The organism is Flavobacterium poyangense, from assembly GCF_011751075.1.
GTDB classification, from domain to species: Bacteria; Bacteroidota; Bacteroidia; order Flavobacteriales; family Flavobacteriaceae; genus Flavobacterium; species Flavobacterium poyangense.
Genome location: NZ_JAALLN010000002.1, coordinates 519,042 through 576,712, shown reverse-complemented (window position 1 = coordinate 576,712; position 57,671 = coordinate 519,042). Strand labels below are relative to the sequence as shown.

The following is a 57,671-nucleotide window of genomic DNA, read 5'->3' as shown; positions in this document are numbered from 1 at the left end:
TTGTTTATCTGTTGAAATAATTTCAAAAATCAACTTACCATCATCAAGCAAAATACGTTCTCCCGGATTCACATCATTTGGAAAATTCTGATACTTCATGAATACTTTTGAAGCAGTTCCGATAATATCTTCAGCAGTCGTAAATGTGATTAAATCACCATCATGTACTACTGTTCCTTCTTCCATTACTCCAACTCTAAGTTTTGGCCCCTGTAGATCTCCAAGGATTGCTGTAGTGTAACCAAACTCTTCGTTTAATCCTCTGATAATATCGATTTTTTCTTTTACTCCTTCGTAATCCGCATGCGAAAAATTGATTCTAAATACATTTACACCTGCCTCGATCATATCCTTGATAATCTCTCTAGTACTACATGCAGGCCCAAGTGTAGCTACAATTTTAGTTTTTTTGTTTGTAAGCATTTTTTTTAAAAAATTAAATTGTTTTTTGATTTTATTTTGTTTGTATCAACAACATATATAGCTGCGATACTCTCTATTGCATTTAACTGTTGCTGGATTTCTGAAAAATCAATAGCCTCATCACTATTATCGATTTTCAGGAAAAAATCTACTTTTTTGAATTCAGGAAGTAAATGAATTGTTGTAGAAACCTCACTCGTTTCGTCGGAAAACAAATTCTGGAAATCATTTGTACTCGCTGAAATGATTTCATGTTTATTCTGAATCAAATTCCATGAAACGGCTTTCTCAGAATCATAATAATAAAATCTGGAGAAATTCGCCTCGCCTTCCTTAGTTTGAGCGTGGATCTCGTTCTTACTCTTACTTAAGTTAACAGGTAGTTTTTTATTGATAAAATATGCCAATCTATAATCTTCTAATGAAGTATGAATTGCCATTAAATAATAATCAATTTCGTCAAATTCGTCTAAATCCAATCTATGAATTGCCATATCATGAAAAATCAAGTTGTAAATATACTATTTCTAATGGAGCATCAATAGTTAAGATTAGCTTGTTTTTGTTAATTTATAAACGAAAACGTTGTAGTTTTAACAAAGCGCTGCTAATTATGTAGTTATTTCTTATCTATTTTTTCCTGAAATGCAAAATAAGCACGCTGTGATGCTTTTTCTTCTGCTTTCTTTTTTGAAGTTGCTCTTGCTCTTGCAATTACTTTATCGTCTATACTTAATTTTACGCCAAACAAACGTTGACCATCAATTCCGTTATCTTCAAAAATATCGTAATGAAAGATTTTCTTTTCTTTCTGACACCATTCGATAACCAGACTTTTATAACTAATTACTTTCCCTTCAAGTCGGGCAATGTCTACATAAGGAGTAATGACTCTTTTTTGAATAAACCTTTCACAAAAAGGATATCCTTTATCCAGATAAATAGCGCCAATAAGAGATTCAAAAATATTCCCGTGAATATTTTCTCCAAAATGATGAATCGGCACTTTACTTTCTACAAAGCGTACTAAATTCAAATCTTTTCCCAATTCATTCAAATGCTCTCGGCTTACAATTTTCGAACGCATTTTCGTCAAATAACCTTCGTCACCATTGGGTGCTTTGTTAAACAAATGTGCTGCAATTACAGCACTTAACATAGCATCTCCCAGAAATTCCAGTCGTTCATAATTAACCGGATTTCCTGTTTCATCTTGTTTATTGGAAGACCTGTGTGTAAAAGCTTTCCTGTAAAAATCAATTGAACCTGGCTGAAAACCCAGTATTTTCTGAATAGTGTCAAAAAAAATCCCGTCTTCTTGAGAACGGGATTTTGAAAATATTTTTTTGATAAAATTCATAGACAAAACTAGTCAACTAATTTTTTAAACAATACACAAGCATTATGTCCTCCAAAACCAAAAGTGTTACTCATAGCAACATTCACTTCTCTTTTTTGAGCTTTGTTTAAGGTAAGGTTTAATGATGGATCAATCTTTTCGTCAACAACCGTATGATTGATTGTTGGTGGCACAATACCATGTTTCATCGCCAGAATAGAAGCAATTGCTTCAATAGCTCCGGCAGCACCTAGCAAGTGTCCTGTCATTGATTTTGTAGAGTTGATATTGATGTTTTTTGCATGGTCGCCAAAAACAGCACTAATCGCTTTTAATTCTGCTACATCCCCAAGAGGAGTAGAAGTTCCGTGTGTATTGATATGATCAACATCTTCCGGATTCATTCCGGCATCTCTCAACGTATTTTTCATTACTGCAATAACGCCAATTCCTTCCGGATGCGGTGCCGTTAAGTGATAAGCATCAGATGACATTCCGCCTCCGCCAATTTCGCAATAAATTTTTGCGCCACGTGCTTTAGCATGTTCGTAATCTTCTAGAACCAAAGCTCCTGCTCCTTCTCCTAAAACAAACCCGTCTCTGGTTCCGTCAAAAGGTCTTGAAGCCGTTTCCGGACTTTCGTTTCTCGTAGACAAAGCATGCATTGAGCTAAAACCTCCCATACCGGCAATGGTAACGGCAGCTTCAGATCCACCGGAAATAATCACATCACACATTCCTAAACGAATGTAGTTGAAGGCATCAATTAATGCATTTGCAGAAGATGCACATGCAGAAACAGTAGTATAATTTGGTCCCATATAACCGTTACGCATTGAAATATGCGCAGGCGCTATATCGGCAATCATTTTAGGTATAAAAAAAGGATTAAACTTTGGTGTTCCGTCTCCTTTAGCATAATAAATTACCTCTTCCTGAAAAGTCTCTAAACCTCCGATTCCTGCTCCCCAGATAACACCAACTCTTTGTTTATCGATATTATCATCTGTAAGTCCAGCATCTTTGATAGCTTCATCACTGGCAGCAACTGCATATTGCGCAAATTTGTCTAATCTTCGGGATTCTTTGCGATCCATAAAATCTTCAATATTGAAGTTTTTTACTTCACAGGCAAATTTCGTTTTATGCTTCTCTGTATCATAATATGTGATAGGAGCCGCTCCGCTAACCCCATTCACAAGTGCATCCCAATAATCCTGGATATTATTCCCGATAGGAGTAAGAGCACCTAATCCTGTTACAACAACTCGCCTTAATGCCATAAATATGTATTTTGTACTTTAAACAAATAAAACCCATGCTGTCTTAACTATAACGTTACTTAAGAGCTATGGGCATTACAATATAAATATATCTTTTTGATTGAAAATCAACCTAAATTTAAATTTTAAAAAAATAATAACACCCGACTTTTAACAAATTTCAAATTTCAAAAAAACAAATTCCAAAATTGGAATTTGGAATTTAAAATATTGGTATTTTAAAAATCGGGTGTGTATTTATTATTTTTTAGCTTCTTCGATATAAGAAATAGCTTGACCAACAGTAGCAATGTTTTCTGCTTGATCGTCTGGAATTTGGATATCAAATTCTTTTTCGAATTCCATAATAAGCTCAACAGTGTCTAATGAGTCAGCTCCTAAATCATTAGTGAAGCTTGCTTCTGTTACAACTTCGTTTTCGTCAACACCTAATTTGTCTACGATAATCGCTTTTACTCTTGATGCAATGTCTGACATAATCTTTAATTTTAGAATTTAATTTGTTGGCAAAAATAAAAAACTTTATTTTAAAACAACTATTTAGTTTATAAATGTGACACTAATTTATAAAATTAATTTCAAGAAAGCCCTTTTAATACTATTTATTTTGGATTATTATTCCGTTTTTTGCATTCTCAAATATAAAACGGATTATGAAAAAAATTATTGTTTTTGCCTCAGGATCAGGAAGTAATGCAGAAAATATTATAAAACATTTTGCAAAAACCAAAATTGCCAATGTCGTTTCTGTCTTTACCAATAATGCTTCGGCAAAAGTCATTGAAAGAGCAAAAAATCATCAAATTCCTGTCGAAATCTTTTCTAAAAACGAACTTCCGGAAAGAAAAATAGTGCAAAAAATAGACGAAATCAATCCGGATTTGATCGTACTCGCGGGTTTTTTACTGAAATTTCCGGAAAACATAATAGAGAAATATCCTAATAAAATAATCAACATCCATCCTGCCCTTTTACCCAGCTATGGAGGAAAAGGAATGTACGGCATGCACATACACAGGGCTGTAGTAGAAAACAAAGAAAAAGAAACCGGAATTTCCATTCATTTTGTAAACGAACATTATGACGAAGGCGCTATTATTTTCCAGAAAAGTGTAGCCCTGACAGACCAGGACACGCCAGAAACAGTAGCCGAAAAGATTCACGAACTGGAACAAAAGTATTTCCCTGTAATTATTTCAAGATTACTGGAGGACTAAGTGCAAAAAAACTAATGTCACCCTGAGCGAAACCGAAGGGCACAATCTACAATTCAACAATGAACCAACACCAAGTACACATATACACAGATGGAGCGGCAAAGGGAAACCCGGGAAACGGAGGGTACGGCGTAGTCATGGAACTGGTTGGAACACCACATAAAAAAGAATTTTACGAGGGCTTCCGCCTTACAACCAATAATAGAATGGAGCTTTTGGCTGTTATTGTTGGTCTCGAAAAACTTAAAAATCCAAACATGACGGTTTTGGTCATTTCAGATTCAAAATATGTCGTTGATTCTGTTCTCAAAAAATGGGTTTTCGGCTGGGAGAAAAAAGGCTACACCGGCAAAAAAAACCCGGACTTATGGAAACGTTTTTTAATCGTTTACCGAAAACACCAAGTCGATTTTAAATGGATCAAAGGGCATAACAACCATCCTCAAAACGAACGCTGTGATCAATTGGCCGTTATGGCCTCGATGCAACCAAAATTATCAGTTGATGTTTATTACGAGACTGTCGCTTCTAAAGAATAAAAAAATAACGCATCAGATTTTATTTTCGATGCGTTATTTTTTTACTAATTTAATTTTTTACGCTTTGTCTAAATCTTTAGCTTTACTAAATCCAACAAGCAGACCAGCTCCAGACATTGTAATAATCGTTGCCGGATAAACTACATCTGAATTCATTTGCGTATAGGTCACTAAAAACAAAGCGATAAAAAGACCAACACCAATTCCAATTAAGAGAAAAGCGGTATTTAAGATAAAGATCTTCCACATCGGAGCTCCTTTTCCTCTGCCTTCAAAAAAAATACTGGCATCAACACCTTTTTCGATTAATGCTAAACGTTCTCTATTTCTTGTAGAATAAATCAGGTAAACAATTCCAAAGATCATAAAGAAAAAACTGATTGGGATTAAAATTCTCACATCCATAATTATTATAATTTTAATTGATTGATACTATATAGGACGAGGGGTTTTCTGATTAGGTTACAAAGTTCTTGAGAAAAATTTCAAATTTTTTTAAATTCCAAATTCCAAGCGGGTGGTTTTGGGTTTTGGGTTTTGGGTTTCCTATATAATGATCTTGCGATCATTGTTTGATTTTTTTTAACTTTACCTATATATAAGTAAATCTTAGCGGGTTCATATAATTATTTTGCAAATCCGACAAAACAAAGAGATAATAATTCGACCCATTCCAAAGGAACAAACATCAAAAACCTTTGCGATATTTCCCCGTACCCAAGAAAGCCATCATTAAAAAACCCTCTCCGCACCCTGCGTAAACCTTTGCGCCCTTTGCGGTTAAACACACAAACTTAATCACACCCATTGAAACCCGAAACTTGGAACTTGAAACTTGAAACTTGGAATTTAAAAATTTTTAGAATTTTTCGCAAGAAACCTGTAACCTAAAGAGACAACCTGTCGTCCTATATAATATGAGTACTTTAGATGACCAGCATTACATCCATTTAATTATACAGGGCGACAGTAATTCTTTTGCCGTGTTGGTCAATCGTTATAAGGATATGATTTTTACTTTGGCGCTCAAAATGGTCAAAAACAGAGAAGAAGCAGAAGAGGTAGCACAAGATACTTTTATCAAAATTTATTCTTCTTTGAGTAAGTTTAAAGGAGATTCGAAATTTTCTACCTGGATTTATAAAATTGCCTACAACACCTGCTTAGATCGTTTGAAGAAAAATAAAAAAGAAGAAAATAATATCTCGATTGATGAATTTTCGGCACACCTAATCAAAACAATGGACAATGCGCTGAGTACATTAGAAGAAAAAGAAAAGAGGCAAACCATTCAAAATTGTTTAAATTTGTTACCAAGTGAAGACAACTTCCTGTTGACCTTATTTTATTTCGATGATCAGAATTTAGATGAAATTGGAAAAATCATGAATATTTCCACCAACAATGCCAAAGTAAAATTATTCAGAAGCCGACAGAAATTAGCCGTAATTTTGAAAAAGCAATTAGAACCGGAAATAGTAAAGTGTTATGAAAGAGAGCGATAAAAATATAGAAAATCTTATTGATGAAATGATGAGCGAAACAACTTTGGATTCGCCTTCAGTTGATTTTACCTCAAAAGTAATGGCTCAGGTTTTAGTGGCCGAACAGAGTAAAACCAAAATCTATAAGCCTTTAATTTCTAGATTTACCTGGTTTATGATTGGATTCGGTTTGATTGCTTTGGTTGTTTATTCATCATTTTTTGCCAGAACCTATTATAATTTAGAAATTGGAAAAACGTATGCTGATAAAATTTCAGCACTTTTTTCAGGAATACATTTTTCTGAAAATGTTTTATATGCTATTTTAGTTGTCCCTTTTATGATGCTTATTCAGCTTGGATTGTTGAAAAACTATTTTGACAAGAAATACAAACTGTAAGAAATATCATCTAAAATATAATTTCGGATCTATATTTTTCATAACTTTGTACCGTTCGTTAAATTTACCAAAGATGATACGCAAAACCATTACTCCTAAGGATAACATAATTGACCTTTATTTAGAAATTCCAAAAAATTCCGCTGGTAATTCATTGAAAGCGTCAATCAATTTTGAAAAAGAAATAGATCAGATTGAAAGTAATTTATCTAAAGAAGACTTTGTAAAATGGATTAAAAATGCCGAAAAATCTTCCACAATGTCTCTTGAGCAGTTTAATGAAAAATGGGAAGAAAAGAAGTTGAAAATTCAAAACAGTATACCATAGATATTACAGAGAATTATTTTCTTAATTTACAAGAAGTTATTGATTACATCGCATTTGAAAAACATCAGCCTTTAAATGCAATTAAGATTGGTGAAGGAATAAATAAAACAATGAGGAAAATTATTGATAATCCTTTAATTTATTCTGAATGTGAAAACTTGCCTACAAAATCTAAAACTTACAGAGAAGCAACTTATAAAACCTGGTTGATTGTATTTAGAATTAAAAATTTTAAAATCACTATTCTAAGTGTTTTAAGCGGAAAAAGAAAAACGTCCTCATTTAAAAAACTTAAATAAAAAAAGAAAAGTGTTTTTTTTTACAAAATATAAGTTGCATTTTAAATCTTGAAAACATATTTTAAATTTTCCTGAAAAATCATTTTTAACTAATTCATTTACAAGCTTTTTACTTCGAAATTACAATAATTCTTTTATGAAAATTTTGAGAGTGTAAACCGTTGCAATATTGCAACTTATGAAGTATCTTTGCACCCTAATTCGAAATTCATAAAATGAATAAACTATTGATTGTTGGAACGGTTGCTTTCGACGCGATTGAAACTCCTTTCGGAAAAACAGATAAAATATTAGGTGGTGCTGCAACTTACATTGGTTTATCAGCATCTTTTTTCAACCTGCAATCGGCCATTGTTTCTGTAGTTGGCGACGATTTTCCTCAAGAACATTTAGATTTATTAACTTCAAAAAATATTGATATTTCTGGTATCGAGATTGTAAAAGGAGGAAAAACCTTTTTTTGGAGCGGTTTATACCACAACGATTTAAATTCAAGAGATACACTCGTTACGGAACTAAACGTTTTAGCTGACTTTCAGCCAAAGGTTCCTCAAAACTATAAAGATGCAGATATTGTGATGTTAGGAAACTTACATCCTTTAGTACAGAGCAGTGTTTTAGATCAGTTAGAGAAAAAACCAAAATTAGTAGTTTTAGACACTATGAATTTCTGGATGGATTGTGCTTTACCGGAATTACTTGAAGTAATAAAACGTGTAGACGTTATTACGATCAATGATGAAGAAGCGAGACAACTTTCAGGAGAATATTCATTAGTAAAAGCAGCAGCAAAAATCCAGGAATTGGGACCAAAATACGTGGTGATCAAAAAAGGAGAACACGGCGCTCTTTTATTCCACAACAGAGAAGTATTCTTTGCTCCGGCATTACCATTAGAAGATGTTTTTGATCCGACAGGAGCAGGAGACACTTTTGCAGGTGGTTTTTCAGGATTCATTGCACAAAGCGAAAACATTTCGTTTAACAACATGAAAAATGCAATTATTTATGGTTCAAATTTAGCTTCATTCTGTGTAGAAAAATTTGGAACCGAAAGGATGGAAACATTAAGTAAAACTGAAGTAGCGATTCGATTACAACAATTTAAATCGTTAACTCAGTTTGACATAGAAATATAATGCCTAAGAGCCTCGATAAAACGGGGCTTTTTTTATTACGCTAACATACAACTTACAACAACACAAAATACAAAAAAAATGAGCGACGCTTTAAAACACGAATGTGGTATAGCCTTAGTTAGACTACTTAAACCGCTTGAATATTACAAAGAAAAATACGGTACTGCTTTTTATGGGATACAAAAAATGTACCTAATGATGGAAAAACAGCACAACCGTGGTCAGGATGGTGCCGGTTTTGCCAGCATCAAACTTGACGTTGAACCCGGACAGCGTTACATAAGCAGAGTCCGCTCAAATCACGCACAACCTATACAAGATGTCTTTAAACAAATCAACGAGCGCATCAACGAAGAAATGACTGCGCATCCTGAACTTGCTGATGACATCACCAAACTTAAAGCAGAGATACCTTATATAGGAGAATTATTCCTGGGACACGTTCGTTACGGAACTTTCGGTAAAAACAGTATCGAGAGCGTTCATCCTTTTTTACGTCAAAGTAACTGGATGCACCGTAACCTGATTTTGGCAGGTAACTTCAACATGACAAATGTTAAGGAACTTTTCGAAAACTTAGTTGAACTTGGACAACATCCAAAAGAAATGGCTGATACTGTTACAGTAATGGAAAAAATTGGTCATTTTCTGGACAAAGAAGTAATGCAATTGTATCAGGACTGCAAACAAGAAGGTTATTCTAAAAGAGAAGCTTCTCCTGTCATTGCAGAACGTTTGGATATCGCAAAAATATTAACCCGTTCCGCTAAAAATTTAGATGGTGGTTACGCAATGGCCGGTTTATTGGGTCATGGTGACGCTTTTGTCTTTAGAGATCCTGCCGGAATTCGCCCTGCTTATTTCTATCAGGATGACGAAGTGGTAGTAGTTGCTTCTGAGCGTCCGGTAATTCAGACTGTATTTAATGTTCCTTTTGAAAGTGTTCAGGAAATCGAACCGGGAAGCGCCCTGATCATCAAGAAAAACGGAAAAGTTTCAATGGATCAAATTTTGGAACCAACCGTAAAAAAAGCTTGTTCATTTGAAAGAATCTATTTCTCCCGAGGAAGTGATGCTGAAATTTACCAGGAGCGTAAAAATTTAGGTAAACTGATTTTACCTGCGGTTCTTAAATCTATTGACAGCGATACAGACAACACTGTTTTCTCTTATATTCCAAATACAGCTGAAACTTCTTTTTATGGTTTAGTTGAAGCGGCTCAGGACTTCCTGAATCAGCGTAAAAACAATTACATCTTAGAAAACCGCAACACACTTACCACCGAGACTTTACAGGAATTATTAGCTGTAAAAATCCGTACAGAAAAAGTAGCGATTAAAGATGCTAAACTTAGAACCTTTATTACAGAAGACAGCAGCCGTGATGACTTAGTAGCACACGTTTATGATGTTACTTACGGGGTAATTAAACCAACAGACAACTTAGTTATTATTGACGACAGTATTGTTCGTGGTACTACCCTTAAAATGAGTATCATTAAAATGATGGATCGTTTAAATCCTAAGCGTATTGTAATTGTTTCATCAGCACCGCAAATTCGTTACCCGGATTGTTACGGAATTGATATGGCAAAACTGGAAGGTCTTGTTGCTTTCAGAGCGGCATTAGCTTTATTAAAAGAAAGAAACTTATATCATATAGTAGACGAAGTTTACACCAAATGTAAAGCACAGGAAAACTTCGTAGATACTGATGTTGTAAATTATGTAACTGCTATTTACGATCCATTTACGCCGGAAGAGATTTCAGACAAAATCGCTGAGATGTTAAGCTCTCCGGAAATCAATGCCGAAGTAAAAATCATATTCCAAAAAGTAGAAGACCTGCATATCGCCTGTCCTAAAAATCTTGGAGACTGGTATTTCACCGGAGACTACCCTACACCGGGAGGAAACCGCGTTGTAAACCGAGCTTTCATGAATTTTTACGAAGGAAAAGACGCAAGAGCTTATTAGAAAAAAATATTAACAAAAGGTTAATTTATGCATTTCATCGGTTTTTTTTGCTTTTTATCTTAAATGTTTGGCGAAATCGATCTGCTACGATACTTTTGAACTACCATAACATTAGTAGGTTAAGTTTATGGTAGATTTGGGGCAAAAAGGGTGGAAGTAATTCCACCTTTTTTATTGGAATAAAGTCAAGGAAATGTTCAGGGTAAGAAATTACGCATTTCATCGAATATATTTGCAGTTCATCTGAAATGTTTGACAATACAATATCACTAAACTACATTTACTATACCATAACATTAGTAGGTTAAGTATATGGTAGATTTGGGGCAAAAAAGGTGGAAGAAATTCCACCTTTTTTATTGGAATAAAGTCAAGATGGTGGAAATTCCAATTTTTTCTAAATTGCTTCGCCTGTTCGCTATCGCTCGAGTCCAAATTCCAACCGTAATAAGCGCAATCTTGTCATTTATGACAAAGGAGAGAGGGCTATGCAACAACTCAGTACTTCTAACCAATAACAAGCAGCAATTGTCATTCCTAAGAATGAGGAATCACACCAGTAATTCAGCAAAGATTGGCAACATACTGTGTGGAGTTTCTAGTGTGATTTCTCCTTGCGTCGAAATGACATGAAAGAACGAGGTGTGTCTATACAACACACACACCCTCTTTGAAACCGACCCGAAAAAACAGTCATAAAAAAACCCGATTAACTCTTTACGAATTAATCGGGTTTCTATATCATGCGAAAAGACTATTTATCTAAAGCAAATCTTCTTGCTACTTCTGTCCAGTTAATTACACTGAAGAAAGCTTCAATATAATCCGGTCTTCTGTTTTGGTAGTGTAAGTAATAAGCGTGCTCCCAAACATCCATTCCTAAAATAGGTGTTCCTCCACAGCCTACTTCCGGCATTAATGGATTATCTTGATTTGGAGTTCCACAAACATCTAATTTTCCACCTTTGTGTACACATAACCAAGCCCATCCTGAACCAAATTGAGTTGCTCCGGCTTTAGCGAATTTTGCTTTAAACTCTTCAAAAGTTCCAAAAGAAGCTTCGATTGCAGCTAATAAATCTCCTGTTGGTAATCCACCACCATTTGGAGCCATTACTGTCCAGAATAAATTGTGATTATAGAATCCCCCACCATTATTACGAACTGCAGCGTTTGATTTATCTAAATTGATTAAGATGTTTTCGATTGTTTTTCCTTCTAAATCTGTTCCTGCGATTGCTGCATTAAGATTTGTTGTGTAAGCATTATGATGTTTTGAATGGTGAATTTCCATTGTACGAGCATCAATATGTGGTTCTAATGCATCATATGCATAAGGTAATTGTGGTAATTCAAAAGCCATGGTATTATGATTTTATGATTTATAATTATTTATCCCAAATTTAAACATTTAACTTTGGAATAGGAAATACTATTTCGTTATAATTCAATTTGATTAATTGATGATTCGGCATTTAAAAACATAAACAACTGCAACTCTTTACTTTCCGTTAAAAGAAGTCATTGTATTCTCTAACCCTGCCGTTCCAAATGATTTAATAATTTCAGATGACATTTCGAGACGCTCCGGTAATTTTGCTTTTTCTTCTTCATCCCAGTCTCCTAAAACATAATCTACCTGCTGTCCTTTTTTGAATTGGTCACTGATACCAAATCTAAAACGGGTATAATTTTGAGTATTCAGCACAAGGTTGATGTTTTTTAGTCCGTTGTGTCCTCCGTCACTTCCTTTTGGTTTGATCCGAATCGTCCCGAAAGAAAGGTTTAAATCATCGGTAATGACCAAAATATTTTCTAATGGAATATTTTCTTTATCCATCCAATATTTCACAGCCTTACCACTTAAATTCATGTAGGTATTGGGTTTTAAAAGAAAAAAGGTTCTTCCTTTAAATTTATATTCGGCAAGGGCACCAAGTTTTACCGTTTCAAAAGAAAGGCTTTCTTTTTTAGCTAAAAAATCTAAAACCTTAAACCCTATATTATGTCTTGTGTTTACGTATTCAGCTCCTATGTTGCCTAATCCTACGATTAAATATTTCTTCATATAATCTATATTCTCTTCTGTTTTAGCTGATGAAAACAGGTTTTGTATCCATTTTATCATGGAACAAAAATAAACTTAATTAAGGAATGTGACAAACTTAATGTCGGGGTGACATTTTGCGTGAGTAAATTTCTCGCAAAGACGCAAAAGCGCAAAGTTTTTTCACGCTGATTTTGCAGATTATGCTGATATATTTTTGTGTTTCGATAAAAACAATCCCAATAGATCTGATAAATCTGCGTGAGCAAATTTCTCGCAAAACCGCAAAACCGCAAAGTTTTTTTTTCACGCTGATTTTGCAGATTATGCTGATATTTTTTTGTGATTTCGATAAAAACAATCCCAATAGATCTGATAAATCTGCGTGAGCAAATTTCTCGCAAAGACGCAAAAGCGCAAAGTTTTTTTTCACGCTGATTTTGCAGATTATGCTGATATTTTTTGTGGTTTCGATAAAAACAATTCGAATAGATCTGCTACCGGAGCGATAACGAACTGGCGAAGCAAATCTGACTGAGTAAAAAGGCCTGCATAGATTTCAGAATCACAAAGCCAGAAAACAAACAACAATTTAAAACAAACTTTTTCTCAGAAACTCAGAACCTCAGCAACTCAGAACCTCTAAAAAAAAAGCACAAAAAAAGCACCAGTTTTGCAACTGATGCTTTTGTAATTTGAATTGAAAAAAATTATTTTTTCTTTCCTTTTGCTGGTGCTTTTGCAGCTTTTGCAGCTTCTTGAGCAGCTTTCATAGCAGCACGAGAAATTCTTACCTGAGCAACAACAGTGTTGTCCGGGTGCATAACTTTGTATTCTGGTGAACCAACTTTAGTAACATATAATTTGTTACCCATTTCAAGTGGAGTAATGTCAGCTTCAACAAAATCAGGAAGATTTTTAGGTAAAGCTTTAACTTTTAATTTACGTTGGTTTAAACGTAAAACACCACCTGCAAGAACACCTTTAGATGTACCAACGATTTTCACAGGAACTTCCATAGTGATTTCTTTGTCATCAAATAATTGAAAGAAGTCAATGTGTAAGATTTTATCAGATACCGGGTGTACCTGGATATCCTGTAAAATAGCTGTAAATGATTTTCCTTTTCCAAGCTCAATCACAACTGTGTGTGCGTTTGGAGTATAAACCAAGTTTTTGAACGCTGCAGCGTCTGCTGAGAAGTGTACTGCTTGATTTCCTCCGTATAACACGCAAGGAACCGCTCCAGCATTACGTAAGGCTTTAGTTGACACTTTGCCCACGCTTTCTCTTTCTGATCCTTTAATTGTAATCGATTTCATTGTAAAAAAAAATATAGTTATTAATAAATATTCTATTTTGTTGTAAGCTATTAGCACTAGGCTGTAGCTTTTTTAATGTAAATAATCAAATCGCTTATGACTTAAAGTCTAAAGCCTATCGCTTTTTACATTATGAATTTTCCACTAATGGAATTGTTGTGGTGCACCATGTGCATAACTTCTGCAAAAAGAGGCGCACAACTCACCACTTTGATTTTCTTTGATTCTCTCTTTAAAGGAATAGAATCGGTAACGATTAATTCGCTTAATTTCGAATTTTCAATTTTATTGTAGGCATCACCTGATAAAATAGCGTGAGTACAAATTGCTCTAACACTTAATGCTCCTTTTTCGATCATTAAATCTGCTGCTTTCGCTAATGTTCCACCCGTATCGATCATATCGTCTACCAGTATTACGTTACGTCCTTTTACTTCACCAATCAGCTCCATAGTATCAATAACGTTGGCTGCTTTTCTTTGTTTGTAACAGATTACTACATCTGATTCCAGAAACTTAGAGTAAGCATATGCTCTTTTTGAACCTCCCATATCCGGAGATGCAATTGTTAGATTTTCTAACTTTAAACTTTCTACGTATGGTAAAAAGATGGTAGAGGCAAATAAATGATCTACCGGTTTTTCGAAAAACCCCTGGATTTGATCTGCGTGTAAATCCATTGTCATTACTCTTGTCGCTCCGGCAGCATCTAATAAATTAGCTACTAATTTCGCTCCAATCGGAACTCTCGGTTTGTCTTTTCTATCCTGTCTTGCCCAACCGAAATAAGGCATAACAGCTGTAATATGTCTTGCTGATGCACGCTTTGCTGCGTCAATCATTAGTAACAATTCCATCAAATTATCGGCTGTTGGAAATGTCGAACAGACAATAAAAACACGTAATCCTCTAATTGATTCTTCGTATGATGGCTGAAATTCTCCATCACTGTACGTTGACATCGTTACTTTCCCTAACGGAATTCCGTATTGTTCTGCAATTTTTTCTGCAAGATAAACACTTTGTGAACAAGCAAAAATTTTAGCTTCTGGTTCTAGGTGCGACATTATAATTTGTTGTTTTTGCTCCGCTGCCTCTATACAATTCACTTTTTTTTACATAAAGCAAGACCTGTATAAATGCCTCGGGTGTAGTTAGTTGTGTGTGCTTCGTTTTAACGAGGTGCAAATTTAGAAAATTTATTGGACACTGAAAGGAAAAATTTAAGTATTTTTAGTAGTTCATTTAAAAATATTTTCTACATTTGCACCGTGTTAAAGGAATAAGCACAGTTATGACCTCATAATTACTTATTCTATTGCGTTAAAATAATCGCTTTTTTGATTGTTTTTTCGTCTGCTAAGCCCGGATGGCGGAATTGGTAGACGCGCTGGTCTCAAACACCTGTGGGAAACCGTGCCGGTTCGACTCCGGCTCCGGGTACAAAAGCCTCTTCGAAAGAAGAGGCTTTTTTGGTTTTTAGATTATCTGCAAAATTCAGTCCTCCCCTATATCAAAATGTACCGTTTATTTTAACCGCAAAGAGCGCAAGGATTTTGCTATTCTTGTACGCAAGGTTCGCAAAGCTTTATTTTAGAAAAAATCTCTGTGTACTTTGCTTAACCCTTTATGTCCCTTGTGGTTAAATAAACAAAAAGTTTATTCAGATTTTTTCTAAATTTACCCGTAACTCGGGTTAGAAATAATCACTTCTTTACCATACCATTTTTAATTGAAACCATCGTAAACCATTAAAATATGAAAACTAAGAAATCGCTAAACTTTATCTTTTTAATTGTAGCCATCATTCTGGGGAGTACCTTGTATAAGCAGTTCGATTTTGAAAAACTAAAATTTGAGCACAACGGCTTGGCTATTCTTTATAGTATCGTCTTTGCTTTTTCTATTTTTATTCTGATTAAAGACTATAGAAATAAACCTGAGAAATAGATTCCAAATTTTAAGAACTCACGTTTTTTTATTTTAACCGCAAGGGGCGCAAGGATTTTTGTTTATCTATATCGCAAGGTTCGCAAAGCTTTGCTGGGCATTTTTTCACGCAGATTAAGTAGATTAAGCTGATATTTTTGTTTTGTTATTTCGATAAAAATAAATCTGCCGAATCTGCGAGAGAAACTTTGAGTCTTTGCGTAAAACTTTGCGCACCTTGCGGTTAAGATAAAAACAACAGTTTCACAAAGTATTTAAAAGAAATAGGAGACAAAACTAAAACTACACAAACTCCTTTAAAAAACAAAAAGCTCCCGAATTGGGAGCTTTTAAGTATGTTATTATTTTGTTGGGTGTGGCGCTATTAATTGAACATTAACAGAACCTCCGCCATCTAATGTAAGACCTCTTTTGAAAGTTCCTGTTGCAGGATCTACTTCATAAATTGCTGCCGCAGCATCAATAGGAGTAATTGCAGTGTAGTATTTTCCTTTGTGTACCAATGGTGAACGAACCATAGAAACCGGGCTTAATGGTGTATTGATCAAAGAAACTGTTTTGTTTTTCAAATCAATTCTAACCAATTGTCCTACGTTTTTTAATCGATCTCTAACTGAAGTCATTAATTCTTCGTATTGTACTGTACCAATAGCAATCCCGTTACCCACATAATTTATCCCCATCAGACAAGCTTGTTTTCCTAATGGCGTAGTAACATCGATAAAATAATCTTTGTCAAATTCTGCTGTTCCTTTTTTGATTCGCACAACACCTGATTTTCCACCAACTCCTGTCCAGAATTTACCGGCACTGGCTACAAAATAATGATTGCCTTCTTCATCTTTATCTAATGAATGTAGGTAGTCGTAACCTACTCCACCTTCAGTTGCAGTGCTTTTGATCACTTTCATATTGTTCATTGCCGGATAATCATAAACTAAAGCTCTAACACCATCTACCGTATATGATTTTGTATCATTATCATAGAAATAACCTCCTAAAACAAGTTTTCCGTTATCTACAAATCCTTTTCCAACAAAAAACTGAAGACCTGCCTTTGCTGTGTCATAAGGTACCGTCATAGTTCCTTTTGCTTCTATTACAAATTCATTTAGTTTGATTCTGGCCCAGCCTATAGTACCGTTGTTATTATCCAGTCCTCCGAATACCAACAATGTATTGTCATCAATAATGTTTAATGATTGAAAATAATTTGGCACAACACCATCGGTTAATATAGCCGCTTTTTCTTTTAAACTACCATCTTTACCCATTTCGTATTGAATGAATTTCTTTAGCGGAAGATTCATCAAGTATACATATTGCTTGTGCCAGATGTATCGTGAACCGTTAGCCTCTAACCCTTTTCCTTTAAAAGTAAGAGATCCTTCTGTTAATGCAGGTACCGAAGCTAAATATTGTAATTCCTGAGTCCAGCTTGCAACAGTAAAATGTTGAGCACTTTCTACCAACTCAGGCTCATCTGATTTTGAGCTACAAGAGGTAACTGCCGAAAGCAAAAGAGCAGAAAAGAAAAGTAGGGATGTTTTTTTAAAGAGCGTTTTCATTTTCATTTAGTTTAATTAATTAAAGTTGTTTATTGTAATAAGTATCTTAGTTTCAGACTGAAAAACCTACCCGGTTTTTGCAATAAATAATTATCGTAGACTTGTTTATCAAAGAGGTTACGACAGGCTGCATTTATGCTGTAACGACCATTTCCAAAAGAATAACCCAACCCTGCATCCTGCACAAATTGCGTAGGCACATACATCTTATCGGGCGGAGCACCCAAACTTGGCCAGCCCAAATAATACTGATGTACATAATGAGTACTGGCAAAAAATGAGATTTTTTGTTTTATTTGAAACAGCTGATCCAGAAACAATCTAACCTCAGCATTTGCCATTAAGTAGGGGGTATTGCGCAATCTGTCCTGGTAAACATGATTTCGTGCACCATTTGTCTCAAAGCGCTGTACATTTCTAATGTCCTGATAGGTAAAATTAAATGCCGCTTCAAACCACTGCTGACGGGCATAATTTGCTTCAAACTCAACTCCCAGGGTTTGTATTTTTCCTAAATTTTCGTAGCGGGCTGTTCCAAATAAATCTCCTTCACCCAACCAAATCAAATTTTTTGTATTTCGGAAAAACAGGTTTAAACCCAAATTTAAATGCTGAATATCAGTATCTATCGTTTTTTGAAGGGATACATTGGCATTCAAACTTCTTTCCGGCTGTAAATTCGGCGCATTTAGAATGGTGTTCCCATTCCCCAGAAGTTCTGAAGCATCGGGTAATCTTGCTGCATTCTCTACAGAAAACTTTATCGTATATTCGTTTGGAAGCAACAATTTAGACGCATAACCAAAAGTCCATGCATGATCTTTAGTATTCTGATAAAACGCTTCCTGAGAGCTGCCACCGTTGTAAGCGTAAACAACAGCATTGGCATTGTAAGCAAAATACTTACTAAAGAAGATATTAGACCATCGATTACCAAGAGCAGTAATTTCATAAGATAAACCCGCAATATGTTTACTCAAATCCTGAGGATACCTAAGCGGTATTGTCCATTCGGCTGTTGCAATAGCGTCGCTTCCCTTTCTCGAAGTACTGCTGAACACATAATTAAAATTTACCAACTGATTCGACCTAAGTTGGTACGCAAAATTTGTTCTCACCAATTTGGTGTTGTCCTGAAAAGAATAAATTGATTTTGATGCTTTAATCCCTCCTAATTCTCCGTTGGCCACAGTACCAATCGGATTCCCTGTCCAATTGTATTTATAAGAGCTCGTATCTGTTGTAGTCCCTCTTAATTTATTTATAGAAGCATATAAGTCAACATTCAGATTTGAAAACAAAAATCCTTTCTTCGAATATCTTATAGAAGGCATCACAAATTTCTCCTTATAACGTACATCTCCATACACATAAGCCATCGTTCTTCCGGTCTGTATGCCTCGATCCTGATCGGACAACGTTAATCCGAACAAGAAAACATCTGCCCATTTGACATTGGTAAACCCAACATCTCCTTTGATAGTATACGATTTATAATCGTCATTAAACCTTCTGAATCTCGGATAACCAGGAATTGGTCTCCCCCCTTCTCCGGCGACTTCTACAGTTGGTCCCCATACCTGATAATTATTGTCTGAATAATTAAAAAAGGAATTCGTCTGTAAGGTAAAACCGGATTTATGTCGCCATTTTCCGGATAACGCAGAACGATATGTATTAAAAGAACCTATTGTCTGTGACACATCAAGATAATCTTTAAGACGTGTACGTGTAACCAAATTTATAGAACCTCCAAGGGCATCACTACCAAGCGCAACCGGTGTAACTCCTTTGTAAACTTCGATTCTGTCAATTGTATTAATCGCAAAATTGTTAATACTAAAAGAGGAACCAAAACTTTCCATCGGGATTCCATCTATAAAAATCTTTACTGCCTTACCGGATAATCCGTTGATCGAATAGTTAAATTCAGATCCCATACCTCCCGTTTCCTGCACACGAATACCGGATGTTCCGTCCATCAATCGGTTTAAGTCTACATCAAGCTCTGCCAGTTTCTTTGTATTGATAACCGAAACGGCAAAGGGCTGTTCCTTGATTTTGGTTTCAACTGTTTTAGTGAATAAATCAACCGAATTTAACACTACAGAATTTGAATTTAGCGTTACGACAATTTTCTCTTTTGAATTCTTATTGACAACAACTGCCATTTCCTGAGTCTGATAATTGTCTTTCGATACAATAAGCCAGTACTTTCCAACTTCCAGATTCTGAAAAACGAATTTCCCTAAGCTATCACTTTGTAATACAGTAGTGGTGTTTTGCAATTGAATTTTAGCTCCTGCCAAAGGCTGATTATCATCACCCAATACATAACCTGTAAGATTGTTATTATTGTCACTTTGAGCGTAAACTGTAGAATATACGACCATAAAAAGGATCGTCAAAAAAAATCTTTTAAATTGCATTGCTAATAATTTATTCGCTAAACCCGTAACTCTCCAGCCTTACTTCCTTTAGTTATATCGTTTTTCTTATGTACTTTTTTATTAATTATCTTTTACAAATCAAATCGCTCCTGTAACCTCGCACTAAACAATCTCGGTAACCCATCTGCGATCTCTTCTTTGGTTGCGGTGATTACTTTATACTCATTATCTGTCATGGCCAGATAGGTTTGTCCTTTTCGTAATTTAACTCTGTCCTGATAGCTATCTGTGCAACTTGAAGTCCCCGTACCAATATTAAATTCTCTTACCGCTGCCGAATCACTGGTAACCGAAACGGCGCCACAGAATTTAATATCATTAGCCTGACCCAAAAAATCTATTGAAATGTTACACTGACTGCCCGGTTCAACCAAAAAAGATAAATTGCCTATGTCAATTCTTTTGATTTGCTGACCGCTGCTATTGTCAACTAAAATATGCGAGCCAAATGTGGAGGAATTGTAATAATGCAAACTTATAATTCCGAATAATACACATGCAGCAGTTGATAATGCGGTGTAAAGGAATCTGTTTTGCCTTTTTGGTTTTACATGGATCGTTTTTGCAGCGATTTCGTTCCAGATTTCTTCTTTTAATTCTAATCTTTGTGGAGCTACTATGCTCTCGCTTTCTAAATCTATAACATTTAACCAATGTTCAACACTTGTCCTTTCGGCAGCATTGCATTCATTTCTGGCGTATTTTTCTAATAAATCTGATGTAATAAACACGATATTGGCTTTGTTATATAATTAGGTAGTTGCATAAGTCTTCACTAACCCTACATAGGGTTGTAAAAAAAATAAACGAACTGCGAAAAATTTTTAAATGGTTACGGATAAGTCTGAGTGCCCTGGTGATGTTTCCCTCAACGGCTTTCTCTGAAATGACAAGCGAAGCAGCGATAGAACGATTGTCCATACCTTCTTCTCTGCTCATTAAATATACTTGTCGACAACGCTCCGGAAGTGCATTAATTGCAGCCTGCAATTCCCGAAGCAAATCCTTATGCAGTATGTGTTCTTCTGTATTGTTAGAGACTTTGTTCGTCTCTGCAAAATGAAAATTCTCGTGTTTTCTTTTCGTCGCCAGTTTTCGATGGTGTTCTAATATCTTGAGTTTTAAAGAACCATACAGATATGTCCTAATGGATGTTTGAATTTGCAGCTTTTCGCGCCTTTCCCAAATACTGATAAAAACCTGCTGAACGATTTCTTTTGCCGCTTCTTCGTCACCTGTGTGATGCCGGGAAAAACAAAACAGCTCATTCCAATACTGGTCATACAACTTTGGAAAGTTTTTAGCATCGATGTTTAGATATTCCTCCTTCATAAAATTAAAAATATCTGCAAACTTATCTTATTTAGACTGAATAAATATAATTTAATTTAAAAAATTGTATTTGTTTTTCCAAATCAATTTCAATCTGTTTTTGGTATTTTAAAAGAGATTAGGAATTATCTGATGTATTGTCAGAATCAAATATTATGTCTAAAAAAAAATGTAACTGTCATTTTATGGAACAGGCGTCTAAAACAAAAAATCGCCTGAGTAGCGATTTTATTTTGTTCGTTATCTTTAAAGGAAAAAATATTCTTTGTTTAGATTACTTCACAACTAGCGTTATGCAAAACAGGAAAATTGCAAGAGTTAGCAATGAAACACAATTGATTGGCTTTTTTATGCAGTTCCAGTGCGAGTTGAATTTTATCTGATTCCGAAATAACAACTTTTGGATTTAAACGAACTTCCGTAAATCGACCGCTCCCATCAGGACTTACTTCGAGTGTTGCTTCGGCATTGTCCGTATATTCTAAAACTTCAATTCCGTTTTGGGAACAGACATATAAATAAGACATCATATGACAGGAAACCAAACTACTCAATAACAAATCTTCAGGATTGTATAAGGCAGGATCGCCCTTGAAAGCTTTTGCTGCCGATACATTTAAAACGGGTTTTCCTTCAAGCGAAATGGTATGGCTTTTACTGTAGAATCGGGAACTTGATTCCGAGTTTTGACTGGAAATCCACTTTGCCTCTGCTTTGAAAAGATGTTTGAATGCCATTTTTTATTTCAAATTTAGTTGTTGTTGTTTTTTGCCACTAATGGCACGAATTTACACGAATATCAGTATTGAAAAACAGTTCCCTTTACTTATTAATACTTGTGCTTAACTTTCTTCTTCTATACCCTTTCAGACATTAAAATAAATCTGGTCTGTGTATCTGTTAATCGATTTTTCTCTTTTAAATTCCTGCAATCTTTCGTAATTTAATTCTGAGATAAAAATAGTTTCATTCTTTATGTTTTTCAATGCATAGAGACCGGGAAGTACTCCCTTTTTAAAAAAATCCTGCACCAAATTAAACTGAATTTCCTCTTCTATATAAAACAGATACTCATATTCGATTGTATCTTTTTTAAACTTTATACTATTCTCTAATCCTTTATAATGACTATCACTAGTACGCCTTTTGTTTTTATAGGCAAAAATGTTAATTTCTATTTGTTCCAGTTCACACCATTTATAAGCTACTGTTTTCTCCTCCTCTTCCAACAAAATTTCATCTTCTGTGAAAACCACAAACTTTCTTTTTTGCACGATTTTAGATATTGTAAATTTAAAATCAGTGAAATAGTTATAGGTTGCAATTCCAAAAATACCAAAAACAAGACTCGAACAATATATAACTTCACCTGCCATAACTCCATACGCAAATGGCACAAAAACAACTAATACTAAAAAGACAAACAAACTTTGTTCTAATTTTGTTGCTTTGGGATAAATTACAATTGGGAACTGCTGCCTGCTCATTTTATTGATTTCTGGTTTCTTTATTTTTTTGGTAAAAAGTCAAACAAATTGTTTACTTAACCATTCTTATTAAATTCTGCATAAAATTGGTCAAATTATGCGAGATTACAGGCAATAAAATACTTTTACTTTCAACCGTTACCCAACTCCAAATATAACCGGACAGGAATGTACAGAAAAAAATATAACTTTCGAATTTGATGTTGTTTTTAAAATGAAGTGCATGTACAAGTCCAAACAAAATTCCGATAATTAAAATACTAGGGTTCCCCAAGGTCCACTTACCCATTTTAATTTTGTCTCTCAAACAAGTTAATAATAGTCCCAACAAGATTGCTCTAAACATTAATTCTTCGTCTAAGCCAGGCATTGATAATTGATATAATAGTGTTTCCCAATTAAATTCTTTTACGCTGTCGAAATACGAAAAAAAAGAAGTGCAAACCATTAGAAATGCAAGCAACATTGTTTTAAAAAAAGTCTTTGGATTCTGCTTAAATTGCAAAAAATCAAATGGTTTTAACTTGTCTTTTAGTATACTGTATAGAATAAAACCAAAAATTATTCCCAAAAGCTTTCCCGTCCAATTCCACTGTCCTTTTATGACTTGAAGCGAAACAAATTCTTTTGGAGCCTTTAGAATTAGTTGGTACAAGATAAAAATAACAGCAAAAAGTACGATTGTTTTAACTTGTGATTTGTCTTTGAGAAAAAGAAGCATCAAAGGTAGTACAACCAATACGGGCAAGACACTCTCAAACATCAAATTTATCATCCTCTGGTTTTTACTAAAAATTGCAGTTATATATCAAAAGCCCTTCACAACCTATTTATAATCAAAAAAATGCCCTCCTTACTTCATCAAATGGTCTCGCTTTCCAATTTCAAAAATAAAATATAAAAACACTTAAATTGGCTTCCCAAAGAATTTTTATGCAAATAGCTAACTTTACACTAAATTTGAAAATCAGTATGCAAACGGACATCAACTGTCAGATTAAGACGATAGAATATAAAGGTCTTTTTTGAGAACTATAGCTATTAAATGTAAAATCAACATTATAAGGCATGAAATCCGTTAAGAAGTTTATATATTTACCAACAAAAAACAGACTATGCTAAACAACTATAGCACTGCGGATACGGTTTTATTAGCAGTAGATTGCATCATCTTTGGATTTGATCATGAGGGGTTGAAAATACTTCTGATTAAAAGGGAGATTGAACCTCAGAAAGGCAGCTGGTCTTTGATTGGCGGTTTTTTAAAACGAGACGAGACATTAGACGATGCTGCTATTAGAATTTTGAATACTTGCACGGGATTAAACGATATTTATATGGAGCAGTTATATGCTTACAGCGAAATTGATCGTGACCCTGTTGAGAGAACCATTTCTGTTTCTTATTATGCGCTGATTAATATCGAAAACCATAACGCAGAACTCATTCAGAATTATCACGCCAAATGGTTTAGCATCAATGATATTCCGAAATTAATTTTTGACCACGATGATATGTTACAGCACGCCATTGGCAGACTACGATACAAAACATCTATAAAACCAATTGGTTTTGAATTACTTCCCGAGAAATTTACCATGCGTCAGTTACAGGAATTGTACGAAGCCATTTTGAGTAAAGAATTAGACAAACGAAACTTTATCAGTAAGATCAATTCTTTAGAGATTCTAAACAAATTAGACGAAAAAGACATGCAATCCTCCCGAAAAGGGTCTTACCTCTATACTTTCAACAAAGAAAAATACGAAGAAAAATTATTAAATAATTTTGCATTGAACTTGTAAATAGACCTAATTGTTTTAATCCATTCAACTTGTGGTAGAAAAAAACTGCCACAGATTTCACAGATTAAAAGGATTTTTTTCTGATCTGTAATTACTTTTCAAAAATTGAACTCAGTATTCTTACTATTTCCCAAACTGAGAAATAATCAATTTAATCCTCTTAATCTGTGGCAAAAAAGCCTTAGTTCTCATAGATTACAAGCATTTTCCCTGGTCTACAATGAATTCCGCATAATCAATGAAGATTTGTTTTCTATTTGTTCTTTGCTTCCTTTCAAAACCATTTGGGCCAAAATTTCTCCCATCGCTTCAAAATGAGTTGAAATGGTCGTGATTCCATTGGCTACGATTTTTTTTAGAGGCGTTTCATTATAGGAAATAATTCCAAAATCACTTCCTAGTTTTAAATTCTGATTGCCGGCATCCTCAATTACTTTTACAAGATCACGATCATTCGGAATGATATACAGATCCCCTATCGTGATTTCCCTTCCTGTAAATTCGGTTATAATTTCGTGTTCAAAATTGTATACTGTACAAAAATCTTCAAACCCCAATTTCATCCCCAACGGTTCTCTTGATCCCGGGAAAATCAAAATCAATTTCTTGTACTTACTTAATCGTGTTTTTCCTTTCAGCAAACCTTCAAAAATATCTTTTTTATGATTCTGATAAATTGCGGGATATTTTTTTAAATCCGGATTTGTCTGATCCAGTATGATTACCTCATTTACTGGTAGGGTTTTTATCGCATCAGCCAAATCTGCTAAATCGGTCGGCATGATAATGTATTTGGTATAATTTCCGTTGCTGTCGTTTATGAGTTTTTGAAATACCTGAACATTAAAATGATGAAAGAAAATATCGACCTGAACATGCTTTCCGATATTTTTTAAAAACGAATTATAAATGTCTTCTTTAAAAATATTCAATTCATCAAAAAGTAAAAAAACTTTATGTTTTATAGTAGTTTCAACACTTTTCACATAATATCCTTTACCGGGTATAGCATAAATAATCCCTCTTTTCTTGAGTTCTTCATAGCCTTGCAAAACGGTATCCCGCGACAATGAAAAAGCCAAACAAACTTTATTTACCGATGGCAGTCTGTCTCCTTTCTGCAATTTCTCCTCTTCAATTGCCTTCTCAATTGAAAGAATTATTTGCTTATACTTCGGTAGACCAAGATTGTTTTGTACAGAAATTACGTTCATAGAAACTCTTTTTTTCGCAATATACAAAAAACTGGTAGGTACTGGTATGTAAGTTTTTCAAATGTTTTTACTTTTGGATTCCATTTTTGACAAAAAATTATATGAAAACAAAACATATAGCCACTCTTCAGAATCTATCCGGTTCCAAATTGTTTGGTTTAATGCCAAATAACGAAGAAATCTATTCTTTTGAGTTGACCAACAAAAACGGAATGAAAGTTCAGATTATCAATTATGGAGCTACCGTCACTTCACTGCAAGTTCCGCTTTCGAACGGAAAATTGACCGATGTCGTTTTAGGCTTTGATAATCTGCAATCCTACTTAGAATCTTATACTTTACCAACCGCTCCTTATTTTGGAACCACTGTAGGTCGTTATGCCGGAAGAATCAACAATGCTTCCTTTACACTAAATGACAAAACGTTTCAGCTCACAGACAACAATAATGGCAGTACTTTACATGGAGGTATTTGGGGGTTTGGAAGAAAAGTCTGGGATGTAACAAATACAATTTCGGGCAATGATTCAACGATAACATTTAGTCTTTTAAGCGAGGATTCAGACGAAAACTTCCCGGGAGAGCTGCAGGTTTATCTGACCTACACCTTAACAGAAGAAAACGAATTAAAGCTCGAATATAAAGCAACAACTACTCAAGATACGATTATCAACCTCACCAATCACAGTTATTTTAACCTCAACGGTGCTGATTCTTCTGTTTTAGAGCAGGAATTATATGTCGAATCGGATAAAATTGTGGAAACAGACGATCACAATATCCCAACGGGACAATTAATTGAACTTAATGATCATGTGTTCGACTTCAGAACACAAAAAAAATGTCCATTCCCGATTGATACTTCTTTTGTGGTACATTCTAAGACTGACGTTATTGCCCAATTAATCAGTTCAAAAAACAATTTGCAAATGAGTGTTTACACCGATCAACCGGTTGTTCATGTGTATGTTGGAGGAAATTGTTATAATCAACTAAAAGGAAAAGAGAACGCCAATTATCATTCGTCGAGCGGAATTTGTTTTGAAACACAAAATTTTCCGGATGCGCCAAATCACAAACACTTTCCGAGTTCAGTTTTAAGAAAAGGAGAAGAATACAGTCAGAAAACGATTTACCGATTTGAAAATTTAAACTAAAGATTTCCGAAAAACTACCAGACAATACCTTTATACTTACAAAGTAATGAATGACCTTTTAATACAAAATACCACCGCCTCTTTTGAGAAGTCTTTTGACAGCGCTCCTCAAAAAACAGTGCTTTCCCCGGGAAGGATCAACATTATCGGGGAACATATTGATTACAACGACGGTTATGTTTTACCGGCTGCGATTGACAAAGTGATTTGTTTCACTTTGGCAAAAAACAACACCAAAAAAGCTAAAATAATTGCCCTCGATTTAAATGAAGAATTCGAGGTTGACTTGACACAGGAGATTCAATTAAGTGAAGTAGTCTGGACGAATTATATTCTTGGAGTCTTAAAACAACTACAGGATAATGGTTATTCTTTTGAGGGTTTCAACTGCGTTTTCAGCAGCACTATTCCGGTGGGTTCCGGATTATCCTCTTCGGCGGCATTAGAATGTGGAATGATTTTCGGAATTGCAGCACTTTTTGACCTTACCATCAAAAAAGTTGATATTTCGCTAATGGGTCAGAAAGCAGAACATTGGGTAGGGATCAATTGCGGAATCATGGATCAGTTTTCAAGCGTTCACGGGATCGAAAATAAAGTAATTAAACTAGATTGTAACACTTTAGAGTTTGAATATCATGAGGCCAATTTCAAAGATTATTCGCTGATTCTGATGGACAGCAATGTCAAACATTCTCTTTTTACCTCTGAATACAATACCCGAAGAATGGAATGTGAAGAGGGTTTAGCTATTATTAAAAGTCATTTTCCCGAAATAAAAAGTTTCAAAGAATGTAGTGAGCAACAACTTTTGAGTATTCAGGATAAATTAAATCCTACAATATTTAAAAGAGTTCATTTTGTTGTAAAAGAAATTAACCGTGTATTAAAAGCTTGTGAGGCATTAGACAATGGAAATATAGAACTTTTAGGGTCGCTGCTTTTTGAAACTCATTACGGGTTATCTCAGGAGTATGAGGTTAGCTGTGCTGAGTTGGACATGCTTGTAACGACAGCAAAAGCAGATGATTCTATAATTGGTTCCCGATTAATGGGTGGTGGCTTTGGTGGTTGCACTCTAAATTTAATTAAAAAAGGTCATGAAAATGAGGTCAAAAATAAGTTTTCGAATCTTTATTTAAATACATTTGGGATTGAATTAAAATTTTATGACGTAAAAATTTCAAACGGAACAACTCTCCATTAATCCCACTACAATCAAAATGAAAAACTTTGACATTACCGAAGATCCCCACAGACGTTTCAATCCACTAATCAACGAATGGGTTTTAGTTTCACCCCATCGTGCAAAACGTCCCTGGCAAGGCCAAAATGAAACAGTTCCAACAGAAGCCTTACCCAAACATGACCCGACTTGTTACCTCTGCCCGGGTAATGTAAGGGCCAATGGAATGAACAATCCAAAATACGACAGCAGTTTCGTCTTTGAGAACGATTTCGCTGCCATGAAGCAGGATGAAATTATGTTTGAAGAAGACATTAAACATACTTTTTTTAAGGCACAGCCCGAACGTGGAATTTCACGAGTGGTTTGCTTTTCTCCAAGGCATGATCTTACCCTGCCGGAAATGAATAGTGATGAAATTGAAAATATCATTACCACCTGGAAAAAAGAATATACTGATTTAGGAAACATTAAATACATCAATTACGTTCAGATTTTCGAAAATAAAGGAGCGATAATGGGTTGTAGTAATCCGCATCCTCACGGTCAGATCTGGGCACAATCATCATTACCAACTCAGGTTGAAAAAACTCAAAATAGTTTAAAAGCTTATTTTAATAAAAACGGAAGAACCTTACTGGCAGATTACCTTCAGGCAGAATTAAGATCGGGAGAACGTATTGTTATCGAAAACGATCATTTTGTAGCGCTGGTGCCTTTTTGGGCAATCTGGCCTTATGAAACCATGATAATCAGCAAAAGATCTTTTGGAAAAATCACGGATTTAACAGCAGACGAAACAAGTTCTTTTGCTCTAATTTTAAAACAGCTAACCTCTAAGTACGATAATTTATTCAACACTTCTTTTCCTTATTCTTCCGGAATTCATCAAGCTCCGACAGATGGATTAGAACATTTGGAATGGCATTTTCATATGCATTTCTATCCACCATTATTGCGATCTGCCTCGGTCAAAAAATTTATGGTTGGCTATGAAATGTTAGGCGAATCACAACGAGACATTACTCCTGAGAAAAGTGCACAAGTCTTAAGAGAATCATCTGATGTACATTACAAAACCAGTAAAGCAAAAGCAAACTAAATATAAAAACTCCCCCTACATAAATCAAAAAAACAAACTTATTATCGGAGCAAGATTTAATTTCATTCCACATTTTGAATCTTGCTCTTCAACTTAACCAAAAAAAATAATCTATTAAAAACGCCCCTTTTTGCCCTAAACCAAAAAAACCTACACAAGCATTCCTTTACTAACCATCTTAAATACCAAAACCAATGAACCAAAACCTTGCAATCGCCGATTATGCGGTTTTTATTATCTATTTTATCGTAGTAGCTTCCTACGGTTATACGATTTACCGCAAACGTAAAAAAGACGAACAAGATGCTAAGGCTTACTTTTTGGCTGAGGGTAATTTAACCTGGTGGGCTATTGGTGCTTCCTTAATTGCCTCAAATATTTCTGCTGAACAATTCATCGGAATGAGCGGCGAAGGTTTCTTTTTAGGAATCGCTGTTGCAGCTTACGAATGGATTGCAGCGATTGCCTTAATTATTGTAGCCGTTTGGTTTATTCCCGTATATCTTAAGAACAAGATTTACACCATGCCTCAATTTTTAAAAACACGTTATAACGAATCTACTGCCTTAATCATGGCTGTTTTCTGGTTGTTTTTATATGTTTTTGTAAACTTAACTTCTATTCTATATCTTGGCGCTGTTGCCATTAATGGCCTCGCCGGCGGAGAATATCTGCATGTGATTATGATTGGCCTGGCTCTGTTTGCCTTAGTTATTTCATTAGGAGGAATGAAAGTTGTTGCCTATACCGATGTTATTCAGGTTGCTGTTTTAATTATTGGAGGTTTAGTAACATCCTATATTGCTTTGACAACCGTGGGGCATTATTTTGGATTTGGAGAAAATGCAATCGAAGGTTTTAAAGTGTTAATGAGAGAGGCTCCCGAGCATTTCAAAATGATCATCCCTAAACCGCATGACACAACTGTAACAGCTGTGACCTCACAACAAGATATTGATAAGTACTTAACTTTTCCGGGCTTATTGTCGTACCTGGCAGGAATCTGGATCATTAACTTAAATTACTGGGGTTGCAACCAATATATCACACAAAGAGCCTTGGGTGCTGATTTACAAACGGCCCGCACGGGAATTTTATTTGCCGGTTTCTTAAAACTGTTAATGCCATTAATTGTAATGTTACCCGGAATTGCGGCGTATGTTTTACATCAAAACGGACACTTACCTCAACTGGTGGGTGGAAAAGACGGTGCTTATTCTGCCGTACTGACTTTCCTTCCAACAGGTCTTAGAGGGCTTTCTGTTGCTGCTCTGACAGCTGCCATTGTAGCTTCGCTGGCCGGAAAAGTCAACAGTATCTCTACGATTTATACTTTAGATATTCATAAAAAATACATCCAGAAAGAAGCCGGTGAGAAACAACAGGTAAATATTGGCCGAATTGCTGTTTTTGCCGCAATACTTCTGGCCGTTTTGTTTACATGGAATGACGTTCTGGGAATTGGTGGTGTGGGTGGTTTTACCTACATTCAGAAATACACCGGATTTATTAGCCCGGGCGTATTTGCTATGTTTATTCTTGGTATGTTCTGGAAAAGAACTACCGGTACAGCAGCCGTAATCGGAGTAATTTTAGGCTTTTTATTGTCAGTATTATTTAATGAATATGCTCCAATGCTATTCGGTAATGAAACTTTATTATACACCGCTTACAACAACGGAAAAGGAGCTTATGAAATCCCGTTCCATATTTGTATGGGATTGTCCTTCTTCTTTACAACAGTAGCAATGATGTTAATTAGTTTAGCAGGGCCAAAAGTAAATCCAAAAGCTTTTGAATTAGACGCGGAAATGTTTAAAGTTAAACCACAAACAACCGTGTTAATTATTATAACACTATTATCCATTATTGCCTTATACGTTAAGTTCTGGTAGTTTCTTCTACGCTTTTCTTTTTTTAAAGAATAAAAAAGATTATCCAAACCCGACAGTTTCTAGAAACCTGTCGGGTTTGTTTTTTTCCGGTAATTGTACGCTATAGCTATATTTTACACTTTTTCTCACAAAATAAGCGGTAATTGTTACATGTTTAACTATTTTACCTACAATACAATGCATTATATTTAAGCAATTTCTTACTATATTTGATATTCGTATTGATTTTTTTTAAACTTGAAGGTATGTAATTTAATAATGTTGACCAATACATACTATCAAGTACGTGCACTTAACAGAATGTATAACACAAAAAACATTTTTACTATGCTAAAAAATTATAAACTTTTATTCTGCTCGCTTTTTTTCTGCTTTATTCCGATTTTAGCAGAAGCACAGTTAGGCAATTCATGCGGTATTCCTGCTTGGTATTCTACAACGCAATATCCCGGTAACTCTTATGTCCGACATAATAATGTGGTGTATAAAAATAGTTCCTGGTCTCAAGGAGCCGGTACTACTCCCGGGTCGAGCACTACCTGGACTGCAATAGGAAGTTGTGATGAACAATTAATTATTAATAATCCTTCACTCGCTTACACAGCATGCAGTACCGTTTCTGACTGGAACAGCTCAACACCCAACTACAATACAAACAACATTGTACGATACAACAATGGCGTCTATAAAGCCAAATATTGGGTCGCCGGAACAGAAATTCCCGATCAGTCTTCTGCCTACACCTTTCTTGGAGTATGTATTATACCCATCGCTATTTCGCCAACCTACGCAGATGGGCAAATTATTATAAAAACTACCTTATCTACTATCAACCTTACCGCAACACTCAATCTGTACGGCTTTTCGGCAACACAAAATAAAGTCGAAATAAAAAAAACAACTGAATCTGCCTATACGTCTTACAATATGAGTATATCGGGCAACACCATAGCTTACAACTGGATACCTGCCGCCTATGGAGATTACAACATTAGATATACTTCTATAAACTCAATTGGAGTAAGCACTGTAATAAACACGACTATTAAAATTGCTATTAGCGCTCCTGCAGCTATAACAATTACCAGTCCACCGAATGCTACCTCGTATTCTCAGCTAAATTTTTCTCCTATACCTATTAGTTTTACTGTTCAGCCCTCTTCCGGAAGTTCTGTCAGCAGCATACTATTTAAAGATACTACTGCGGGAACTAATGCTACTGTGAGTACCAATCCGCAAAATTCTTATACCTTTAATTGGACCCCTCAGAATTATGGAAATAATGCACTGCAAATAGTTGTGACTGATAACAATGGTACGGTAGCAACAGCTAATTTACAACTTACCATTGTGAATCCTGCCACACAAAATATTTCTTTTGCCTCGCTTCCAAACCAATTAAAAGCGATTAACGGAATAAATAAAACCTACGTTTTTGATAAAACGATCACTTCATTAAAAAGAAGGAATATTACAATATTTGATTACACTATTACCGGAAATGTTTTAAAAATCACTCCTAAAAAAGCGGGCAGATCCGGACTACAAATAACAACTTCAGATGGTGCGGTATATCATCTTGGTTTAAGAATAGACAATGCCAATGGAAGCCCGTTACGATATCCTGATTATGTTTCTGTGGGATCTGTATCTGAAGACACTACCGATGATGTCAATTTTTACAACAACGGCATTGACGACAGCAATCTGCTCAAAAACAACAGAATGGATGTACGATATATTTATATCAATGGTGGTCCAATATCCGGATGGAATACCTGGCAGCCTGACAGAGCTATAAAATTTGCAAGGAATTCATTAAAAATGGGCCTTATTCCTTTCTTTGTTTTTTATAACATTCCAGACGGAAGCGAATCTTACGACCTGGATCTCGCGCACGTAAAAGATGCTTCCTATATGACGGCTTATTTCAATAATCTCAACCTTTTCCTGAATCAGGTTAAAGCTGAACTGGGAGATGAGTTTTTTGGAGTGGTATTAGAGCCTGATTTTCTGGGTTATATGCAGCAGTATAACGAACCTATAACCACTACAACAGCCGTAAGTGCAACGAGCATATCACAAAATGCAGGTACATTAAAAACCTTAGTAGAAAGAATCAATTTTGAACTCAACAAGAAAAGAACAAACGAAAACCTGAATATGGAATTTGGATGGCAGCTCAATCTTTGGGCAAAATCAGGTGTAGCCGGTCCAAAAGGAATTATCAGGGAAACAGATACCGGCACCTTTACTACTCAGCTTAACAAAATTAAACAAACCGCTGTAGATATTTTTCAATACACCAATAGTATGGGAATTATGTCTAATGATGCAGACTTTATTTCTATTGACAAATATGGTCTTGATGCCATGGGCGCCGGAAGCACAGGTAATCCTGCTGATCCCTTCTCTTATACCTGGTTCTGGAATAATGACCACTGGATGAATTACCTGAATTTTGTTCAAAAACTTTACGAAGCCTCCGGCAAACATGTTATCCTATGGCAAATCCCGGTAGGACATATCAATGGCTCAGAGACTCTAAACGAACGAACAGCGGGTCCTTTCCAAATTTTAAATAATACCAGCCAGCATTACGAAGATTCTGCCACTACTTTTTTCTTTGGGGATACCGTAAATTTCTCAAATGACACGTATCGTTATAACTATTTCAGCCAGAATAAACATGCCGACCCTAAACTTCAGGTTAACCCTACCACAAAAAAAGTAACTTTTGGAAATCACTTTGCAGAGGTAAAAAGTAGCGGAACCAAACTTATCTTAATGGGAGCAGGTGTAGGAGCTAGTACAGATGGAATTGGAAACCCGGGAACCACTCTTACTGATGATCACTTCTGGATTCAGAAATTACAGTATTATTACACCAATCAAACTAATGCTAATCGCTCCTTAAGTACTAATGCTATAAGTAAAGATCTAACATTTGATTCTCCTCTGATTGTCTACCCAAATCCTGTCAAAGACATATTAACCATTGATACAGAAGAAAATATAGAGGTTGTATATATTATTGATATGAACGGTAAAAATATCATTACCCAGAAAAATAAAAACTCAATCAATCTTTCTGAACTTCAAAAAGGATGGTATATCGTAGCTGTAAAACTTGAAAATGGTAAAAAGATTTCCGGCAAAATAATAAAAAATTAGAAGCAATCTATTGCGTGCAATTGCTTGTTAAAAAGGATAAAAGAGATGTAAAAAGCATCTCTTTTTTTGTTTAAACCACTCCCGTTTTTTAATAAAATATTATTTACATTTGGCGCTCTAACTGTAAACCCTTTTTATGAAAAAACTATTACTTATCCTGTTTTTTGTTTCCGGAATGGCCTTCTCTCAAGACATGAATGTACTTCAAGGAAATTTTGCCTTTTTAAAAGATCAAAAAGAAATTAACGTAGAATTTGATTATAGCAATTTTACGATGATGAAAGAAAAAAAATCTGAAGCCCAATATGTTGAAGAAAGAGCAGCAGAACTGGAAGAAAAAGCAAAAGGAAACGGTGCCATCTGGAAAAAGAAATGGAATTCTGCCAAAGAATTAATCTGGACTCCAAAATTCTTAGAAATAGCCAATATTGTTTTAGCTAAAGATAAAAAAGAAGTCAACTTTCAGGAAGGTTTAAATACTCCTTATACTTTAATTGTACAAACCATTTGGGTTTACCCGGGTTGGGATGCCGGCATCATGAAGCAACCTGCAAAAGTTACTACAAATTTAAGATTTGTTGAAACGGCTAACAAATCAAATGTGCTACTTGAAATTACCAGCGATGAAGCTCCCGGAGACCAATGGGGAAGTAATTTCAGTAACGAATTAAGAATTGGAGAAGGATATGCCAAAACAGCAAAATCATTATCTAAAATGTTATTAAAAAAAGCATACAAATAAAATCACGGATTTGAAATCTTCATAGAAAATGATATCCTGATAAAGAAATACTTCTTTTATCGTTTACTTTTCAAAAGATAATTTTAGCCTTTCTTAAACATAAAAACCGTCAAGTCTATGAAACTTGACGGTTTTTATATTTAGATCTTATTTCAGTAATGATTATCAACCACTTACCATTATTTATTTCTAAAACAAACAGAAATAAATTCTTCTATGACTTCTATTAAAAAGTAATCTTTTTCTCTCATAAACATAACTATCATTGTATTGTAATAACCAAGCAAAGGGTTTAAAGTGCAATAAACCATAAAACGGACAATCATGAGAGAGAGAATTAAAAATTTAGTTTGCACAGTCATTGTCCTACTCGTTTCAGGCACTCTATTAAAATGCCAAAAAGACGAAGATCCTGTCGCTCCTCAAAAAACGAATATTTCTCTTGCCAGGAATTGGTTTAATCAATACCAGACAGTGGGAAATAATTATGTCTTTCTTGATAATTTAAACTATGACTGGTCTGAAGCCTCTCTTAAAAAATCTGGCGATGGAACGGAAACCATAATTGTTCCTGTTATAGAACTGAAAAAAGAGGAGCGGGAATTTTGGGAACAGAAACTCTATATTTATAAATTCGCTACTGGCAACTATAAAGCACTTCTCTTTGAAATATATTCCAATAAAAATGTTAAACCGAAGAGTCAATCTGTTGATGGAGGAAACTTTACAGGTTATATCACTGTTTGGGATTTAAAAACAGGTCCGGTTAGAGCTGCTAAATTTATAAATAATAAACTGGTAGAGAATGGCGTTGCCGAATTTTCGCATAGTAAAATCAAAACAGACAAAGCCGCACCTGACCCACCCTGTGTTTATGCTGATTTTGGCGATGGGGGATGTGGTGGCTTAGGAAACGGTGATGGTCCCGGAATTCCTTTAAGAGAAGTAATTAAGATATCAAAACCTAAGACTAAACCTGACCCTTCTGCTAAGGTAATTTATACGCCACGTCCTCCTGTGACAGCAGGCGGTACAACTCCGGGTGGTTATACATCCCCTGGTGGCGGTAATGGAGGCGGAGGCAGCATTACGGCACCAACTCCTGTAAAAATAATTGATGAACTTAAGGGAAAAGCAAAATGTCTAAATGACTTATTAACTAAAAATGGAAATTCTTTTGTACAAAAATTATTAGCTAATTTTAAGGGCACATCTGAATTTGATATTAGGATTGTTTCATTAGATAAAGTAATTTCAAAAGAAAGTAAAAAAGAAATTAACGGACAAACTCTGGTACCCGTTGGCAAATTGATAACTATAGAAATCAGTACAGATAAAGCCAATAATAATGCCGCTCTTGAGACAGTACGAGTTATATTACATGAATACATCCATGCAGATATGCGCAGAAAAACAAATACGAAAAAAGCAAAAACCCAAGAAGTTTTAGATTTTAAAGCAACCTTTAAGAATTACGAAAAAGAACAACAGCATTCTGTTATGGCTATACTATATATAAATAGCATGAAAAGCGCTTTAAAGGAGTTTCATAAGAACGTACTTCCAAATGACTATAAAGCTTATATTGACTACTATGGTGAAGCACCTAGTGATGCTTTCTATGAAGCTTTTGCATGGGGTGGTTTACAATCTGAGGCTGTTAAACCTTGGAATGATTTGCCAGAAATAAAAAAAGCAGAAATAAAAGCACTTGCAAGCAGGGTAACAAAATTTAGTAAAACAGTACCCTGTCCTAATTAATAGAAATAAAAGATTTAATTATGAAAACTCATATATTGTTTTTTTTAATTTCTTTTTTTTCTGCTCTTAATATAAAAGCGCAGACAAAAGGAGACACCCTTTTTTTTAGCATAGATAAATATTATACTATTTCGCCTACAATCACACCAAACCCTTCAAAACAAATATATGCTGAGCAGGTGAAAGCTGAGAGGAAACAAATGAAACATACAAAAACAAATGGTTATGTCTACTTTATTGGTAATGGTTCGTTAATAAAAGGTTTACAACCAAAAAAAATTATGTCTTTAAAGAATTATATTGAAAACAGAAAATTCTATTTTGATGGCACACATAACAAAATAGTAGATAGGCAAAAATTAGAAGATTCTTTGACAAATAAATACGAAATTTTTTTTGTAAAGGGAGATAAATTTATAAAACCACGTCATCTGGAATATACTTCTTATTATCCGACACGTGACAAGAACTGGAATGTAATTGACAATAGAGTAAAAGACACTCTTTTCTTTAAATTAGACAATCAATATCTTTATGAATCCGAAGTAACTACAAATTGGTATCTTATTAAAGACAGTAGCAAAAATGAATATTTTTGTTTAAAAGGAGGCGAAAAAGTACAAGATTTGAAACCCGGGAAAATATTGTCTTTCAAAGAATTTGTGCAATCTTCCAGATTTTATAAGAAAGAGAAAAAGGAAAGAGAAAAACTAAAAGACAATGAACTTGCCGATTTTCTTAGTAACTATATTGTTTTTTTGGTTAAAGATATAGATAATAAAACAGAATTTATCCCCGCTGATTCTACCATAATAACGGAAGATTAAATGGTTATGGTAATATAGACGATGTCTTAACCTGAAATGTGAACTATCCCTAAATATAAGACCTAATATATTATGAAAACATATTTCTCAATGCTTCTGCTATTTGCTATTTCTATAGCAGTAGTAAAAGCTCAGGAAAAACAAAAAGACACTATTTTCTTTAGCATAGAAAAGCACTATACCATATCGCCTACAATTACTCCATATACGGGTAATAAAACTTATACTGAAGTAATAGAAGTTCTAAGAAAACAAATGAGACATACAAAAACTAATGGCTACATATTCTTTATTGGAGATGGTTATTTAATTAAAAATCTAAAACCAAAAAAAATTCTATCAATAAAAGAATATATAGAAAATGCAAAGTTTTATTATAATGGAACTTACAACAAAATAGTTGATAAATGGAAACTGAAAGATTCTTTAACTGATAAGTACACCCTTTTTTTTGTAAATGGAGATCAATTTATTCAACCTCGACATTTGGAATATGCTTCTTATTATCCGACACGCGACAAGAACTGGAATGTAATTGATAATAAAATAAAGGATACACTTTTCTTTAAACTAGACAATCAAGATTTTTATGAATCAAAATACGAATCAAAAGTACTTTTACTTAAAAGTACTTTTGATTCTATTTATGGCGCTTTTTTCTTCAATAAAGTTCAAAAAATAAATGATTTAAAGCCTAATAAGATTTTTTCATTTAATGAATTTGTAAGATCTTCAAGATTATATGATAAAAACAGACAACAAAAAGTAAATGACAATGATCTTTGGGAATATTTAAATAATTATGTAGTCTTTCTAGTCGAAGAAAATGATAAAAGAATAAACTATATTCAGGTGCAGCCAAGTTTTGCAATCGAATAAATTTATTACAAAAACTCGTATATTATTTCTTTGGTTAAATGAAGGATATTTTTTTACAAAGACCCTTCAAATTGCAACTAAATTATGAGAAAATTTATTTATATAATATTATTTATAATTTCTTTTGTCGTCCAAGCTCAAACAAAAGAAAGTGATTATTTTGTTTTTTATAAAGACGGAAGTAAGCATTTAAAACCAATTAAATATGTACTTTTTAATGAATTGAATGAGAATAAAAAAAACGAAGACGGAAATAAAACTTATTTTTACATAGGTGATCAAACATTCATCTTTAACTCTAGCAAGAATAAAATTAATCACTACTCCCTTGATTACTTAAAAAAAATAAAGCTTGAAGATCCTTATACCTTAACAGAAAAAGAATATAACTATTTTAAAGAAAAAATAATTGAACTTAATAAGACTGAAAAACGTGTAATACCAAACTCAATGCCAATATCAAGTACACATGATTATTTTAAAGTATATATTCTAGAAAAAACAATAGATAATAAAATTATAAGATATGAAGTAGATTGGAAGTATTCAATGTTTTAAGTCAAAAGCTATATCTCCTGATGAATCTGTGCGATCTCCAAGATTTTATGACAATAATAAAAAACTAAAAGACAATGAACTTGCCAATTTTCTTAGTAACTATATTGTTTTTTTGGTTAAAGATATAGATAATAAAACAGAATTTATCCCCGCTGATTCTACCATAATTACGGAAAATTAAACGGTTAGGCTTAGAGACAATGTCTTAACCAGAAATGTGAACTGTCCTTAATTATAAAACCTAATTTATTATGAAAACATATTTCTCAATGCTTCTGCTATTTGCTATTTCTATAGCAGTAGTAAAAGCTCAGGAAAAACAAAAAGACACCCTTTTTTTTAGCATAGATAAATATTATACTATTTCACCTACAATCACACCACGCACTTCAAAACAAACATATGCAGAGCAGGTTAAAACTGAAAAGAAACAGATGAAACATACAAAAACAAATGGTTATGTCTATTTTATTGGTAATGGTTCGTTAATAAAAGGTTTAAAACCAAAAAAAATTATGTCTCTAAAAGATTATATTGAAAACAGAAAATTCTATTTTGATGGCACGCATAACAAAATAATAGATAGACAAAAGTTAGAAGATTCTTTAATAAATAAATACAATTTTTTTTTTGTAAAGGGAGATAAATTTATTGAATCAAGCAATTTTAGTTACCTCTCCTATTATCCTATACGTAAAGAAAAAAGCACTGTTTATAATAATATAAAAGATACCCTTTTTTTTAAATTAGATAACGATTATGTATATGAATCAACAAATGATTCAGAAGGTTATTGGTTTAAAGATAATAATGGATCAAACGATGGTACATTTTTCTTTAAAAAAGGAAAAACAGAAAAAGATGTAAAACTAAACACAAATGAAATTCTGAGTTTTGAAAAATTTGTCCACAATTTAAAGTTTAATGATAAAAGAAAAGATAATAAATTAATGGATTTATTATCCAATTACATTTTATTTCTGGTAAAAGATAAAGACACAATAAGTGAATACATTAGAGTTTATCCAAGTATTGTTATTGAATAAAAAACTGCAATTCTAATAAAAATATTAGTCATTATGATAATGTAAAGAGCCAAGTAATGAATTTTATGCTACTGGGACTACAAGATAATGATGATCGAGTTTAGAAAGGTATGCCTTTTGAAAAAAACAGCAATAGAAAATCTTGCGAACAGAGTCAATATGTTAAGTAGAAATGCTCCTTGCACATAACATACCATTCTAATATAACTAACTATGAAAATACATTTTATATTTACATTACAACTAATATTGTTTATTTGTTATAGTGAAGCGCAAGAAAAGGAAAAAGATACTCTTTTTTTTGGCATAGATAAATATTATACCATATCTCCTACAATTACTCCAAACACTTATAACAAGACTTATCTCGAAAAGGTCGAAGCTGAAAGAGAACAAATAAAACATACCACAACAAATGGTTACATTACTTTTATAGGTAATGGATATTTAATAACAGATTTAAAGACCAAAAAGATACTCTCAATAAAAAACTATATAGAAAACAGAAAATTCTATTATGAAGGAGTCTATAATCAAATAGTAGACAACACAAAACTAAAAGATTCCTTAACGGATAAATATGAAATCTTTTTTGTTAATGGAAATGAATTTATAAAACCACGTCATCTGGAATATACCTCTTATTATCCAACACGTGACAAGGACTGGAATGTAATTGACAATAGAATAAAAGACACCCTTTTCTTTAAATTAGATAATGAATATATTCGTGAACCGGAAGGAGATCAAAAATGGTATTTCCTGAAAGACAGCAATAAGAGCGATCCCTTTCTTTTTATCGAAGAAAAAATAATACATGGCTTGAAACCTAAAAAAATTCTACTACTAGAAGAATATATAAAATCTTCAAAATTTTATGATAAAATTAAAACAACATCCTTAAAAGATCATTACTTCGCTACCTTTCTTAGTAATTATGTTGTCATTTTAGTTAGAGAAAACAAACAAAAAACAGAATTCATAGAGGTTTATGCTGGTACTATTAGTTTTGATTAATTTCTTTTTTCTATTATGAAAGTACATCAAATGACTATACAAGAGTGTGTAAATTATCTTGGGTAAGAGTCGAATAATGTTTTTAGTCTATGCTATGCGGAAACTTAAAAGATAACAATATCAAGACTAGGAATAATTTAACTCCAACGAAAAACAAATATTAATAATTTAATAAAGGAGAATTTTTATAACGGCCCTTCAAATTGCAACTAAATTATGAGAAAATTAATTTACATATATTTATTTAGTATATCATTTACCATGTTTGCGCAATCTAAAGAGAGTGGCTTTTTTAGTTTCTATAGAGGAGGAAATAAGTATAAAAAATCTGTAAAATATTTGCTTTTTGATTTGTCTAAAGCGGATGAAAAAAAAGAGCATGATGGAAAAACCTATTTTTATTTAAGCAGACAAACTTTTGTTTATGATAAAAAGAAACATAAAATTGATACATTTTCTTTAAATAGCTTAAAAGAATACAAACTTGAGAATCCTAAAAATCTACAAGAAAATGCATATAAGTTTTATAAAGAAAAAAAGAGCCTCGAAGAAAAAAGAATGAATTTGAAAAGTCCAATTATGTATCCTTTAACAGAGGATTACGGTCCATTTTTTAGAATATTTATCTTAGAAAAAATAAATCAAAACACTTTATTAAAATACGAGGTAGATTGGAAGTATTCAATGTTTTAAGTCAAAAGCTATATCTCCTGATGAATCTGTGCGATCTTCAAGATTTTATGACAATAATAAAAAACTAAAAGACAATGAACTTGCCGATTTTCTTAGTAACTATATTGTTTTTTTGTTTAAAGATATAGATAATAAAACAGAATTTATCCCCGCTGATTCTACCATAATTACGGAAGATTAAACGGTTACGCTAAGAGACGATGTCATAACCAGATTTGATATGCCGCTCCGCCGGAGCTCAACATCATTATTGTTAAATCCAATCTATAAATATAACGCCCCTCCGGGGCTGTCTTTTTATGATAAACAAAAAAAAGAGGACCTAATTGATCCTCTTTTTTTATATTTTATAATGATGTAAAATTACTCATTCACCCTACTTTCCTTTTCCAAATCCAAAAGATAGGCCATATTCTTAATTACATTGTCGTGTTTCTTTACAAACGGATTTTCTTCATTCCAGACATAACCTGCCAGTACAGAACAAATTTTTTCTTTCACATCCGGATTTTCTGGCTGATGAAAAAATAAAGTCTGCAGGTTTCCGGTATACCATTCTTTCACGTAAGTGGTAAAAACACCTATTCCGCGTTTCATATATTCGGTAAACTCAACCTCCCAATCCACTTCAATTCCTTTCGATTCTTTGAGGTACAATTTTGCCGCCAACATTCCCGATTCTGTTGCAAAAGCAACTCCGGAAGAAAAAACAGGATCTAAAAATTCCGAACTGTTTCCCGTCAGCGCAAAACCATCTCCGTACATTTTTTTTACCGCTCTGGAATAGTTCTCTAGTTTTACAGGCTCAAATAAAAATTCAGTCCCTTTGAATCTTTTTATATAATAATCTGAAAGCTGAATTGCATTTCGTAAAGCCTCCGCATTGTCTTTATTCTCTGAAAGCGAATTAATATAATCGGTCGGACCTACAACGCCTAAACTCGTATTTCCGTTAGAAAATGGAATCACCCATAACCAGACTTCCGTTTCCAGAATATCAAACGAAATTAAAGTTCCTTCCTCCCCTTCCGGTCTGTTAATGTCTTTTACATGCGTAAATATCGAAGAATGAGGATCTAGTTTTGAAGGAGTATCCAGATCTAAAAGTCTTGGTAAAACACGTCCGTACCCGCTTGAATCGATAATGAATTTGGCGTGAATTTCTTTTAAATTTCCTTCCTTATCTTTTACAATAGTTTTTGAATTTTTTCCTTCAAAAGAAACCTCCAAAACCTCAGATTCAAATTCCAGATCAATTCCTTTTCGAATCACTTCCTGCGCCATTGTATGATCAAAATCAGCTCTTGGTACCTGCCACGTCCAATCCCAGCCTTCACCAAATTTTTTACTGAAATCAAAAACACAAATTTCTTCTCCTCTTATAAATCGAGCTCCCAGCTTTTTTTCAAAATTCATTTTGTCGAGACTTTCAAAAAGCTCCGCCTCAGCAAAATGATCCATAACGCGCGGAATAAGACTCTCCCCGACCACAAGTCTTGGAAATCTTGTCTTTTCTACCACTTTTATCTTAACCTTATTGTTATGAAGATACGATGCCGAAACGCATCCTGAAGGTCCTGCGCCTATGATTAAAACATCTACAAACTCCTTTGTCATATTAGAAATGTTATAATTTATTAACTTACATTTGCCATCATCAAAATAACTACATTTATTTTGATAAATAAAATTAAATTAGCACAATCAAAACCGGTTTAATGAATACAATTAATGAATATTTAAGCTTAGCAGAATTTGAATCTATTATCTTTGGAAATAATAAAGTTGTTGTTAGCGATGTTGTTTTAAATAGAATAAATGAAAGCTTTAATTTCCTAAAAGAATTTTCAGGAAATAAAGTAATCTACGGTGTAAACACAGGCTTTGGACCAATGGCCCAATACCGAATCAAAGAATCCGATCAGATTCAATTACAATATAATCTGATCAGAAGCCACTCTTCAGGAACCGGAAAACCTTTAAGTCCTCTATGTGCAAAAGCGGCTATTTTGGCCCGATTAAATACACTGTCATTAGGAAATTCAGGAGTTCATTCATCTGTAATTCATTTAATGGCTGAACTTATTAACAGAGATATTACACCATTAATCTTCGAACATGGTGGTGTTGGTGCAAGCGGAGATTTAGTACAATTGTCACACCTGGCTTTAGTCTTAATTGGCGAAGGAGAGGTTTTTTATAAAGGAGACCGCAGACCTACTCAGGAAGTTTTTGAAATTGAAGGCTTAAAACCAATTCAGGTAGAAATCAGAGAAGGTCTTGCTTTAATCAACGGAACTTCGGTAATGACCGGAATTGGAGTTGTAAATGTACATCATGCGGCTAAACTATTAGACTGGTCTTTAAAATGTTCTTGTGCGATAAACGAATTAGTTCAGGCATATGATGACCATTTTTCTGAAGAATTAAATCAGACCAAACGTCATAAAGGACAACAGGAAGTAGCAAAAAGAATGAGACAAAATCTTTCGGACAGTACTTTGATCCGCAAAAGAGAAGATCATTTATACTCGGGAGAAAATACCGAAGAAATTTTTAAAGAAAAAGTACAGGAATATTATTCCTTAAGATGTGTTCCTCAAATTCTTGGTCCGGTTTTAGAGACAATAAATAATGTTGCTTCGATTTTGGAAGACGAATTTAATTCGGCAAACGACAATCCGATTATCGATGTAAAAAACAAACACGTCTATCACGGTGGTAATTTCCATGGCGATTATATTTCGCTTGAAATGGATAAATTAAAAATCGTAATTACAAAACTAACGATGTTGGCAGAACGTCAGTTGAATTATTTACTAAATTCAAAAATCAACGAAATTCTTCCTCCGTTTGTAAATCTGGGAACATTAGGATTTAATTTCGGAATGCAGGGAGTACAGTTTACCGCGACCTCTACAACTGCCGAAAGTCAGATGTTGTCCAACCCAATGTATGTGCACAGTATTCCCAACAACAATGACAATCAGGACATTGTGAGTATGGGAACAAATGCGGCAGTAATTACCTCAAAAGTAATCGAAAATGCTTTTGAAGTATTAAGTATCGAAATGATTACAATTGTTCAGGCAATTGACTACCTGGGACAAAAAGATAAAATTTCATCTGTTACTAAAAAATGGTACGATGATGTTCGAAATATTATTCCGGAATTTAAAGAGGATCAGGTTATGTATCCTTTTGTTCAAAAAGTAAAAGACTATTTAATAAATGCTTAATTTAGACCTGCAACCGCTTATAAAAAACATGAAAAAAATATTTTTCTTACTTCTTATATCTGTTCAGTTAATTGAAGCTCAGGAACTCGCATTAGTTAAAAAAGAAGGTAAATTTGGTCTTCTTGCAAAAGACGGAACTTTTGCGGTGGAACCAAAATTTGACAATGCCAGAGATTTCTCTGATGGTTTAGCAGCTGTTAAAGAAAATGGAAAATGGGGATACATAGACCGCACTGGAACTCTGGTAATTCCGGCCATTTTTAGTCATGCAAGAGATTTCAACAGCGGGATATCCGTTGTAGAAAAAAATACGGTCTCTTTTTACATTAATAAACAAGGTGAGATACTAAAGGGCTATCCGGAATCAGATAAATTATTTGATTTCAATTATGGTGTGGCATTTTTTAGACAAGCCGGTAAGGTTGGTCTTATCAATGCCAAATTTGAAATTCTCTTGGCACCCAAATATGATGTTATCAGGGCTTTTTATAAAGGTTATGCAAGAGCAGCAATAAATGATAAATGGGGAATTATTGATCCGACTGGAAAAGAAGTTGTTGAAGCCATTTATGACGAAGTTGGCGATTATTTTAATAATACAACCTGGGCAAAAAAAGGAAAAGAATACGGACTGGTTCATAATGGACAGTTTATTGCGATAGAAGGCGTTACCGAATTTGGACTTTTTGGAACACAAGATTTAATTGCAGCAAAAAAAGGCGGAAAGTTTGGATTTGTAAATTTTGAAGGACAATGGGTTCTTGAACCAAAATTTGACAAAGCAAAAGCATTTTCTAAAAACATAGCCCCCGTTTGTATAAGAGAAAAATGGGGTTACACCAATTTAGCAGGAGCCTGTATCGTACAACTTCAATATGATGATGCGGAGCCTTTCAGTGAAAACGGTCTGGCAGCCGTAAAAAAACAACAATCCTGGGGCTTTATAGATGAAACCGGGAAATTAATTATTCCTATAGATTATCAAATTCAGGCAATATTTGGGGAGTATACACGGCAGGAAAAAGGATTTATCGATGGATTAGCAAGGATAAAATACAATGGTAAATGGGGATTTCTTAAACCGGATGGGCAACTCTTGAATGATTGGTTTCAGAATGCTGAACTCTTTCAGAAATAATAGAAAAGAATTTTTACATTATTATTAATATTGAATCTTAAACCTATGAAAAAATCAATCCTTTTTTTATCGTTATTATTTATTCAGTTAGTTAATAGTCAGGAATTGGCTTTAGTCAAGAAAAATTCAAAAATTGGATATCTCTCCAAGGACGGAACACTGCGCATTGAACCTCAGTTCAAATATGCGAAAGGGTTCTCTGAAGGTTTGGCAGCTGTACAAAACGACGGAAAATGGGGATTCATAGACACTAAAGGTACCTGGGTAATTCCGGCCGATTTTAAGGATGCCAAAGATTTTAACAGCGGTATTGCAATCGTGCAAAAAGACAAGGAATGGATTTATATTAATAGAAAAGGAGAGATTCAGAAAGCACCTGCCACTGAGAAATTATTTGATTTTAACAACGGCGTTGCTTTTATCAGACAAAATGATAAAGTTGGATTGATCAATTCGAAAATGGCTGTCGTTTTAGAACCAAAATACGATCAGATCAAGCCCTTTGAAAATGGTTATGCAAGAGTTGAAAACAATAAAAAATGGGGTATTATCAATACTGCCGGTAAAGAATTAGTAGAACCTGCTTACGACGAAATAGGCAATTATTTCAAAAACACAACCTGGGCCAGAAAAGACAAAACGTTCGGCGTTGTAAGTGGCGGAAATTTTATTCCGGTTGAAGGTGCCGAAAAAATATGGGACTTTGATACACAGGATCTGACTTATGCTAAAAAAGACGGAAAAATTGGGTTTATTGACTTAAAAGGAAACTGGGCCATTTTACCTATTTATGATAAAGCAAAAGCATTCGCAAAAAATCTGGCTCCCGTATGTGTGGGATCAAAATGGGGATACATCAACCCCAAAGCAGAGTTCATTATTCCGCCAACCTATAGTGATGCAGAAGTTTTTAGTTCAAGTGGACTCGCTCCTGTAAAAGAAAAAAACTGGGGATTTATCAACGAAGCAGGAAAACTGGTCATTCCAACACAATATGGTATTACCTCAAACGGCATCATTATTGCCTTGTTTGTAAAACAGGATAAAGGATTTATTGATGGTCTGGCAAGAGTAAAGAATGAAGGAAAATGGGGTTTTCTAAAACCGGACGGAACTGTTTTAAGCAATCAATGGTTTGAAAACGCTGAACTATTTTCAACAACAGAAAAAAACGATCAAAATGAAATCGCAGCTGATAAACCAAAACCGGTAGAAAAAGCAGCAGCAAAACCGGCAGCAAAGCCTACAAATAAAAAAAAGCGATAACATCGACCAATAAAAAATAAAATTTACTTAAATGAAATGTGTATTAGTAACAGGCGGATCAAGAGGAATTGGAAGCGCTATTTGTAAAAAATTAGCCGTTGAAGCCAATTATCATATTTTGATTAATTATCATTCTAATAAAACGGCTGCCGAAGAAACACTTCAGGAAATACAAAAATTAGGAGCTACCGGAGAAATCTTAGGATTTGATGTTTCTAATTTTGAACAAGTACAAGACATTTTAACAAAATGGCAGGAAGCCAATCCGGAAGCAATTGTGGAAGCCATTGTAAACAACGCCGGAATTACAAAAGACGGTCTTTTTATGTGGATGACGCCACAAGACTGGAACGGAGTTGTAAACACCAGCTTAAACGGATTCTTTAATGTTACTCAGTTTTTCATTCAGAAAATGTTGCGTAACAAATATGGCCGAATCGTAAACATGGTATCTGTTTCGGGAGTGAAAGGAACTGCCGGTCAAACCAATTATTCGGCTGCAAAAGGAGCAATTGTTGCAGCTACCAAAGCTTTGGCTCAGGAAGTTGCCAAAAGAAACATTACTGTAAATGCCGTGGCGCCCGGGTTTATCAGAACCGACATGACAAGTCAGTTAGACGAAAAAGAATTACTTAAACTAATTCCGGTAAATCGTTTTGGCGAAGCCGAAGAAGTAGCCGATTTGGTAAGCTTTTTGATTTCAAAAAAAGCAAGCTACATTACAGGAGAAATTATCAATATAAACGGAGGAATTTATTCTTAAAAATTACTTTGAAAGACGATGAATAAGAGAGTTGTAATTACCGGAATGGGAATTTATTCCTGCATCGGTACTTCTTTAGACGAGGTAAAGGAGTCCCTATACAACGGGAAATCGGGTATTCAGTTTGATGCTGAAAGAAAAGAATTTGGTTTTCAATCAGCCCTAACCGGAATGGTTCCTAAAGCCGATTTGAAAAATTTACTGTCACGCAGACAACGTATGAGCATAGGTGAAGAAACCGAATATGCCTATATGGCTACTATCGAGGCCTTAAAAAATGCGCAGATTGACGACGCTTTTTTTGATACCCGCGAAGTTGGAATCATGTACGGAAACGACAGTGTTTCTAAAGCTATTATTGATGCCACCGATATTATTAGAGAGAAAAAAGACACCGCATTAATTGGATCGGGAGCTATTTTTAAATCGATGAATTCTACGGTAACAATGAATTTATCTACTATTTTCAGACTTAGAGGAATCAATCTTACCGTAAGTGCGGCCTGTGCCAGTGGTTCTCACTCTATTGGATTGGCTTATTTTTTAATAAAAAGTGGTTTTCAGGATGTCATTATTTGTGGTGGTGCACAAGAAATCAATAAATATGCTATGAGCAGTTTTGACGGTTTAGGTGTGTTTTCTTCCAGAGAAAATGACCCTACAAAAGCCTCAAGACCTTTTGATTCTGCTCGCGACGGATTAATTCCCAGCGGTGGTGGTGCCACTTTGATTCTCGAAAGTTACGAATCGGCTATAGCCCGTGGAGCAACTATTATTGCAGAAGTTGCAGGTTACGGATTTTCTTCAAACGGCGGACATATTTCTACTCCAAATGTAGAAGGTCCATCAACAGCTATGCAGCGCGCTCTTGACGATGCAAAATTAAAAGCATCAGATATTGATTACATAAACGCACATGCTACTTCAACTCCGGTTGGAGATGGAAATGAGGCCAAAGCAATCTTCGAAGTTTTCGGAGAAGAAAATCCCTACATAAGCTCAACGAAGTCAATGACGGGTCACGAATGTTGGATGGCAGGAGCCAGCGAGGTAATTTACTCTATTCTAATGATGCAGCACGATTTTATCGCTCCAAACATCAATTTAGAAAATCCTGACGAAGATGCTTCAAAATTAAATTTAGTTAAAACTACGTTAAACAAAAAATTTGATATATTTTTGTCCAATTCCTTCGGGTTTGGAGGAACCAACTCTGCGTTGGTAGTTAAAAAGTTTAAATGAAGTGATGAATAAAGAAGAAATAATAGAAAAAATTAATAGTTTTTTGGTTGATGAATTTGAGGTTGATAGTGATGATATTGAACCAGACGCTAATTTAAAAGATACACTTGGTCTCGACAGTTTAGATTATGTAGATTTAGTGGTTTCTATTGAATCTAATTTTGGTGTGAAACTGGTTGAAGCTGATTTCGTCGGAATCGCTACTTTTCAAAATTTCTACGATCTTATCGAAGCCAAATTAAAAGCGAAAGCCCTTTAATGAGTCAATGGGATGGCAAATCAAAAGGAACCGTTTTAGGCTATAAAATATTCGTTTTTCTAATACAAAAAGCGGGTATCAAATCGGCCTATCTTTTACTTTATTTTGTTGCCTCCTATTATTTTCTGTTTCTAAAAAAAAGCAATCGGGCCATCTTTTATTATTTTAAAGAACGACTCGAATATCCTTATCTCAAATCTAAAAAAATGGTCTTCAAAAGTTACTATACTTTTGGACAAACCATTATTGATAAAGTTTCTATTTCTGCAGGAATGCGAAATAAATTTACCTATGAATTTGATGGAATAGAAACTCTAAAAAAACTTTTGGCCGAGAAAAAAGGAGGTGTTCTGATTAGTGCCCATGTTGGAAATTTTGAAATCGCCGAGCACTTTCTGGGCGATATCGATCTTAATTTTCAGATCAATCTGGTCACTACAGATTTAGAACATTCTCATATTAAAAAATATCTTGAAACGGTTACTCAAAAGCCAACCGTAAAATTTATTATCATCAAAGAAGATTTGTCTCACATCTTTGAGATCAATGCCGCTTTGGCCAATAACGAATTGGTCTGTTTTACAGGTGATCGTTATTTTGAAGGAACAAAATCGCTTTCTGAAAATTTACTTGGTAAAGAGGCCAACTTTCCTGCCGGCCCTTTTTTGATTGCTTCCCGTTTAAGAGTTCCCGTAGTTTTTGTTTATGTAATGAAAGAGCCTAATCTTCATTATCATTTATACGCCAGAGAAGCTACTGTAAAACATCGTGACGAAAAAGCTTTGCTAAAAGAATATGTGCAAAGTGTAGAAACGATTATACACAAATACCCTTTGCAATGGTTTAACTACTTTGATTTTTGGGAGCATTTTAAAGTATAAATTTCTTTGACAGTTTAAAAACACTAAGTTACTGAGGCTCTAAGATTCTGAAATCTTAAACAAAAACAACCTTACGCGTTTAAAAACAAAACTTAGAACCTCAGTAACTTAATCCCTTAGTAATCTCATCACCATTACTTTTTGAATTCCCCTTAATATCAAAAATTCGTTAAAAAAAATTACTTATTTTTGCTTACCATCAAAGACAAAGCCAAAATGAAAAATGTTCTTGTTATCTACTATTCCCAATCTGGACAACTTGAAGCTATTGCACAAAATATTGCAAAGCCATTCTTAAATTCAGAAGACATTAAGGTAACATTTTACGAAATACAACTAGAAAAACCATTCCCTTTTCCATGGGATAAAACTTCTTTTTTTGATGCTTTTCCGGAATCTTTCCTGCAAATCCCAACAGCATTAAAACCCGTACCCGACGAAATTCTGAACACCAAATTTGACTTGGTACTGTTTCATTATCAAGTGTGGTATTTGTCACCCTCTATTCCTATAAATTCCTTTCTGAAAAGTGATTCAGCCAAAAAAATATTGAATAATACACCGGTAATAACCATTAGTGGTTCCCGAAACATGTGGATCATGGCTCAGGAAAAAATAAAGGTTTTATTACAAGAAGCCAACGCAAAATTGGTAGGAAATGTTGCTTTAGTTGACCGCGTAGGAAATCTGATCAGTGTGATTACTATTGTAGAATGGATGTTCTCGGGAGTAAAGAAAAAATACCTGGGTATATTTCCGTTACCGGGAGTTTCCGATAAAGATATTCAGGAATCAAATAAGTTCGGAGCGCTTATGCTTTCTGGCTTTAACCAGAACAACCTAACTGATTTACAACCTAAATTAGTAGCTATTGGAGCAGTAAAAATCAGTCCTTATCTTGTAACAGTAGACAAAACTGCCAATAAAATTTTCAATAAATGGTCTAATCTGATTTATAAAAATCAAAAAAACAGGAAAACGCTACTTAAGGTATTTAATGTTTATTTATTCTTAGCTATCTGGTTAATCTCGCCAATAGTATATATATTGCACCTTATTACCTATCCCATCAAGTTAAATACCATAAAAAAAGAAACTCAATACTATCAGGGAGTTTAGAAGACGAAATTAGATTATGTTTGAAGTATATATTACCAAAGCCGCAAAATACTTGCCGAATGATGCCATTTCAAATGATGAAATGGAAAACTTTTTAGGCCTTATCAATGATACTGCTTCAAAAGCAAGACGTATTATTTTGCGCAATAATAAAATTACAAGCCGATATTACGCCGTAGACAAAACAGGGAAAAGTACACACAGCAATGCCGAATTAACCCAAAAAGCTATTAACCAGCTATTTGATGATAATTTTACACCTCAGGAACTGGAAGTACTTTCTTGCGGAACCTCAACACCTGATATTTTTCTTCCTTCGCATGCTGCCATGGTACATGGTTTACTAAAAAACAAATCGGTAGAATTAAACTCGTCAACAGGTGTCTGCTGTGCCGGAATGAATTCCTTAAAATTTGGTTTTCTTTCTGTAAAATCAGGAAACTCAAAAAACGCTATCTGCACCGGATCTGAAAAAGTATCGACCTGGCTTTTAGCTCAAAAATACAATCACGAAACCACCAATCTGAAAAATCTCGAAGAGCAACCTATCATTGCCTTTAAAAAAGATTTTTTACGCTGGATGTTATCTGACGGAGCGGGTGCTTTTCTGTTAGAAAACAAACCGAAAGGCCCAATTTCACTTAAAATAGAATGGATGGAAGCTTTTTCGTATGCCTACGAATTAGAGACCTGCATGTACGCCGGAGGTGATAAATTAGAAAATGGGGAAATCAAATCGTGGAGTAATTATGCGCCTGAAGAATGGTTAAACGAATCTGTTTTTGCCATCAAACAGGATGTAAAATTACTGGACGAATTCATTCTTTCTAAAGGAGCAGAAAGTATGAAAGCGGCCATGGACAAAAACAATCTTACTGCTGATCATATTGATTATTTTATTCCTCACGTTTCTTCCAACTTTTTTGTTGAAGGATTAAAAAAGGGACTAACAGAAAGAGGAATCGGAATGGCAGATGAAAAATGGTTCATGAACCTTTCGAGAGTAGGAAATGTTGGCTCTGCTTCTATTTACTTAGCGTTAGAAGAATTAATGAATTCAGGAAATCTGAAAAAAGGAGATCGCATCCTTTTATCTGTTCCGGAAAGCGGAAGATTTTCTTTTGCCTATGCTTATTTAACCGTTTGCTAATGAACACAACTTTACTTTTAGAGAAAGAAGCCGTAGAGGATTTATTGCCACAAAAGTTCCCTTTTGTAATGGTAGACAAAATGTATTCGTTTACCGAAAACTCATTGGTTTCGGGTTTACATATTAAAAACGACAATATCTTTTTTGATAATAATACCTTTCTGGAAGCAGGTTTAATCGAGCATATGGCGCAATCTGTAGCCTTGCATACGGGATATGAATTTTTCTTAAGAAACGAAAAAGCACCAACAGGTTATATCGGTTCTATCAAAGAAATTCAAATCAAAAAGTTACCTGAAATCAATGATACGATTCAATCGACTGTAACCATTATACAGGAATTTGCAGGAATCACTTTGGTAGAAATCGTAACAACCCTAAACGACGAAGAAATCGCTAACGGACAAATGAAAACGGTCTTAGCAAAATAATACGTGTATGAGAACTGCAGTAGACATTCAAAATTATTTACCACACCGGGCCCCCATGCTCATGGTCGATTTGATTCTAAATGTGGATGCCAGCTTTGTAGAAACCGTATTTTTAATCAAAGAAGACAATATATTTGTAGCAAACAATACGCTTATTGAAGCCGGTTTAATCGAAAACACAGCACAAACCTGTTCGGCAATTATAGGTAAAAAATATTTTTTTGCCGATGACGGTTCAGAAAACGAAAACGTAACTGTAATTGGTTTTATCAGCGCTATAAAAAACCTCAAAATACATGGATTACCAAACGTTGGCCATACGATTGTTACGAGAGCCAACCTGGTTTCTAAGTTTGAAGGAGACGATTACACTTTATGCACCATGAGCTGCGAAAGCTTAGTCGAAGACAAAATACTTTTAGAATGCGAAATTAATTTGTTCATTCAAAAAACAATTTCGGCTGTATTATAATCATTTCAATCGAAAACCAAACGGTCATGGAAAAAGAAAAAGTACCACAGGACAAAGGCAATTTAACCCAAAACAACCTGAAAGAATTGCTGTATGCCACCGATGAAAACGGCAATTACACCACAACTTTAAGCACAGGCTGGGAACCCAAAACAATCGCCCTTTCTAATTCTATTGCTGATATTAACGAAAGAATTGCCGAAGCAAAACAACAGGTTGAAGCCGGAGAAGTAAGTCCGATTTGTTATTATATGGAATTAAACAAAATGGATCTGACTATTCTGGCCAGTTACGTAGGAATGTGGAAATGGCGCGTAAAAAGACATTTTAAACCAGCCGTTTTTGCCCAATTGAGCAATACCATTTTACAAAAATATGCCGAGGCTTTTGAGATTTCAATAGCCGAACTAAAAAATATCAAAACAGACTAATGCAAACTAATTTTACCCATCATCAATCTGCTCATTGCGAAAATGGAGTAGCTTCGAATTTGTTAAAAAACAACGGCCTGAACATCAGCGAACCGATGGTTTTTGGTATTGGCTCGGGACTTTTCTTTGTATACCTTCCCTTTATAAAAGTAAATCACGCTCCGGCCATAAGTTACAGAACTTTACCCGGACAGATTTTTAATAAACTGGCAAACCGTTTAGACTTAAAAATAAAAAGACAAAAATTCTCCTCTGTAGCCAACGCAAATGCAGCATTAGAGGCAAATTTAAAAAACAATATTCCAACCGGATTACAAGTTGGTGTATATCATTTGAGTTATTTTCCGGATGAATACCGCTTTCATTTCAACGCTCACAATCTGGTCGTTTACGGAAAAACCGAAACCGATTATTTAATAAGCGATCCCGTAATGGAAACCGTTACAACGCTAACACATGACGAATTAGACAAAGTGCGTTTTGCCAAAGGTGCTTTTGCCCCAAGAGGACAAATGTACTATCCGATTCAGATTCCGAATAATGTTGATCTTAAAAGTGCCATTATAAAAGGAATCAAAAATACCTGTCGTGATATGCTGGCGCCAATGCCAATTGTTGGAGTACGCGGTATTAAATTTGTATCCCGTCAGATTAGAAAATGGCCCGTAAAACACGGTACTAAAAAAGCCAACCACTATCTGGCGCAAATGGTACGAATGCAGGAAGAAATTGGGACCGGGGGTGGTGGCTTCCGTTTTATTTATGCGGCCTTTTTACAGGAAGCATCGGTTATTTTAAATAATGACGAGCTGAAAGTGCTTTCTAAAGAAATGACTCAAATTGGAGACTCCTGGCGCGATTTTGCCGTAGAAGCTTCTCGAATTTATAAAAACAGAAGCGCCAAAGAAGACGCCTACAATGCCATTGCCGATGAACTTTTGGACATTGCCAACAGAGAAGAAGTATTTTTCAAAAAACTAAAAAAAGCAATTAGCTAAACCATTTTGCATCCTCTTATTAAAATAGAATCCCTTTCGAAAAAGTACAAAGATGCAGAACTGTATTCCTTGAATGATTTTTCGTTACACATAAATGAAGGCCAGATTTTTGGATTATTAGGTCCAAATGGTGCCGGAAAAACAACTTTAATTTCCATGCTCTGCGGATTGGTAAAACCAACCTCAGGTCATTTTACCATTCAGGAGCTGAACTATACCAGTCACGCTTCAAAAATTAAAAAAATTATCGGTGTCGTTCCACAGGAATACGCTTTATATCCAACCTTAACAGCCAGAGAAAATCTGCATTATTTTGGGAGTATGTACGGCTTAAAAGGCTCCTATCTTAAAGACAAGGTAGTCGAAACATTAGACCTTTTGGGACTTTTAAAATTTGCAGACAAACGCATCGAAACCTTTTCCGGCGGAATGAAACGAAGAGTCAACCTCATTGCCGGAATCCTGCACAATCCGAAAGTTCTGTTTTTGGATGAACCAACCGTTGGTGTTGACGTTCAATCTAAAAATGCCATAATCGATTATTTAAAACTCCTGAATCAAAACGGGACAACCATTATTTATACCTCCCATCACCTGGCTGAAGCCGAAGATTTTTGTACCCATATAGCTATTGTAGACCAAGGTCGAATTTATGCGCAAGGCAGTCCGTCAACTCTGATTACTTCAACTCCTGAAGCCAGAAACCTTGAAGATGTTTTTATTTCATTAACCGGTAAAAACTTAAGAGATGGTATATAAAATCTGGATGTCGGTTGTAAAAGAATTTCTACTGCTTAAGCGAGATTTAGGCGGTTTGATTATTTTGTTTATTATGCCCTTGGTTCTCGTAATCACCGTAACCTTAATACAAGACAGCACGTTTAAAACCGTTAGTGATACTAAAATTCAAATCCTACTCGTAGATCAGGATAAAGGAGCAGTTTCTAAAACTGTTTTTGACAATTTAGAAAAAAGTAATTTGTTTAGTGTTGTCACTCAAATCGATAATAAACCTATTACTGAAGATATTGCCAGAGAAAATGTATACAAAGGAAAATACCAACTGGCGATTGTAATTCCCGCAAAATTAAGCACTGATCTTCAGGCCAAAATTGATCAGAATGTACAAAACATTGTAAGTAGCATTGGATTAACTGACAGTGTTGCTGCTCCGCAAACTTCAAGAGTCATCAAAGAAAAAGAAGTAAAACTGTATTTTGATCCGGCGGTTCAGATGAGTTTTAAAAATGCGGTGATGAGTTCGATTGACAAGATGATTTCACAAATCGAAACACAATCTATTTACACTACTTTTCAAAATCAGCTTGGGGAAGGAAGTGCCCAATTTGAGCAAAAGAGCTTTATTACTTTCAAAGAAATAATTCCAAGAATCAACAACAAAGAAGTGCTTCCAAATTCTGTGCAGCATAACGTTCCGGCCTGGACTCTTTTTGCAATATTTTTTATTGTAATTCCGTTGTCTATTAATATAGTAAAAGAAAAATCACAGGGAACCTTTGTACGATTGTTGACCAATCCGGTTTCTAATCTGGTTGTTATTTTGGGCAAAACCATCACCTATTCTGTTATTTGTATGATACAGTTTTATATGATGGTAGCTGTTGCTATTTTCTTATTTCCGCATATTGGTCTGCCACCTTTAAATGTTGAAGGTCATTTAGTATTAATGAGTGTTGTAGCCCTATTCTCAGGTTTTGCAGCAATCGGATTCGGAATTTTGTTGGGCACCGTTGCCGGCACTCAGGAACAATCTGCTCCATTTGGCGCGACAAGTGTTATCATTTTAGCTGCAATTGGCGGCGTTTGGGTTCCCGTTTTTGCAATGCCCAAAATCATGCAGTTTATCGCCAAATCGTCGCCCATGAACTGGGGACTGGAGGCCTTTTACGATGTTTTATTGCGCAACGTAACACTATTAGAAATCATTCCAAAAATAAGTTTATTGTTTTTGTTTTTTATCATCACAACCTCGATTGCATTATTCTATGACAAAAAGAAAAGAACAGTTTAAGGAAGCAACTGCGCTAACCGTTTCACATGAAATCAGAATTCGTTTTAACGAAACTGATCCGCTTGGAATCGTTTGGCACGGCAACTATATTACCTATTTTGAAGACGGAAGAGAAGCCTTTGGCCGCAAACACGGACTTACTTATCTGGATATCGGTAACACCGGTTATACGACTCCAATTGTAAAATCAAAATGCGAGCATAAATTATCACTTCGTTACGGCGACGTGGTCACAATAGAAACAACGGTAGTAGACACACCCGCTGCCAAAATGATTTATCGTTTTAAAATAATTGATGCCAACGGCGAAATAGCCTGCACAGGCGAAACCGTTCAGGTATTTTTAGATAAAGAAGGAAATCTAATGCTTACCAATCCTCCGTTTTATGAGGAATGGAAACGAAAAGTCGGGTTGATAAATTAAACACGAATTTTACAAATTGACACAAATCATTTTAAAAAAGATCTATACAAATCTGCTTTAATCTGCGTGAAACATTTTTAAACTGAATCTAAAAAAAAGTACGATGCTAAACGACGATGTAAAAAAATATATTGAGAAAAGTGTTTTATGCTGGCTGGCAACTTCAGATAAAGACAATTTTCCGAA

The 57,671-nt window shown here is 34.6% G+C and carries 59 protein-coding genes and 1 tRNA gene (2 of these 60 cut by a window edge); 41 read left to right on the top strand and 19 right to left on the bottom strand.

Going from position 1 to position 57,671, the window contains the following annotated elements:
- The 5 genes from pyk to G3A47_RS07355 form a co-directional block, all read right to left on the bottom strand.
- A protein-coding gene (gene pyk, locus G3A47_RS07375; protein WP_166921536.1) for a pyruvate kinase crosses the window boundary here: on the bottom strand, positions 1-423 show its start. 1,011 nt of this gene lie to the left of the window's left edge; only the first 423 of its 1,434 coding nucleotides appear in the window; it begins with the start codon at positions 421-423; the stop codon falls past the left edge of the window.
- Positions 424-428: 5 nt separating this feature from the next.
- Positions 429-917, bottom strand: coding sequence for an IPExxxVDY family protein (locus G3A47_RS07370; RefSeq protein ID WP_166921535.1), 489 nt, complete (start codon positions 915-917; stop codon positions 429-431).
- Between the two features lie 125 nt (positions 918-1,042).
- A complete protein-coding gene (gene rnc, locus G3A47_RS07365) occupies positions 1,043-1,783 on the bottom strand; it encodes a ribonuclease III (protein WP_166921534.1) in 741 nt (246 codons plus the stop codon).
- An 8-nt stretch (positions 1,784-1,791) separates the two neighbouring features.
- Positions 1,792-3,045, bottom strand: coding sequence for a beta-ketoacyl-ACP synthase II (gene fabF / locus G3A47_RS07360; RefSeq protein WP_166921533.1), 1,254 nt, complete (start codon positions 3,043-3,045; stop codon positions 1,792-1,794).
- 240 nt (positions 3,046-3,285) lie between these two features.
- Positions 3,286-3,522: an acyl carrier protein gene (locus G3A47_RS07355; protein WP_007137004.1), complete on the bottom strand. Its 237-nt coding sequence runs from the start codon at positions 3,520-3,522 to the stop codon at positions 3,286-3,288.
- Positions 3,523-3,698: 176 nt separating this feature from the next.
- Between G3A47_RS07355 and purN the strand changes: the two genes are divergently transcribed.
- Both purN and rnhA read left to right on the top strand, forming a co-directional pair.
- Positions 3,699-4,262, top strand: coding sequence for a phosphoribosylglycinamide formyltransferase (purN, locus tag G3A47_RS07350; protein WP_166921532.1), 564 nt, complete (start codon positions 3,699-3,701; stop codon positions 4,260-4,262).
- Between the two features lie 59 nt (positions 4,263-4,321).
- Complete coding sequence (rnhA, locus tag G3A47_RS07345) at positions 4,322-4,801, top strand: ribonuclease HI (protein ID WP_166921531.1); 480 nt, start codon at positions 4,322-4,324, stop codon at positions 4,799-4,801.
- 57 nt (positions 4,802-4,858) lie between these two features.
- Here rnhA and G3A47_RS07340 read toward each other — a convergent pair whose 3' ends face one another.
- Positions 4,859-5,206 (bottom strand): DUF6249 domain-containing protein, encoded by a 348-nt coding sequence (locus G3A47_RS07340; protein ID WP_166921530.1) that lies wholly within the window; start codon positions 5,204-5,206, stop codon positions 4,859-4,861.
- Positions 5,207-5,718: 512 nt separating this feature from the next.
- Between G3A47_RS07340 and G3A47_RS07335 the strand changes: the two genes are divergently transcribed.
- The 6 genes from G3A47_RS07335 to G3A47_RS07310 all read left to right on the top strand — a co-directional run bounded on the left by G3A47_RS07335 (position 5,719) and on the right by G3A47_RS07310 (position 10,428).
- Positions 5,719-6,306 carry an RNA polymerase sigma factor gene (locus tag G3A47_RS07335; protein WP_166921529.1) on the top strand — a complete coding sequence of 196 codons (588 nt, stop codon included), beginning with the start codon at positions 5,719-5,721 and terminating at the stop codon, positions 6,304-6,306.
- Positions 6,290-6,685: a hypothetical protein gene (locus G3A47_RS07330; RefSeq protein WP_166921528.1), complete on the top strand. Its 396-nt coding sequence runs from the start codon at positions 6,290-6,292 to the stop codon at positions 6,683-6,685. Before G3A47_RS07335 ends, G3A47_RS07330 begins: the two co-directional genes overlap by 17 nt.
- A gap of 73 nt (positions 6,686-6,758) precedes the next feature.
- Positions 6,759-7,013: a hypothetical protein gene (locus G3A47_RS07325; RefSeq protein WP_166921527.1), complete on the top strand. Its 255-nt coding sequence runs from the start codon at positions 6,759-6,761 to the stop codon at positions 7,011-7,013.
- A complete protein-coding gene (locus tag G3A47_RS07320; RefSeq protein ID WP_166921526.1) occupies positions 6,971-7,312 on the top strand; it encodes a type II toxin-antitoxin system RelE/ParE family toxin in 342 nt (113 codons plus the stop codon). Before G3A47_RS07325 ends, G3A47_RS07320 begins: the two co-directional genes overlap by 43 nt.
- Positions 7,313-7,527: 215 nt before the next feature.
- Complete coding sequence (locus G3A47_RS07315) at positions 7,528-8,451, top strand: PfkB family carbohydrate kinase (protein WP_166921525.1); 924 nt, start codon at positions 7,528-7,530, stop codon at positions 8,449-8,451.
- A 78-nt stretch (positions 8,452-8,529) separates the two neighbouring features.
- On the top strand, positions 8,530-10,428 hold the full coding sequence (locus G3A47_RS07310; RefSeq protein WP_166921524.1) for an amidophosphoribosyltransferase: 1,899 nt from the start codon (positions 8,530-8,532) through the stop codon (positions 10,426-10,428).
- A gap of 754 nt (positions 10,429-11,182) precedes the next feature.
- Here G3A47_RS07310 and G3A47_RS07305 read toward each other — a convergent pair.
- From G3A47_RS07305 to G3A47_RS07290, 4 genes are all read right to left on the bottom strand, one after another.
- Positions 11,183-11,791, bottom strand: a complete 609-nt coding sequence (locus tag G3A47_RS07305) for a superoxide dismutase (protein WP_166921523.1) — start codon at positions 11,789-11,791, stop codon at positions 11,183-11,185.
- Positions 11,792-11,929: 138 nt separating this feature from the next.
- Positions 11,930-12,556, bottom strand: a complete 627-nt coding sequence (pth, locus tag G3A47_RS07300) for an aminoacyl-tRNA hydrolase (protein ID WP_166921522.1) — start codon at positions 12,554-12,556, stop codon at positions 11,930-11,932.
- A 629-nt stretch (positions 12,557-13,185) separates the two neighbouring features.
- Positions 13,186-13,797 carry a 50S ribosomal protein L25/general stress protein Ctc gene (locus G3A47_RS07295; RefSeq protein ID WP_166921521.1) on the bottom strand — a complete coding sequence of 204 codons (612 nt, stop codon included), beginning with the start codon at positions 13,795-13,797 and terminating at the stop codon, positions 13,186-13,188.
- 125 nt (positions 13,798-13,922) lie between these two features.
- Positions 13,923-14,864 carry a ribose-phosphate pyrophosphokinase gene (locus tag G3A47_RS07290; protein ID WP_166921520.1) on the bottom strand — a complete coding sequence of 314 codons (942 nt, stop codon included), beginning with the start codon at positions 14,862-14,864 and terminating at the stop codon, positions 13,923-13,925.
- Between the two features lie 296 nt (positions 14,865-15,160).
- Between G3A47_RS07290 and G3A47_RS07285 the strand changes: the two genes are divergently transcribed.
- Positions 15,161-15,240: transfer RNA gene (locus tag G3A47_RS07285), tRNA-Leu, on the top strand.
- A gap of 315 nt (positions 15,241-15,555) precedes the next feature.
- Positions 15,556-15,747 (top strand): hypothetical protein, encoded by a 192-nt coding sequence (locus tag G3A47_RS07280; RefSeq protein WP_166921519.1) that lies wholly within the window; start codon positions 15,556-15,558, stop codon positions 15,745-15,747.
- 341 nt (positions 15,748-16,088) lie between these two features.
- Here G3A47_RS07280 and G3A47_RS07275 read toward each other — a convergent pair whose 3' ends face one another.
- From G3A47_RS07275 to G3A47_RS07245, 7 genes are all read right to left on the bottom strand, one after another.
- Positions 16,089-17,315, bottom strand: coding sequence for a DUF4374 domain-containing protein (locus G3A47_RS07275; RefSeq protein ID WP_243860397.1), 1,227 nt, complete (start codon positions 17,313-17,315; stop codon positions 16,089-16,091).
- A 29-nt stretch (positions 17,316-17,344) separates the two neighbouring features.
- Positions 17,345-19,723, bottom strand: coding sequence for a TonB-dependent receptor (locus G3A47_RS07270; RefSeq protein ID WP_166921517.1), 2,379 nt, complete (start codon positions 19,721-19,723; stop codon positions 17,345-17,347).
- A 113-nt stretch (positions 19,724-19,836) separates the two neighbouring features.
- On the bottom strand, positions 19,837-20,496 hold the full coding sequence (locus tag G3A47_RS07265) for a hypothetical protein (protein ID WP_166921516.1): 660 nt from the start codon (positions 20,494-20,496) through the stop codon (positions 19,837-19,839).
- A gap of 13 nt (positions 20,497-20,509) precedes the next feature.
- Positions 20,510-21,097, bottom strand: coding sequence for an RNA polymerase sigma-70 factor (locus G3A47_RS07260; protein ID WP_166921515.1), 588 nt, complete (start codon positions 21,095-21,097; stop codon positions 20,510-20,512).
- 269 nt (positions 21,098-21,366) lie between these two features.
- Entirely contained in the window at positions 21,367-21,834 is a 468-nt protein-coding gene (locus G3A47_RS07255; protein WP_166921514.1) for an OsmC family protein, read from the bottom strand.
- 129 nt (positions 21,835-21,963) lie between these two features.
- Positions 21,964-22,584, bottom strand: coding sequence for a hypothetical protein (locus G3A47_RS07250; protein ID WP_166921513.1), 621 nt, complete (start codon positions 22,582-22,584; stop codon positions 21,964-21,966).
- 52 nt (positions 22,585-22,636) lie between these two features.
- A complete protein-coding gene (locus G3A47_RS07245; RefSeq protein ID WP_166921512.1) occupies positions 22,637-23,359 on the bottom strand; it encodes a CPBP family intramembrane glutamic endopeptidase in 723 nt (240 codons plus the stop codon).
- Between the two features lie 340 nt (positions 23,360-23,699).
- Here G3A47_RS07245 and G3A47_RS07240 point away from each other — a divergent pair, with 340 nt between their 5' ends.
- Entirely contained in the window at positions 23,700-24,389 is a 690-nt protein-coding gene (locus G3A47_RS07240; protein WP_166921511.1) for an NUDIX hydrolase, read from the top strand.
- 215 nt (positions 24,390-24,604) lie between these two features.
- On the opposite strand, the gene G3A47_RS07235 is transcribed toward G3A47_RS07240, so the two are convergent.
- Positions 24,605-25,603, bottom strand: coding sequence for a GntR family transcriptional regulator (locus tag G3A47_RS07235; RefSeq protein ID WP_166921510.1), 999 nt, complete (start codon positions 25,601-25,603; stop codon positions 24,605-24,607).
- A gap of 101 nt (positions 25,604-25,704) precedes the next feature.
- Here G3A47_RS07235 and G3A47_RS07230 point away from each other — a divergent pair, with 101 nt between their 5' ends.
- The 13 genes from G3A47_RS07230 to G3A47_RS07170 all read left to right on the top strand — a co-directional run bounded on the left by G3A47_RS07230 (position 25,705) and on the right by G3A47_RS07170 (position 41,640).
- Positions 25,705-26,760 (top strand): aldose epimerase family protein, encoded by a 1,056-nt coding sequence (locus tag G3A47_RS07230; RefSeq protein ID WP_166921509.1) that lies wholly within the window; start codon positions 25,705-25,707, stop codon positions 26,758-26,760.
- Between the two features lie 46 nt (positions 26,761-26,806).
- Positions 26,807-27,967, top strand: a complete 1,161-nt coding sequence (gene galK / locus G3A47_RS07225) for a galactokinase (protein ID WP_166921508.1) — start codon at positions 26,807-26,809, stop codon at positions 27,965-27,967.
- A 16-nt stretch (positions 27,968-27,983) separates the two neighbouring features.
- Positions 27,984-29,048, top strand: a complete 1,065-nt coding sequence (locus G3A47_RS07220) for a UDP-glucose--hexose-1-phosphate uridylyltransferase (protein ID WP_166921507.1) — start codon at positions 27,984-27,986, stop codon at positions 29,046-29,048.
- 194 nt (positions 29,049-29,242) lie between these two features.
- Complete coding sequence (locus tag G3A47_RS07215; RefSeq protein ID WP_166921506.1) at positions 29,243-30,943, top strand: sodium/sugar symporter; 1,701 nt, start codon at positions 29,243-29,245, stop codon at positions 30,941-30,943.
- A 327-nt stretch (positions 30,944-31,270) separates the two neighbouring features.
- Positions 31,271-34,117 carry a T9SS type A sorting domain-containing protein gene (locus G3A47_RS07210; protein WP_166921505.1) on the top strand — a complete coding sequence of 949 codons (2,847 nt, stop codon included), beginning with the start codon at positions 31,271-31,273 and terminating at the stop codon, positions 34,115-34,117.
- Between the two features lie 136 nt (positions 34,118-34,253).
- On the top strand, positions 34,254-34,859 hold the full coding sequence (locus tag G3A47_RS07205) for a hypothetical protein (RefSeq protein WP_166921504.1): 606 nt from the start codon (positions 34,254-34,256) through the stop codon (positions 34,857-34,859).
- A gap of 324 nt (positions 34,860-35,183) precedes the next feature.
- Positions 35,184-36,620: a hypothetical protein gene (locus tag G3A47_RS07200; RefSeq protein WP_166921503.1), complete on the top strand. Its 1,437-nt coding sequence runs from the start codon at positions 35,184-35,186 to the stop codon at positions 36,618-36,620.
- Positions 36,621-36,640: 20 nt separating this feature from the next.
- Positions 36,641-37,447: a hypothetical protein gene (locus tag G3A47_RS07195; RefSeq protein ID WP_166921502.1), complete on the top strand. Its 807-nt coding sequence runs from the start codon at positions 36,641-36,643 to the stop codon at positions 37,445-37,447.
- A gap of 72 nt (positions 37,448-37,519) precedes the next feature.
- Positions 37,520-38,326, top strand: a complete 807-nt coding sequence (locus tag G3A47_RS07190) for a hypothetical protein (RefSeq protein ID WP_166921501.1) — start codon at positions 37,520-37,522, stop codon at positions 38,324-38,326.
- A gap of 84 nt (positions 38,327-38,410) precedes the next feature.
- Entirely contained in the window at positions 38,411-38,884 is a 474-nt protein-coding gene (locus G3A47_RS07185) for a hypothetical protein (protein WP_166921500.1), read from the top strand.
- 251 nt (positions 38,885-39,135) lie between these two features.
- Positions 39,136-39,930 (top strand): hypothetical protein, encoded by a 795-nt coding sequence (locus G3A47_RS07180; RefSeq protein WP_166921499.1) that lies wholly within the window; start codon positions 39,136-39,138, stop codon positions 39,928-39,930.
- Positions 39,931-40,143: 213 nt separating this feature from the next.
- A complete protein-coding gene (locus G3A47_RS07175) occupies positions 40,144-40,947 on the top strand; it encodes a hypothetical protein (RefSeq protein WP_166921498.1) in 804 nt (267 codons plus the stop codon).
- A gap of 216 nt (positions 40,948-41,163) precedes the next feature.
- The gene (locus G3A47_RS07170) at positions 41,164-41,640 is read left to right on the top strand and encodes a hypothetical protein (protein WP_166921497.1); all 477 of its coding nucleotides are present in this window, start codon (positions 41,164-41,166) and stop codon (positions 41,638-41,640) included.
- Positions 41,641-42,003: 363 nt separating this feature from the next.
- Here the strand turns inward: G3A47_RS07170 and G3A47_RS07165 are convergent, their stop codons facing one another.
- Positions 42,004-43,257: an NAD(P)/FAD-dependent oxidoreductase gene (locus tag G3A47_RS07165; protein ID WP_166921496.1), complete on the bottom strand. Its 1,254-nt coding sequence runs from the start codon at positions 43,255-43,257 to the stop codon at positions 42,004-42,006.
- A 101-nt stretch (positions 43,258-43,358) separates the two neighbouring features.
- Between G3A47_RS07165 and G3A47_RS07160 the strand changes: the two genes are divergently transcribed.
- From G3A47_RS07160 to G3A47_RS07080, 17 genes are all read left to right on the top strand, one after another.
- Complete coding sequence (locus tag G3A47_RS07160; protein ID WP_166921495.1) at positions 43,359-44,879, top strand: HAL/PAL/TAL family ammonia-lyase; 1,521 nt, start codon at positions 43,359-43,361, stop codon at positions 44,877-44,879.
- Positions 44,880-44,907: 28 nt separating this feature from the next.
- Positions 44,908-46,017, top strand: a complete 1,110-nt coding sequence (locus tag G3A47_RS07155; protein WP_243860396.1) for a WG repeat-containing protein — start codon at positions 44,908-44,910, stop codon at positions 46,015-46,017.
- A gap of 45 nt (positions 46,018-46,062) precedes the next feature.
- Positions 46,063-47,283 carry a WG repeat-containing protein gene (locus G3A47_RS07150; RefSeq protein ID WP_166921493.1) on the top strand — a complete coding sequence of 407 codons (1,221 nt, stop codon included), beginning with the start codon at positions 46,063-46,065 and terminating at the stop codon, positions 47,281-47,283.
- 31 nt (positions 47,284-47,314) lie between these two features.
- Complete coding sequence (gene fabG / locus G3A47_RS07145) at positions 47,315-48,046, top strand: 3-oxoacyl-ACP reductase FabG (RefSeq protein ID WP_166921492.1); 732 nt, start codon at positions 47,315-47,317, stop codon at positions 48,044-48,046.
- A gap of 18 nt (positions 48,047-48,064) precedes the next feature.
- A complete protein-coding gene (locus G3A47_RS07140; RefSeq protein ID WP_166921491.1) occupies positions 48,065-49,288 on the top strand; it encodes a beta-ketoacyl-[acyl-carrier-protein] synthase family protein in 1,224 nt (407 codons plus the stop codon).
- Between the two features lie 4 nt (positions 49,289-49,292).
- Positions 49,293-49,547 (top strand): acyl carrier protein, encoded by a 255-nt coding sequence (locus G3A47_RS07135; RefSeq protein ID WP_047774738.1) that lies wholly within the window; start codon positions 49,293-49,295, stop codon positions 49,545-49,547.
- Positions 49,547-50,428, top strand: a complete 882-nt coding sequence (locus G3A47_RS07130) for an LpxL/LpxP family acyltransferase (RefSeq protein ID WP_166921490.1) — start codon at positions 49,547-49,549, stop codon at positions 50,426-50,428. Before G3A47_RS07135 ends, G3A47_RS07130 begins: the two co-directional genes overlap by 1 nt.
- Positions 50,429-50,644: 216 nt before the next feature.
- A complete protein-coding gene (locus tag G3A47_RS07125; RefSeq protein ID WP_166921489.1) occupies positions 50,645-51,547 on the top strand; it encodes an NADPH-dependent FMN reductase family protein in 903 nt (300 codons plus the stop codon).
- Positions 51,548-51,563: 16 nt separating this feature from the next.
- On the top strand, positions 51,564-52,697 hold the full coding sequence (locus tag G3A47_RS07120) for a beta-ketoacyl-ACP synthase III (protein WP_166921488.1): 1,134 nt from the start codon (positions 51,564-51,566) through the stop codon (positions 52,695-52,697).
- Positions 52,697-53,128 carry a hypothetical protein gene (locus tag G3A47_RS07115; protein ID WP_166921487.1) on the top strand — a complete coding sequence of 144 codons (432 nt, stop codon included), beginning with the start codon at positions 52,697-52,699 and terminating at the stop codon, positions 53,126-53,128. Before G3A47_RS07120 ends, G3A47_RS07115 begins: the two co-directional genes overlap by 1 nt.
- Positions 53,129-53,135: 7 nt before the next feature.
- Entirely contained in the window at positions 53,136-53,600 is a 465-nt protein-coding gene (locus tag G3A47_RS07110) for an ABC transporter permease (RefSeq protein WP_166921486.1), read from the top strand.
- Between the two features lie 26 nt (positions 53,601-53,626).
- Positions 53,627-54,031: a hypothetical protein gene (locus G3A47_RS07105; RefSeq protein WP_166921485.1), complete on the top strand. Its 405-nt coding sequence runs from the start codon at positions 53,627-53,629 to the stop codon at positions 54,029-54,031.
- Positions 54,031-55,029: a BtrH N-terminal domain-containing protein gene (locus G3A47_RS07100; protein ID WP_166921484.1), complete on the top strand. Its 999-nt coding sequence runs from the start codon at positions 54,031-54,033 to the stop codon at positions 55,027-55,029. Before G3A47_RS07105 ends, G3A47_RS07100 begins: the two co-directional genes overlap by 1 nt.
- 6 nt (positions 55,030-55,035) lie before the next feature.
- A complete protein-coding gene (locus G3A47_RS07095; RefSeq protein ID WP_208328343.1) occupies positions 55,036-55,788 on the top strand; it encodes an ABC transporter ATP-binding protein in 753 nt (250 codons plus the stop codon).
- Entirely contained in the window at positions 55,778-57,061 is a 1,284-nt protein-coding gene (locus G3A47_RS07090) for an ABC transporter permease (RefSeq protein ID WP_166921483.1), read from the top strand. Before G3A47_RS07095 ends, G3A47_RS07090 begins: the two co-directional genes overlap by 11 nt.
- Positions 57,036-57,485: an acyl-CoA thioesterase gene (locus G3A47_RS07085; protein WP_166921482.1), complete on the top strand. Its 450-nt coding sequence runs from the start codon at positions 57,036-57,038 to the stop codon at positions 57,483-57,485. Before G3A47_RS07090 ends, G3A47_RS07085 begins: the two co-directional genes overlap by 26 nt.
- Before the next feature lie 103 nt (positions 57,486-57,588).
- A protein-coding gene (locus G3A47_RS07080; protein WP_166921481.1) for a pyridoxamine 5'-phosphate oxidase family protein crosses the window boundary here: on the top strand, positions 57,589-57,671 show its start. Its footprint extends 376 nt past the window's final position; 83 of the gene's 459 nt are visible here — the first part of the coding sequence; the start codon lies at positions 57,589-57,591; its stop codon lies off the right edge, out of view.

Excerpts from the sequence above, each read along its gene's own strand:
- G3A47_RS07290 (WP_166921520.1), bottom strand. The coding sequence starts at position 14,864 with ATGTCGCACCTAGAACCAGAAGCTAAAATTTTTGCTTGTTCACAAAGT.
- G3A47_RS07255 (WP_166921514.1), bottom strand. The coding sequence starts at position 21,834 with ATGGCATTCAAACATCTTTTCAAAGCAGAGGCAAAGTGGATTTCCAGT.
- G3A47_RS07185 (WP_166921500.1), top strand. The coding sequence starts at position 38,411 with ATGAGAAAATTTATTTATATAATATTATTTATAATTTCTTTTGTCGTC.
- G3A47_RS07335 (WP_166921529.1), top strand. The coding sequence starts at position 5,719 with ATGAGTACTTTAGATGACCAGCATTACATCCATTTAATTATACAGGGC.
- G3A47_RS07190 (WP_166921501.1), top strand. The coding sequence starts at position 37,520 with ATGAAAACATATTTCTCAATGCTTCTGCTATTTGCTATTTCTATAGCA.
- rnhA (WP_166921531.1), top strand. The coding sequence starts at position 4,322 with ATGAACCAACACCAAGTACACATATACACAGATGGAGCGGCAAAGGGA.
- G3A47_RS07155 (WP_243860396.1), top strand. The coding sequence starts at position 44,908 with ATGAAAAAAATATTTTTCTTACTTCTTATATCTGTTCAGTTAATTGAA.
- G3A47_RS07250 (WP_166921513.1), bottom strand. The coding sequence starts at position 22,584 with ATGAGCAGGCAGCAGTTCCCAATTGTAATTTATCCCAAAGCAACAAAA.
- G3A47_RS07175 (WP_166921498.1), top strand. The coding sequence starts at position 40,144 with ATGAAAATACATTTTATATTTACATTACAACTAATATTGTTTATTTGT.
- G3A47_RS07220 (WP_166921507.1), top strand. The coding sequence starts at position 27,984 with ATGAAAAACTTTGACATTACCGAAGATCCCCACAGACGTTTCAATCCA.
- G3A47_RS07310 (WP_166921524.1), top strand. The coding sequence starts at position 8,530 with ATGAGCGACGCTTTAAAACACGAATGTGGTATAGCCTTAGTTAGACTA.
- G3A47_RS07180 (WP_166921499.1), top strand. The coding sequence starts at position 39,136 with ATGAAAACATATTTCTCAATGCTTCTGCTATTTGCTATTTCTATAGCA.
- G3A47_RS07165 (WP_166921496.1), bottom strand. The coding sequence starts at position 43,257 with ATGACAAAGGAGTTTGTAGATGTTTTAATCATAGGCGCAGGACCTTCA.
- G3A47_RS07325 (WP_166921527.1), top strand. The coding sequence starts at position 6,759 with ATGATACGCAAAACCATTACTCCTAAGGATAACATAATTGACCTTTAT.
- G3A47_RS07340 (WP_166921530.1), bottom strand. The coding sequence starts at position 5,206 with ATGGATGTGAGAATTTTAATCCCAATCAGTTTTTTCTTTATGATCTTT.
- G3A47_RS07215 (WP_166921506.1), top strand. The coding sequence starts at position 29,243 with ATGAACCAAAACCTTGCAATCGCCGATTATGCGGTTTTTATTATCTAT.
- G3A47_RS07150 (WP_166921493.1), top strand. The coding sequence starts at position 46,063 with ATGAAAAAATCAATCCTTTTTTTATCGTTATTATTTATTCAGTTAGTT.
- G3A47_RS07280 (WP_166921519.1), top strand. The coding sequence starts at position 15,556 with ATGAAAACTAAGAAATCGCTAAACTTTATCTTTTTAATTGTAGCCATC.
- G3A47_RS07100 (WP_166921484.1), top strand. The coding sequence starts at position 54,031 with ATGCAAACTAATTTTACCCATCATCAATCTGCTCATTGCGAAAATGGA.
- G3A47_RS07205 (WP_166921504.1), top strand. The coding sequence starts at position 34,254 with ATGAAAAAACTATTACTTATCCTGTTTTTTGTTTCCGGAATGGCCTTC.
- G3A47_RS07120 (WP_166921488.1), top strand. The coding sequence starts at position 51,564 with ATGTTTGAAGTATATATTACCAAAGCCGCAAAATACTTGCCGAATGAT.
- G3A47_RS07330 (WP_166921528.1), top strand. The coding sequence starts at position 6,290 with ATGAAAGAGAGCGATAAAAATATAGAAAATCTTATTGATGAAATGATG.
- galK (WP_166921508.1), top strand. The coding sequence starts at position 26,807 with ATGAATGACCTTTTAATACAAAATACCACCGCCTCTTTTGAGAAGTCT.
- G3A47_RS07240 (WP_166921511.1), top strand. The coding sequence starts at position 23,700 with ATGCTAAACAACTATAGCACTGCGGATACGGTTTTATTAGCAGTAGAT.
- G3A47_RS07090 (WP_166921483.1), top strand. The coding sequence starts at position 55,778 with ATGGTATATAAAATCTGGATGTCGGTTGTAAAAGAATTTCTACTGCTT.
- G3A47_RS07135 (WP_047774738.1), top strand. The coding sequence starts at position 49,293 with ATGAATAAAGAAGAAATAATAGAAAAAATTAATAGTTTTTTGGTTGAT.
- G3A47_RS07355 (WP_007137004.1), bottom strand. The coding sequence starts at position 3,522 with ATGTCAGACATTGCATCAAGAGTAAAAGCGATTATCGTAGACAAATTA.
- G3A47_RS07295 (WP_166921521.1), bottom strand. The coding sequence starts at position 13,797 with ATGAAATCGATTACAATTAAAGGATCAGAAAGAGAAAGCGTGGGCAAA.
- G3A47_RS07170 (WP_166921497.1), top strand. The coding sequence starts at position 41,164 with ATGAGAAAATTAATTTACATATATTTATTTAGTATATCATTTACCATG.
- G3A47_RS07230 (WP_166921509.1), top strand. The coding sequence starts at position 25,705 with ATGAAAACAAAACATATAGCCACTCTTCAGAATCTATCCGGTTCCAAA.
- fabF (WP_166921533.1), bottom strand. The coding sequence starts at position 3,045 with ATGGCATTAAGGCGAGTTGTTGTAACAGGATTAGGTGCTCTTACTCCT.
- purN (WP_166921532.1), top strand. The coding sequence starts at position 3,699 with ATGAAAAAAATTATTGTTTTTGCCTCAGGATCAGGAAGTAATGCAGAA.
- G3A47_RS07315 (WP_166921525.1), top strand. The coding sequence starts at position 7,528 with ATGAATAAACTATTGATTGTTGGAACGGTTGCTTTCGACGCGATTGAA.
- pth (WP_166921522.1), bottom strand. The coding sequence starts at position 12,556 with ATGATAAAATGGATACAAAACCTGTTTTCATCAGCTAAAACAGAAGAG.
- G3A47_RS07105 (WP_166921485.1), top strand. The coding sequence starts at position 53,627 with ATGGAAAAAGAAAAAGTACCACAGGACAAAGGCAATTTAACCCAAAAC.
- G3A47_RS07260 (WP_166921515.1), bottom strand. The coding sequence starts at position 21,097 with ATGAAGGAGGAATATCTAAACATCGATGCTAAAAACTTTCCAAAGTTG.
- G3A47_RS07110 (WP_166921486.1), top strand. The coding sequence starts at position 53,136 with ATGAGAACTGCAGTAGACATTCAAAATTATTTACCACACCGGGCCCCC.
- rnc (WP_166921534.1), bottom strand. The coding sequence starts at position 1,783 with ATGAATTTTATCAAAAAAATATTTTCAAAATCCCGTTCTCAAGAAGAC.
- G3A47_RS07085 (WP_166921482.1), top strand. The coding sequence starts at position 57,036 with ATGACAAAAAGAAAAGAACAGTTTAAGGAAGCAACTGCGCTAACCGTT.
- G3A47_RS07235 (WP_166921510.1), bottom strand. The coding sequence starts at position 25,603 with ATGAACGTAATTTCTGTACAAAACAATCTTGGTCTACCGAAGTATAAG.
- G3A47_RS07275 (WP_243860397.1), bottom strand. The coding sequence starts at position 17,315 with ATGAAAACGCTCTTTAAAAAAACATCCCTACTTTTCTTTTCTGCTCTT.
- G3A47_RS07210 (WP_166921505.1), top strand. The coding sequence starts at position 31,271 with ATGCTAAAAAATTATAAACTTTTATTCTGCTCGCTTTTTTTCTGCTTT.
- G3A47_RS07130 (WP_166921490.1), top strand. The coding sequence starts at position 49,547 with ATGAGTCAATGGGATGGCAAATCAAAAGGAACCGTTTTAGGCTATAAA.
- G3A47_RS07115 (WP_166921487.1), top strand. The coding sequence starts at position 52,697 with ATGAACACAACTTTACTTTTAGAGAAAGAAGCCGTAGAGGATTTATTG.
- G3A47_RS07140 (WP_166921491.1), top strand. The coding sequence starts at position 48,065 with ATGAATAAGAGAGTTGTAATTACCGGAATGGGAATTTATTCCTGCATC.
- G3A47_RS07200 (WP_166921503.1), top strand. The coding sequence starts at position 35,184 with ATGAGAGAGAGAATTAAAAATTTAGTTTGCACAGTCATTGTCCTACTC.
- G3A47_RS07245 (WP_166921512.1), bottom strand. The coding sequence starts at position 23,359 with ATGATAAATTTGATGTTTGAGAGTGTCTTGCCCGTATTGGTTGTACTA.
- G3A47_RS07320 (WP_166921526.1), top strand. The coding sequence starts at position 6,971 with ATGGGAAGAAAAGAAGTTGAAAATTCAAAACAGTATACCATAGATATT.
- fabG (WP_166921492.1), top strand. The coding sequence starts at position 47,315 with ATGAAATGTGTATTAGTAACAGGCGGATCAAGAGGAATTGGAAGCGCT.
- G3A47_RS07160 (WP_166921495.1), top strand. The coding sequence starts at position 43,359 with ATGAATACAATTAATGAATATTTAAGCTTAGCAGAATTTGAATCTATT.
- G3A47_RS07370 (WP_166921535.1), bottom strand. The coding sequence starts at position 917 with ATGGCAATTCATAGATTGGATTTAGACGAATTTGACGAAATTGATTAT.
- G3A47_RS07305 (WP_166921523.1), bottom strand. The coding sequence starts at position 11,791 with ATGGCTTTTGAATTACCACAATTACCTTATGCATATGATGCATTAGAA.
- G3A47_RS07195 (WP_166921502.1), top strand. The coding sequence starts at position 36,641 with ATGAAAACTCATATATTGTTTTTTTTAATTTCTTTTTTTTCTGCTCTT.
- G3A47_RS07125 (WP_166921489.1), top strand. The coding sequence starts at position 50,645 with ATGAAAAATGTTCTTGTTATCTACTATTCCCAATCTGGACAACTTGAA.